Here is a 55,839-nt window from a genome sequence, read left to right as displayed (position 1 = left end):
GTCGTACCCTCATCGATTGCTCCGTAAGGGCCCTTATCAAGACTCAGAACGGCACTTACGGAGCAACCGATTGGATTAGAGGGTGGCGGCGCTGAAGGTGTCGCACTGGTTGATGTCGCCGGTCTTGTAGCCCTGGTAGTACCACTTCTGCCGCTGGGCGCTGGACCCGTGGGTCCAGCCCTCGGGCGAGACCCGGCCCGTGGCTGCCTTTTGGATGCGGTCATCGCCGACTGCGGACGCGGCAGAGAGGGCGTCGTTAAGGTCCTTCTGCGTAAGCGGCTCCAGGAACGGCTTGCCGGTTTTGGGATCCTTCTGCGTGGTGGCGTATCGGGTCCAGAGGCCGGCGTAGCAGTCGGCCTGCAGTTCAACGCGGACGCCACCCGACTGGGCACCCTGCGGATCCTGCTGAGCCTTGTCCAGGTCGCCCAGGATGTTCTGGATATGATGGCCGAATTCATGGGCCACGACGTATTCCTGCGCCAGCGGGCCACCCGACGAGCCGAAGCGGTCCACGAGTTCCTGGAAGAAACCGGGGTCGAAGTACGCCGTGGTGTCCGCGGGGCAGTAGAAGGGGCCTACTTCTGAGGTGGCCGCGCCGCAGGCGGTGCCCGTGCCGCCGGTGAAAAGCACCGTCTTGGGCCGGGGGTACTTGACCTTGTAGTCGGCCAGATACGCCGGCCAGAACGCGTTGAGGCTGGTCACTGTTCCGGTGATCCTGCAATCGAGCCGTCTATCGGCGTCCGTACCGAGTTTGCATTCCGTGGGCGCCGTTCCCTGGCTCTGGCCGGGCTGTTCCTGCCCCGAGCCGACCAGTCCTTCGAGGAGCCCTGGATTGATGCCGAACAGCGCAGCCAGAAGCAGGATTACGCCGCCCCCGATGCCACCCCCGATTTTCGGTCCGCGGCCCATTCCGCCGCCCCGCCGGTCTTCCACTTGGGATGAGTCTATTTCGACTCCGTCATTGAAGCTCATGTTGTCACAATAGTCGTCTGCAGCATGGGTGCAGCCGGTTCCGCCGGTAAAGTTGGTCCGATGCCTTTTCTCAACAGACTCCAGCGCTGGGCCGATGAACGCCCCGACGACACCGCCGTCGTCGTGGCGGGCAAGCGGCTCAGCTGGTCCGGTCTCCGCGACGAAGCGGAGGCCATTGCCGCCGGCGGCGCTGCCGAAATCACGGTGCTCGCCGAACGGAATTCCACGCACTTTGCGGTCGCCTTCGCCGCCGCTGTAGCGGGTGAGCGGCAGTGCGCAGTTCTCGATCCAACATGGCCGGAGCAGTTGCGGGCGGAGATAGTTCACCGGTTGGGACCAGCCGCTGAAGCGGTCCCCGGAAGGGCGGGCGCAGCGGCGGGGGCGCCAGCCGCGGACGGGCGGCTTGCTGACGGGCGGCTTGCTGACGGTGATCCGGAGTCGTCCTTCCTGATCGGCCTGACCTCCGGCACCACTTCCGTTCCCAAGGCGTTTACCCGTTCCAGGCGCTCCTGGCAGCAGTCCTTCGAGGCCTCCATGGAGTTCTTCGGCCTCAGCCAGGAGGACAAAACCCTTGCCCCGGGGCCGCTCGCGGCGAGCCTCAACCTCTATGCCCTGGCCGAATGCCTCTACGCGGGCTCGGAATTCCACACACTCGAGTCCTTCGACGTCGGCGACGTCCACGCCGCCATCAGCCACGACGGCATTACCCGGCTGGTGCTGGTCCCCACCATGCTCCGACTGTTCAGTGAACGCGGGCTGACCGGCTGTGTTGATGCCTCCGGCCTGCGGAGCATCATCTGCGCCGGTTCAAAGCTTGACGCCCGCACCCTCGAAGCAGCCCGCCGGTGGGCGCCGAACGCCACCATCTTCGAGTACTACGGCGCGTCGGAGCTGAGCTTCGTGTCCGGCACCGGCCTTCCGGCCGGCAGGCCGCTGGACGCCGGTGGAACCGGCATCGGCCGGCCGTTTCCCGGCGTCGACGTCAGGATCATGGACGACGCCGGCGATGTCCTTACCGACGGGGCTGCAGGGAACATCAGCGTCCGGAGCGGCATGGTCAGCAACGGGTACCTGTGGGGCGACGACGGGCAGGCGCTCCGGTGTTTCAACGGCTGGTTCACAGTGGGGGACCAGGGGTATCTGGAGAACGGCGAGCTGCACATCCTGGGCCGGCGCGCAGACATGATCATCACGGCCGGCAAGAATGTCTACCCGCACGAAGTCGAGCTGGCCCTGGCTTCCGTTCCCGGCGTGGCGTCGGCCGTGGCGGCCGGCATGGACGACGACGTCCGTGGCCAGCGCGTGGTGGCCGGGATCGTCCCGTCGCACGGCGGGGTCACCGCCACCCAGCTCAAGACCGGTCTCGAGGAAATCCTGCCGAAGGACAAGAGGCCGCTGCAGTATTTCGCCCTTGCCGAGCTTCCGCTGACGGACCGTGGAAAGATCAGCCGCCGCGTCATGCTCGACTGGATCACCGCCCGCGACTCCCGCGTCCGGCGCCTTGTCTGAGTCGGATCGCGTGTCTGAGGCGGGCAGGACAGAAACGCAGGCGCAGCAGCCCCTCCCGGCTGAGCGGCAGCCGGTCATCATCGCCGCGTTGCGCACGCCCCTTTGCCGGGCAAACGGCGCCCTGAAGCGGCTCCGCGCCCACGAACTCCTGGCGCCGGTGCTGGGCGCGCTGCTGGCCCAAAGCGGGATCGGGGCTGCTGAAGTGGCCGACGTCGTCATCGGCAATGCGGTGGGCGGCGGCGGCAACGTGGCCCGGCTGGCGGCCCTTGAGGCAGGCTTCCCGGTCACTGTCCCGGGCCTTACCGTCGACCGGCAGTGCGGCTCCGGCCTTGACGCCATCGTCCTTGCGTCACGGCTCGTTGCGGCGGGTGGCGGCGGCTTGTATCTGGCCGGGGGAGTGGAAAGCATCAGCACCGCGCCGCTGCGCGCGCACCGGGACGACGACGGCGTTCCCGCCTTTTTCAGCCGGGCCCAGTTTGCGCCGCACAGCATGGGCGATCCGGACATGGGGGTGGCCGCTGAGAACGTGGCAGCCGAGTTCGGCATCAGCCGTTCGCGGCAGGACGACTTCGCGCTGCGCAGCCACCGCAGGGCTGTTGCCGCCGCCGCAAACGGCGCCTACGACCGGGAGATCGTCCCGCTGGAGGCGGCTGCCGGCAGGGTGACAGCCGACGACGGGCCCCGGCCCCGGCTCAGTGAGTCCCTGATGGCGAGGTTTCCGGCTGCCTTTGTGGAATCCGGGACCGTCACCGCCGGTAACTCCTGCTTCGACGCGGACGGCGCTGCCGCCGTCGTCATCACCTCGCTGGCGCGGGCACGGGAACTGGGCGCGGCTGATGGGCTGGCCGTCCTGGGAACTGATACAGCCGGGGTGGAGCCGCGGCTCCTCGGCATCGGCGCCGCATCAGCCGCAGAGCGGCTGCTGGCAGCGCGGGGTGAGACGGCCGACGTCGTGGACCTTGTGGAATTCAATGAGGCGTTCGCCTCCCAGACGCTGGCATGCATGGACCGGCTGCGCATCGATCCGCAGCGAGCCAATGCCGACGGCGGTGCTCTGGCGCTCGGCCATGCGTACGGGGCATCCGGCGCCGTCCTGGTCACGAGGCTGCTGGCCCAGGCCCGCCGCACTCCGGATCAGGAGAAACTCGCTCTCGCGATGATCAGCATTGCCGGGGGCATGGGAACGGCTGCCCTGTTCAGGTACGCCCGGCTCTAGGCCGCAGGCAGCACGGCCGGAGTCAGTCGTCCTCGGGTTCACCCAAACCGCGGGCGGCCAGGGCATCACCGGTGTGGCGAGCATAGGCAACGGTGGTGATAAACACCGGCAGGACCAGCGCGCGCGGGTTGCGTTCCAGGCCGCGGGCGCGCGCCGAGTCACGGACGTCCGCGTAGGCCCCGGCGATGAAGGGGATGCTGCGCAGCATGATCGCGATGGTAAGGGCAAACCGTTCGGGATCCGCCCCGAAGCGCGTGAACGGCCGGGCAAGGGACACCACTCCGTCCAGGAGCCGCTGCAGCGGTGTGGTTGCCGTCAGCAGCGATGCCGCCACGACGCATAGCAGGACGTTCAGGACGATGCGTGCCGCCACGGGCGCCCCAAGCTGCCACCACTGGAACACGCCGATGGCCAGCAGCACCGGAAGCAGCGGGCGGACAGCGCGGAAGAGGCGGGCCGGACCCGCGCCGCTCAGCAGGAACAAGGCGCACATCAGGGTGAGCGCGGCGGCCGCCAGCCGCCAGTCGACAATCAGGAACGAGGCCATGCCGCAGCCCACCACCAGAAGGAACTTCAGCCAAAGGGGAGTGCGGTGGATCAGGGACCTGCCTGCCACGTAGTTGGCGAGCAGGAAGCCGTGCCCCCTCACCTCGCATCCCCACTGCCCGCGCCCCCACTGTGCGGGACCTCAAGGCCAGCGGCGCACAACGAGCGGTAATGCGCGACGGCGGCGGCAGCATCGCCGTCGAAAGCTATCCGGCCGGACTCGACTACCAGGACGCGGTCCATCTCGAGGGCGAGCTCAAGGTCATGGGTGGACATGACGATTTGCTGGCGGAGTCCCGCGATCGTGCGCCGCAGCAGTTCACGGTTCCGGAGGTCCAGAAGCGTGGACGGTTCGTCCAGGACCAGTACGTCGGGTTCCACCGCGAGTACCACCGCCAGCGCCAGCAGCTGCCGTTCGCCGCCGGAAAGCTCGTAGATGCTCTGGTCCGCCAACGGCAGGAGGCCGAAGCGGTCCAGCGCGGCGTCGGCCCTTTCGCGGCGTTCGGTTCCGTTCCTGACCGAGCGCCGGAGGGACAGTTCAACGTCCTCCCTGCCCGTCGGCATGACCAGCTGGGACAGGGGATCGGTGAACACGAAGCCAACCTGCTGACGGATGGACCGCACTTTCCGGACGGTGTCCAAACCGTTGACGGTGACCGTTCCTTCGGTGGGCGCGACGAGGCCGTTCAGGAGCCGGAGGAGGGTGGACTTGCCGGATCCGTTGGCGCCGATAACGCCGATCCGCCGTTCGGCGAGGCTGAGCGTCACGTCCTGAAGCAGCACCTTAGGGTCTGGGTGGCCGTCGACGGCCACCCGGACACCCACGGTGCTGAGGGAGATCAGGCTCACGGCTGGTTGGAGGACTGCTGCCCGGAGGGCGCCGCGCTAGAAGGAGCTGCGCTTGAAGGAGGTGCCGTTGAGGGAACCACGCTGGACGCGCTTGGGGAACCCAGCGGCCGGACGCGGCGGGCAAGCAGGTCCGGAAAGGCCTTGTGCAGGGCCAGCGCCACCGTGACGGCGAGGACGTTCTTGATGATGTCGCCCGGGTAGAAGGGGAGGTCGGCAAGGAAGGCCTTGGACAGGTCCAGCTTGGCGTTGACCATCATGCCGAGCACGCCGAGCGCGTGCACGACGACGATGCTCGTAACCATGGCCGCGGCGAAGAGGAACACGCCGCGGTACTTGAGCGTGCGCCGTATAACGATGGCTGCGAGCCAGCCGACGACGGCGGCGGCCAGTGGGAAGCCGATAATGTAGCCGGCCGAGGGGCCGGCCAGGATGCCCAGCCCGCTGCGGCCGCCGCTAAAAATGGGGAGTCCGGCGAGTCCCAGCAGGGTGTAGAGCCCCACGGCGGCGAACGCCCTGCCCGGTCCGAGCGCCAGCCCGGTGAGCATCACGGCGAGGGTCTGAAGCGTGATGGGAACGCCCAGTCCGCCCACAGGAATCGCGGCTACGAGAGCGGAGGCGGCCACCAGGGCGGCGAAAACGGCGATGAGGCCGAGGTCGGTGGCGTTCCAGCGGCTGCGTTTCTTCACGCTGGCGGCGGGGGGACGGGTCTGGGTCATGGGAGGTCCTGTCGGAGAGATACAAACAATTATCGGCTGATGTTGACGTTACTGGCGCGGAGATAGGTGCATTTTGTAGCTGTTCTACAAGGGAGGCGTGCCGGGCCTTAGCGCTGGGCACAAAAGCCCGCGCCCAGCGCAGTCAGGCGACTGTGTTCGTGCCGGTTATGCAGGGCGCCCGAGGCCGGTAGACTTGTATAGGCCGTTCTCTCGGCCGCACCGCCCCGGCACCCACAAGTTACGATCCGCTGTGCCGCTGCGTTCCCTGTTGTGAAAGGCCTTACCTGCTTTGATTACCGTCCAGGATCTTGAACTGCGCGCCGGCGCCCGCCTCCTTATGGACCAGGTGAGCTTCCGGATCGACAAGGGAGACAAGATCGGCCTCGTGGGCCGTAACGGTGCAGGCAAGACCACGCTGACCCGGGTGCTCGCGGGCGAGGGCCTGCCCGCCGGCGGCAAGGTTTCCCGCAGCGGCGAGATCGGCTACCTGCCCCAGGATCCGCGCACGCCGGACATGGAACAGCTCGCCCGTGACCGCATCCTGTCCGTCCGCGGCCTGGACGTCGCCGTCAGCAAGCTCCGCGTGGCACACGAAGAGATGGCCAGCGAGGACGCCGCCGTCCAGCGCAAAGCCATGAACCGCTACGACCGGCTGGAATCAGAGTTCCTGGCGGCAGGCGGCTACGCGGCAGAGGCCGAGGCTGCGGCGATCTGCTCCAACCTCGCCCTGCCGGATCGGTTGCTGAACCAGCCGCTGAAGACGCTTTCCGGTGGCCAGCGCCGCCGCGTGGAACTCGCCCGCATCCTGTATTCGGGCGCCGAGACAATGCTCCTCGATGAGCCCACCAACCACCTCGACGCCGATTCGATTTCTTGGCTTCGTGAGTTCCTCAAGAGCCACCAGGGTGGTCTGATCGTGATCAGCCACGACACGGAACTGCTCGAAGCCACCGTGAACAAAGTCTTCCTGCTCGACGCCAACCGCGCGCAGATCGACTTCTACAACATGGACTGGAAGCGCTACCTCCAGCAGCGCGAAACCGACGAGCGAGCCCGCAAGAGGGAGCGCGCCAACGCCGAGAAGAAGGCCCAGGTCCTGTTCGACCAGGCCAACAAGATGCGCGCCAAGGCCACCAAAGCTGTCGCCGCCCAGAACATGGCCAAGCGTGCCGAACGGCTCCTCGGCGGGCTCGAGGCAGTCCGCGAGACCGACCGTGTGGCAGCCCTGCGTTTCCCGGATCCCTCGCCCTGCGGCAAGACCCCGCTCACCGCGGACGGCCTCAGCAAGTCCTACGGCTCGCTGGAAATCTTCACCGATGTGGACCTCGCGATCGATCGCGGCTCCAAGGTGGTCATCCTGGGCCTCAACGGCGCCGGCAAGACCACGCTGCTCCGGATGCTCGCCGGCGTCGACAAGCCTGACACCGGCGAAGTCATTCCCGGCCACGGCCTGAAGGTGGGTTACTACGCCCAGGAACACGAGACGCTCGACGTCGACCGGACCGTGCTGCAGAACATGCGGTCCTCCGCCCCGGACATGAACGACTCCGAAGTGCGCGGAATCCTCGGCTCGTTCCTGTTCTCAGGCGACGACGTCGACAAGCCCGCCGGTGTGCTTTCCGGCGGTGAGAAGACGCGTCTGGCGCTGGCCACCATCGTCGCCTCGAGCGCAAACGTGCTCCTCCTCGACGAGCCCACCAACAACCTCGACCCCGCCAGCCGCGCTGAAATCCTTGGCGCCCTGAGCAACTACACCGGCGCCGTCGTGCTGGTAAGCCACGATGAAGGCGCCGTCGAGGCGCTGAACCCCGAGCGCGTCGTGCTGCTGCCCGACGGCGTGGAGGACCACTGGAACGAGGACTACCTGGACCTCATCACGCTGGCTTAGCAGGCCTCCTGTTCGCAATGGCTCCCTGGTTTCGGGTCATCCTCAAGAGGCCAGCATTGCGCCGCAGGATGGGGACCTGGCCTTCCATCGATGTGATCGCTGTGCCCGAAGGCAAGACCATCAAGAACCGGCTGCATTTCGACCTGCCGGCTGACGGCGTGTCCACTTCCGAGGAGCTCGAGCGCCGGCTCGCCCTCGGCGCACAGACGTGGGCCAGGGCCCGGAAGTCAGTTGGGTGGTACTCGGTGATCCCGAGGGCAACGAGTTCTGCCTGCTGTCCCGATCCGTCCAGGACGTCGAAGATCAAGGTTGAATGGTGCCGGACCGGGCTTGAAAAAGCTCATGGTTGAACGGGGCCGGCGCGCGTAGAATTTAGGCAGGCCGGCGGCGGCACCTGAGCAGCTCGTGTCCCCCATGCCTGCTGGCTCAGCCCAGTCCGCCGCCGGCCCCGGGGCGCACATCAAGAAGCGTCGGGCCGGAAGGGCCGGCTGCGGTCCGCCGAGGCCGGTCCTACCGCACCCGTATCGCATGGGCTCCGGTGATTCGCTCAAGCTCCTTGTACGTGATCGAGAACATCGAATGGTGGTCTCCCGCCCCGGCCCAGAGCACGGGGTGGGCTGCCAGCGATGCGTCCAGGAGTGTCCGGATCCTCTGCGGATGGCCCACCGGGGCCACGCCGCCGACTTCCTGTCCGGTGTGTTCCAGGACGAAGGCCGGGGTTGCGCGGCGGACCTTTCCGGACCCCAGCTGGTCTGAGACGTAGCCCGTGTCAACTCTGGCCGCGCCGCTGGCCAGGATGAGTAGGGGAGCGCCGTCTAGTTCGAACACCAGGCTGTTGGTGATAGCAGCGACGTCGCAGCCGAGCGCGGCAGCCGCGGCGGCCGCCGTCGGGACTTTGCCTGGCAACACCGTGACAGTGTCGCGTGCACCTGCCTCGGTGAGGGCGCGCCGTACGTTGGCCACAGGATCGGAAGGAATGTCCTTGCTCCTGCCGTCAGTATCCCTGGGCATCCAGGATCGCGTCTTCCTCTTCTTCGGCCGTGGCGCGCTTCCGTTTCCGCGGTACGGGCGGACGACGGCGGGCTCCCGCGGCGGTGTGGCCAGTGTCACCGCCGGCGCCGGAAGTCGCAGCGTCTTCGGCGTCAATCGCTGCGTTCCGGGCCTGCTGGCGCGCGGCGTACCCGAAGCCGACGAACATCAGGATGCCGAACGCGAACCACTGGAGCGAGTAGGAAAGGTGTGTGCCTTCTTCGACCGACGGCATCGGGAACGCCTGGGGCATCTCGGCAGCCGGCGGCGTTTCGGAGGCGAGCTGGCCATAGGCGCCGGTCAGGAGCGGATATCCGAGTTGGGCCGAGTACGCCGGCAGGTCGATGGAGGGGAGCTGCCCGTCCGGGGCGCCGCGCTGCAGGGCCGGTTCACCGTGCTTCAGCCGCACCACTGCGGTAATCTGCCCGGACGGCGGCGCCGGAACCGAATCCGGGTGCCCTGGATTGTTGTTGCCGATCGGCAGCCAGCCGCGGTCTATCACGACGGTTTCGCCGGAGACCAGCCTGAACGGCACCACGACTTCGTAGCCCGGCTGGCCGTTCAGGGGGCGGTTGCGGACGATGCGCTGCCCCGCGGAGTCGTAGCTGCCGCGCAGCTCCACCTGCGTCCACTCCTTGGACGCATCGAGCTGCCGGAACTGGTTTTTTGCGTCCGAAAAGCTGATCGGCGCGGCCGAATAGTTGGACGTGACCCGCTGGATTTCAGCCAGGGTTTCCGCGCGGCGGTCCATCTGCCAGCGGCCCAGGAACACACAGCCGGTGGCAAAGACCGCAGCCAGCAGGAGATAGCCCAGCCACTTGCTGGAGAACAGGAACCGGTACATTCAGCTGTTCCCGCCGGTTGTTGAGGCGGCGTCGAGCGGGACAGTTTCCTTCCACAGCCCGCGCGTCTGCAGATAGTCTTCCAGCCATTCCTTGTGCCCACCGCACGCCAGCCACACTTTGCGGCGGTCCGGAGTGTGGATCTTCGGGTTGTTCCAGAGCAATTGCCACGACGCGTCTGCGCGGCAGGCTTTACGTGAGCACATGGCTGCGGAGGCCGGGCCGGCGGTCTCGCCCGCACCGCCGCCCAGGTTGAAAATGTTCATGAAGCTTTCTGTCCCCGGCCGTCGTCGTCTTCTTCATCGCTGATCAGCTCGCCCTGCAACACCGTTGGCGGCTCTCCCTCGGCGTCACCCTCCCAGGCGATGCCGGATGCTTCCAGTTCAGCGTACGGTGTGTAGTCGAGGAGCGAGTCGCTGTGGATTTCGGCCTGGTCGGAACCGTTGGCGATCACCACGGCGATCCATGGCAGGAAGACCGCACCCGCCACAGCCACGAGCTTGAGCCAGCCATCCACCACGAAGATCAGGATGAGGCAGACCATGCGGATCCCCATGGCCACCGCGTACTTGATCATGCGATCCCGCATGTCCTCGGAATGCGCTGCAGCGGCGTCCGTAATGCTGTGCACCTCCGACTGACCGGATGCGGTGCCAGGCTTCTCGGGCATCGGCTGTCCGGGCTGGTGGTGGGTTGTCACGGCTGTCTAATCACGCTCCAATGGCTTACCTAATTCTCTCACCATCCGGGGGAGCCGCCCAAACGGGCGCTAAGATCGGAGGCAGTCAAAAATCGAGCCACCACAGCGGAGCCAGGCTTCGCAGAAATCCGGAGTACCCATGTCTGAAGCAGCCGCCCCGGCCCGCAGCGTCCTCATCACCGGCGGAAACCGCGGCATCGGCCTCGCCATTGCCGAGGCCTTCCTGGCCAACGGGGACAAAGTGGCTGTGACCTACCGGAGCGAGTCCAAGCTTCCGGACGGCATCCTCGGGGTCAGGGCCGATGTGACCGACGAAGCGTCCGTCGACGCCGCGTTCACCGAGGTCGAGAACGCGCACGGCCCCGTTGAGGTGCTGGTCGCGAACGCCGGCATCACCAAGGACACCCTGCTGCTGCGCATGAGCGAAGACGATTTCACCTCAGTGATCGACACCAACCTCACCGGCGCGTTCCGCGTCATCAAGCGTGCCTCCAAGGGCATGATCCGGCTGCGCAAGGGACGCGTGGTCCTCATCTCCTCGGTCTCCGGTCTTTACGGCGCACCGGGCCAGATCAACTACTCCGCCTCCAAGGCCGGACTCGTCGGGATCGCCCGCTCCCTCACCCGCGAACTCGGCTCGCGCGGCATCACGGCGAACGTTGTGGCGCCGGGCTTCATCAACACCGACATGACGGCAGAGCTGCCCGAGGCTACCCAGAAGGACTACCTCTCCAAGGTGCCGGCGGGACGATTCGCAGACGCCTCCGAGGTGGCCAACGTTGTCCGGTGGATCTCCAGCGACGAGGCGTCGTACATCTCCGGCGCCGTCATCCCGGTCGACGGCGGCCTCGGGATGGGCCACTAGGAGCCGGACGCTCACGCTGCGCCCCCACCCCGGGGACCAACGCCCTGCCGGCGGTGTCCAACAGAGCGTCGGCCGGACTACCTGCCCCGGGCTTCTTTGTGGAGGTCAAACAAAGGAATTGGGAGTGTGCGCTGGCATGATTGACTGCAGACCTACAGCAATTTAGACGTTTCGAACAAAGGGAGCTCGTATGGGCCTGCTGGACAACAAGACCGCCATCGTGACCGGATCCTCGCGGGGAATCGGTGCCGAAGTGGCCAAGAACCTCGCCGGCGAGGGTGCCGCCGTCGTCGTCAACTACCGGCAGAAGGCGCCGCGCGCCAACAAAGTCGTGGCCGGAATCGAAGCCGCGGGCGGCCGTGCGGTGGCAGTCGGTGCGGACCTGACCACCCAGGAAGGCGTGCAGGCACTCGCCAGTGCTGCCATGGAAAACTTCGGCTCGCTGGACGTTCTGGTGCTCAACGCATCGGGCGGCATGGAGTCGGGCATGGAAGAGGGTTACGCCCTCAAGCTGAACCGCGACGCTCAGGTCAACATGCTCAACGCCGCCGTTCCGCTCATGAAGGAGGGTTCGCGCGTGGTGTTCGTCACCAGCCACCAGGCCCACTTCATCAACTCAGTGGCCACCATGCCGGAGTACGAGCCGGTTGCCCGCAGCAAGCGCGCCGGCGAGGACGCGCTCCGTGAACTGCTGCCCAACCTGGCAGACAAGGGCATCTCACTGGTGGTCGTTTCCGGGGACATGATCGAAGGTACCGTGACGGCGACCCTGCTGGACCGCTCCAACCCGGGCGCCATCGAGGCCCGTCGCGCGGAAGCCGGCAAGCTGTACTCCGTCGAAGAGTTTGCTGAAGTGGTAGCGGGCATGGCAACTGCCGACGTCGAGTCCGGCCACACGGAATATGCCGGCGGCGCCGACTACTTCGGCAAGAGCGCCGAGTAGCGATTCCCGGTCTCCCTGGAGAGCCGGTTCTCCAGGCGACGGCACTAATCACGAAGAGCTCCGGGCAGTACGCCTGCCCGGAGCTCTCTTCTGTGACTGAGGCTCTTTCGGGGCGTCGAGGCGTTGTCCGAGGAGCCCGCGCGGCTTAGGGTCTTATGCATGGAACAGCAAGGAGAGGCGGCCCGCCGGAGCTACCCGTCGGGTGTCCCGTGCTGGGTGGACACCCAACAGCCTGATGTGGAGGCCGCCATGGTGTTCTACGGCGGACTCTTCGGGTGGGAGTTCGAGGACACGGCCCCGCCCCGTGCACCTGATAGGTACGTAATAGCCAGGCTCGACGGCCAGGAGGCTGCCGCGATCGGCGGACCCGGAACCGGCGCCCCCGCCTGGAACACGTACGTCTCCGTCGAGGACGCGGACGCCGCCGCGCGCCACCTGTTGTCTGTTGGCGCAACACTGAAATCGGCTCCTGCCGATGCGGGCTCAGGAAGCGTGCAGGCGGTGCTGGCCGACCCCGACGGCGCCGAGTTCCGTATCTGGCAGGCCCGGGAGCGGCCCGGTGCCCAGGCGGTCAACCGGCCTGGCGGGTGGAACTTCAGCGACCTCCACACAACAAACATCGAGGCAGCGGTCGCCTTCTACACCAAGGCTTTCGACTGGCAGTTCGACTACCTCGATTTCGGAACGATGATCCGCTGCCCCGGGTACGGTGACCACCTCGAGGCCACTGTCGATCCCGACATCAGGGCTCGCCAGTCGGGGGACGCCGTCCCCCGCGGTTTCGAGGACGCCGTCGGCTGGCTTGTCTCCGCGGGCCCCGGCGAGCGGCCGCGGTGGCACGTGACGTTCACTGTCGCAGACCGGGACCGGACGGCCCACGATGCAGAGCGGCTGGGCGCCGACGTCCTGCGGCAGGAGGACACCGCATGGACGCGTACGGTCCTGATCCGGGATCCCGGAGGAGCGGTGTTCACGGCGAGCCAGTACGCGCCGCCGTCCGGCTGAATCGAGCCAGCCAACGAGCGTTTCTGCGGCTCAGACGCCGGCGATGTGCCGGACGGCGTCGAGATACGGCATGTTCACCGCGGCATCCGCCACGGCCCGGACAGCAGGCTTGGCGTTAAAAGCAACGCCGATTCCGGCTGCCCCGAGCATGTCCAGGTCGTTGGCGCCGTCGCCCACGGCGACAGTGTGCTCCATCGCGACGCCTTCCGCGGCGGCCCATTCGCGCAGGTACTTCTCCTTCGCGGCACGGTCAATCACGGCACCAAGCACTTTGCCGGTGAGGGCGCCGTCGACAATTTCCAGCTCGTTGGCGATCCAATAGTCCAAGCCAAGATCCTCGGCGATGGGGCGAAGTATCTGGTTGAAGCCGCCGGACACCACTGCCACCACATGGCCCGCGGCCTTGAACGCCGCCACCAGCTCCGCGGCGCCCTCGCTGAGTTTCACTTCAGCGCGCACGGAATCGACGACGGCGGCCGGCAGCCCGGCGAGCACGGCCACCCGGGCGTGGAGGCTTTGGGCGAAGTCCAGTTCCCCCCGCATGGCGGCTTCGGTGACCGCAGCTACTTCGTCACGTTTGCCGGCGTAGGCGGCCAGCAGTTCGATGACCTCCTGCTGGATGAGCGTGGAGTCCACGTCCATGATGAGGAACTTCCGCTCTGCCGTCCTCAGTTCCGCGGGCACGATGGCCGTATCCACGCCGTCACGGCCCGCCTGCTCCTTCGCCGCGGCCACGCGGTGCCGGAGGCCAGCGATGTCCGCCGCGGAGCCGGACGGCACCGCAAAGTTAACCGTGCAGACGTCATAGCGGCCGTTTTCGCTGCGGGAAGCCGCCTCAAAATCCGTGCCGGAGCCGGCCAGCAGGGACCTGAGATTTTCCGGTTCCGAGGGGGACAATTTCACGCCGTAGCTGACCGCAGTCACGTTCGAAGTCATGGCTGCAATCTTAGCGAGCGCATCCGTGGCCCCCGAATTCGTTTCGGCGGCTGCGGGTGCGGGTCAGGGAACAGCGTTCCAGTTATCAGTCGCACCCTGTTTTGTCCTAGTGTCTACTCCTATGAGTGATGTTCTTGAAATGGCCGCCGTCAGCGTTGTCCGCGGAGCCAAAACGCTCCTGAGCAAGGTGGACTGGCAGGTCCAGGAAGGCGAGCGCTGGGTGATCCTCGGACCCAACGGCGCCGGCAAGACCACTCTGCTGCAGATCGCAGCCGCCCGGCTTCACCCGACAAGCGGCATGGCCGGCATTCTCGAGGAGATCCTCGGCGCCGTTGACGTCTTCGAACTGCGGCCCCGCATCGGTCTGTCCTCAGCCGCGCTGGCCAACCAGATCCCGGAGCACGAGACGGTGCTCAACGTTGTGGTCACGGCCGCCTATGGCGTCACCGGACGCTGGCGCGAGGGATACGAGAAGGACGACGAACGCCGCGCCTTTGCCCTCCTGAATGAGTGGGGGATGGGGCCCTTGCTGAACCGTTCCTTCGCCTCGCTTTCCGAGGGCGAGCGCAAACGTGTCCAGATCGCACGCGCGCTCATGACCGACCCCGAACTGTTGCTGCTGGACGAGCCGGCCGCCGGACTGGACCTTGGCGGCCGCGAGGACCTGGTCCACCGCCTGAGCGAACTGGCCCGCGACGAGGACGCTCCCGTCATCGTGCTCGTTACGCACCACCTGGAGGAAGTCCCCCCGGGCTTCACCCACGCCATGCTCATGCGCGACGGCGGCGTCGTGGCTTCCGGTGCCGTCGAGGAGGTCCTCACCTCCGGCAACCTGAGCGAGACCTTCGGCCTGCCTCTGGATGTCGCGGTCAACGCCGGGCGTTACACCGCAACTGCCCGCCGCTGACGGGTCGGCCGGGGCAGCGTGGAGTTTTTCAGCGGCATCCTTGTGTTCTTTGCCGGCCTGTGGGCCGGCACCATCAACAGCGTGGTGGGCTCCGGCACCCTGGTCACCTTCCCGGTTCTGATTGCTTTGGGACTGGCGCCGGTGACGGCCTCCATGAGCAACGCCATGGGCCTCGTGGCCGGAGGCGCGGCCGGCGCGTGGGGCTACCGCCGTGAGCTCGAAGGACGCGGCCGGCAGCTGCTGAAGATGCTTCCGGCTTCTCTGCTCGGCGGCATAACCGGCGCGTGGCTCCTGCTCCATCTCCCCGAGAAAGTCTTCCACTATGCGGCGCCGGCCCTGATTGTGCTGGCCCTGCTGATGGTCGTGTTCCAGCCCCGGCTGCAGCGCTGGGTACGCAACAGGGAAGAGAATCCTGAGCATGCCCTCCGGGACAAGCACCACGGTGTCCTCCTTGTGGTGCTCGTCTATCTCGCCGGCGTCTACGGAGGTTACTTCGTTGCCGCACAGGGAATTCTGCTGGTCGGCATCCTTGGTGTCTTCATGACGGGGACGATCCAGAACGCCAACGCGATGAAGAACATCCTGGTGCTCGGGGTCAATCTGATCGCGGCCACGTCCTACATGCTCTTCGCCTTCGACCGGATCAACTGGACCGTGGTGGCAATCATCGCCGTGAGCTCGCTCATCGGCGGCCTGGTCGGCGCCAAGGTGGGCCGCAGGCTCTCGCCGCCTGTCCTGCGCGGCATCATCTTCGCCCTTGGGCTCGTCGCTCTTGGCTTCATGATCGCCAATCTGCTGAAATAATCGGCCGGTGACTTTCCACTATCTCGAAACCGCCGAAGACCCGCGCGTCTCGGATTACACCCAGCTGACGGACGTGCACCTGCGCAAGGTCCGTGAGCCGGCCGAGGGCATGTACATCGCGGAATCTTCCAGGGTGCTCCGTCGGGCACTTGCAGCGGGCCACCGGCCCCGGTCGTTCTTCCTCGCGGAAAAGTGGCTTCCGGACCTTGCGGACGTCTTCGAGCAGTATCCGGAGGTTCCGGCTTATGTGGGAAGCTCGGTGCTCCTCGAGGAGATCACCGGCTTCCACCTCCACCGGGGGGCCATGGCGGCCATGCACCGGCCCGCGCCGGTTCCGCTCCCCGAACTGCTCGCCGGTGCCCGCCGGGTGGCGGTGCTGGAAGACATCGTGGACCACACGAACGTCGGGGCCATCTTCCGTTCCGCGGCGGCACTGGACGTGGACGCCGTCCTCGTGTCTCCCCGCTGCGGGGACCCGCTGTACCGGCGCAGCGTCCGCGTGAGCATGGGTACGGTGTTCCAGGTGCCCTGGGCGAGGCTGCACAGCTGGCCACAGGACCTTGGCCTGCTCCGGGACCAGGGCTTCACGGTGGCGGCCATGGAACTCACACCGGACGCTGTGAATCTCGACGAGCTTGCTGCGCGCAACCCGGAAAGGCTTGCACTGGTGCTGGGAACGGAGGGTGCCGGCATGAGCGCAGAGACGCTGGCCGCCGTCGACCTCGCCATAAAGATCCCCATGCGCACCGGAGTCGATTCGCTGAACGTGGCGGCCGCATCCGCCGTGGCCTTTTGGGAGCTGCGGCCCCGTAATTGATCGCCGGGCAGTCGAGCGCTGCAGCAGCTCCTGCACGTCGAACCTCGAGCTCATCGCGCCCACCCGGGTTGGTGCCGAGGGTCCCAAAACGTGCATGTGTCATGAGTCCATCCCTCGCGACGGCCCCATATACGGCACGCTCAGCTGGCGGCTGCGCTGACCGCGATGAAGCCGCCTTGAGGGTCGCCGATCACCGCGCTGCGAAATCCCGGGGTGTTTATTGGGGCCATCAAGATGGTGCCCCCAAGGGCGACAGCGTGCTGGGCGATGGCGTCCGCGTCGTGGACGGAGAAATTGACGCTCCAATGTGGCGGGACCGCGACGCCGTCCGTCGCCGTCACGACGGCCACGACTCGCTCTGAGCGTCGCCACAGCGAGAAGGCAGCGTCCGGCACCGACTCGAGCTCCCAATCGAACACAGCGCCGTAGAATGCCTGCGCTCGCTCGACGTCCGTCGTGTGCAGCGAGCTCATCGCCCACGAGTTCGGCTCGTTGGCTACCTCAGCGCCGTCCCTCTCGCCAGCCTGCCGCACGCAGAACGGGACGCCGGTGGCGTCGGCGAGGACAGCAATGCCGCCGTCCGAGCCGCCACCAAATGGTCCTGCCAGGCACGTGCCTCCCGCTTGTTCGGCACGTGCAAGGGTCTGGGCGACGTCGCTGACACGCACGTGGGTGTTCCACACCGGCGGGGATAACTGTGGCGCCTGGCCGATCCCGGCCACCAGCCGGCCGCGGAGGCGCGCGGCGAAGTAGTCGCCCTCGAGGCCGGTCGGCATTGGGGTGGGATCATCGAAACTCCAGCCGAAGAGCGGGCCGTAGAAGTCCATGGCGGCCCGGGGCTCCGGCTGGAACGTGTCGACCCAGCACGGCGCGCCGACTGAGTTGATTTCTCGCGTTGTCATTGAAGTGCCCATCTGTTCGTGGAAATCTTTTCGATGAGTTCGGCCAGGTACGGCGGTGTTGTTGTGTCCTGTTGCAGCGTATTGGAGCAACGTTGTGACTGCTAGCGGAACAGGGCTCCTGCTCGACTGAGTCCGTGTGCCGGCCCGGCCATCGGTTCGTCACTGCATCGCGGATCCGCTATGATTGATAGCTGGTTGCACTGCGTCTTTTGCTTGCCTTTGATGCAGACAGCGGCCATCCCATTCATACCTGGCAACTGGCAAAATCCAGTTGTGCGAACAAAGGTCCCATTATGAAGTCTGATATCCACCCGAAGTACGAAGCTGTTGTTTTCAACGACCTGGCTTCCGGCGTCAAGTTCCTGACCAAGTCCACCGTGTCTTCCAAGAAGACCATCGAGTGGGAAGACGGGAACACCTACCCGGTCATCGACGTCGAAATCTCCTCCGAGTCCCACCCGTTCTACACGGGCAAGCAGCGCATCATGGACTCTGCAGGCCGCGTCGAGCGCTTCAACGCTCGCTTCAAGGGCTTCGGCGGCAAGAAGTAACTTACTTCTCCCCAAGGTTCTTTGGAAAAGCCCGCACCGGGAACGGTGCGGGTTTTTTGCGTTTGTGGGGCAGGATGGAAGGCATGACTGCCACGCCATATTCTGCAAACGACGGCGGTGCCCCGCGCCTTCATGGCGAGTACAAGGTTCCGGGCGGCAAGCTCGTTGTGGTGGACCTCGACGTCGTCGACGGCACCTTTGCCGGCATCTCCCTCAGCGGCGATTTCTTCCTCGAACCCGACGAGGCCCTGCCCGACATCAACGCAGCGCTGGAGGGACTCCCGGAAAGCTCGACGGCGCCCGAGATCGCCGCCGCGGTGGAGGCAGCCCTGCCGCCGGGCGCCGTGATGTTCGGCTTCTCGGCGGATGCTGTGGCGGTCGCCGTCCGCCGGGCACTGTCCAAGGCCACCGCCTGGTCCGACCACCATTGGAACATCATTGCCCCCACGGTGTTGCCCACACACCTGAATGTGGCGCTGGACGAGGTCCTGACCGAGGAGGTCGGCGCCGGCCGGCGCAATCCCACGGTCCGCTTCTGGGACTGGGAGGAGCCGTCTGTGGTCATCGGCAGCTTCCAGTCCTTCCGCAACGAGCTTGACCCCGCCGGTGTGGCCAGGCACGGAATCACGGTGGTCCGCAGGATCAGCGGCGGGGGAGCGATGTTCATGGAGGCCGGCAACTGCATCACCTACTCGCTGTACCTGCCACAGACGCTCGTGGACGGCATCAGTTTCGCCGACTCGTACGCGTTCCTGGACGCGTGGGTGATGGCCGCCCTGAAGCAGCTCGGCATCGACGCCTTCTATGTGCCCCTGAACGACATCGCCACGGACCAGGGCAAGATCGGCGGGGCCGCCCAGAAGCGGCTCGCCAACGGCGGCATGCTGCACCACGTCACCATGAGCTATGACATCGACGCCGACAAAATGGTGGAAGTGCTGCGGATCGGCAAGGAGAAACTGTCAGACAAGGGAACCACCAGCGCCAAGAAGCGGGTGGATCCGCTGCGGCGCCAGACCGGATTGGCTCGCACAGACATCGTGGCCGCCATGATGGACGTGTTCGCCGGACGGTACGGAGCCACGCCGTCGGAGATTACTGCGCAGGAATTCGAGACGGCACGCGCGCGGGTTGCCGCGAAGTTCGGCACCGACGAGTGGCTGCACCGCGTGCCATAGGTATCCATCGAGTGCTCCATAACTGCCCTTCTGGGCGCTCAAAACGGCAGTTACGGAGCAACCGATGGTGTTTTCGAGGCGGACTGGGCGGTGAGCGCCCGGTGGAGGTGGCTTCGCTGCTCGATGATGATGCGGCGCAGCGCCCGGGGCGCGTCCCTGTGGTCAGCCAGCCAGGCGTCAGTTCGCACAATGACCGGATGTTCGTCGGGGGAGCCGGCACCTGGAAGAAGGTCACGGGACCCGGGGTAGAACCCGCGCACAATCCGGCTGGCGATCTCGATGCTCCGCTCCGCCCAGACCGCTTCCAGACAGCCGAAGTACGGCTCCACGAAGGGGTCCAGCAGGTCTGCCGGGCCGGTATTGAAGCCGGCGATGGTGGCGCTGAGCAGCTGGTTGGACAACCCTGTGCCGCGCACTGCGGCCTCCCACGCCGCTGCCTTGACCGCGGCCTCGGGCCGGGCTGCGAGCGCCGTGGCATGTCCGGCCCGTCCGGACGCCGTGGTGTCCCGTGCCAGCTCGCCGTCCAGCTCGGCAACGCTTGCCTGGCCGTGAGCGGCCAGGGCATGCCACAGACTCCAGCGGAGCTCGGCGTCCACGGCGAGTCCAGGCACCACGGTGGCGCCGTCAAGCAGGCTGCGGAGCACTGGCAGCTGGCTGCCGTCCGTGCGGCTGAGTGTGGCGAGCGTGCGTGCCCAGGCCAGCTGCTGGTCCGAGCCCGGCTCCGCTGCGCGAAGTTTCCCGGCTGCCGCGGCGGCAAACGCCGCCCGCAGGGCATCACGTTCGTCTGCGGGGACGTAGTGATCCAGCGCCGTTGAGGCATTTCCCAGAATGTTCAGGAGCACGCCGATTCCCGTTTCGGCCGGGGCAAATCTGCGGACGGCGTCCACGTACAGCGCCGCAGGTGTTTCACCGTCCCGGGCGGAGTTCCACAGCGCAGTCCAGCACAGGGCGCGGGCCATCGGATCGGCGATTCGGTCCAGCGATGCACGCACCGTGGCTTCGGAGACCGGATCCAGCCGGACTTTGGCGTAGCTCAGATCCTCGTCATTCACCAGCAGCAGGGCCGGCCGGGCCTTGCCGCCCAGTTCAGCCACCGGCTCCGAGGCCCCGGGCAGGTCCGTCTCAACCGAATCAGTGCGCACCAGCATGCCGGCGTCGTCGAAGTTGTACAGTCCGATCCGCAGGCGGTGCGGCCGCAGCTCGCTCCGGCCGGTGGCGGGGTCCATCGCTTCCTGCAGCAGGGTGACCTGCTCCATCGTGCCGTGGCCCGGTGCGTCGTCGGCAAGCTCCAGCTCGACCCGGAGCGTGGAGATGCCGGACGTCTGGAGCCACTGCCTGGCCCATACCGTCAGGTCCCTGCCCGACGCCTGGCTGAGTGCACCCAGAAGGTCAGCCAGTGTGGTGTTGCCGTACTCGTGGCTCCTGAAATACTGCCGGGAGCCGGCGATGAACGCGTCAAAACCGACATAGGCCACCAGCTGCTTCAGGACGGACGCGCCCTTGGCGTAGGTGATGCCGTCGAAGTTCTGCTTGGCCGCCTCAAGGTCGGGGATGTCCGCAACGATCGGGTGGGTGGTAGGCAACTGGTCCTGGACGTAGGCCCAGGCCTTGCGGTTGTTCGCGAAGTTCACCCAGGCCGTGTCCCATCCGGTGGTCCGGTCCACACCGAGTGTCCCCATGTAGTCCGCGAAGGACTCCTTCAGCCACAGGTCATCCCACCACTGCATGGTGACCAGGTCACCGAACCACATGTGGGCCATTTCGTGCAGCAGCGTGTTGGCGCGGCCCTGGTACTGCGAATCGGCGGCCCGGGAGGCGAAGACGTAGTTCTCCGTGAAGGTGACCAGGCCTGGGTTCTCCATGGCTCCCAGGTTGTATTCGGGCACAAATGCCTGATCGTACTTCCCCCACGGGTACGGGTAGTCGAACAGGCTGTTGAAGAACTCCAGTCCCTGCTTGGTGAGCTGGAACAGCTCGGCAGTGTCAAAGGATTCCGCCATGGAGGCCCGGCAGTAAAGTGCCAGCGGCACCTCAAGCCGCGTGCCGTCGTCGGAGGTTCTGCTCCACAGATCCTGCGCCTTGAAGTAGGGGCCTGCCAGAACGGTGGTGATGTAGGTGGACATCGGCAGTGTGGGAACGAAGTCCCAGCGGCTCGCTCCGGCGTCGTCCGCCAGCGGGAGCCGGGCCGCCTCGGCCCCGTTGGAGGCCACGTGCCATCCGGACGGGGCGGTGACGTGGAAGGTGAAGGAGGCCTTGAGGTCCGGCTGTTCAAAGTTTGCGAACACCCGGCGGGCATCGGCGGGCTCGTACTGGGTGTACAGGTAGCACTGGCCGTCCGCGGGATCGAAGAACCGGTGCATGCCCTCGCCGGACCGGCTGTAACGGGCGGTTCCTGTGACCGTCACCGTGTTCTCGGCCTGCAGTTCGTCCAGCCGGATCCGCGAACCGTCCACGATCCCGGCCGCCGGCAGTTCGGTGCCGTTGAGGACCACGCTCTGGACGTCGCCGATGAAATCCAGGAATGTCGATGTTCCCGGTTCGCGTGCCGAAAAGGTGATGGTGGTCCGGCTGGTGTAGCCGGCCGCGTCCTGATCGGGCGCGTTGCGGACGTCGAGGGAGACGTCGTAGCCGTGGGTGGTGATCAGTGCTGACCGTTCTGCCGCTTCATTGCGCTGGAGGTTCTCATTCGACACTCCGCTATTGAATCATGAGGAAAGCGGCGGCCAGGCCAAGGACCGCTATCAGCAGCCAGGCGGCCAGCGCCGCCATCACTGCCCGGAGCCCCGTGTGCAGCAGGGTGTGGATGCGCACCGCGGACCCGAGCCCGAAAAGCGCACCCCCGAGCAGGATGTCCTGCAGTGCGGCCGCCGCTTCAAGCCAGCCGGCAGAGACCCATCCGGTGGAGCGCAGCGCCACGAGCACCACGAACCCGACGACGAAGAGCGGAACCACGGGCGGCAGCCTCTCCGGGGTCACCAGGGGCAGCTCCGCGTTTGCGCCCGGCTGTACCTTCCCGGCGCGGTGTGTACGGCGGACCGAAACGATCCGCTGGTGCACTCCCGCTGCCGCCACCATGGGAGCCAGCAGGATGACCCGTGTCAGTTTGACGACGACGGCGATCGCCAGCGCCGCAGGACCTGCGGTCTGCGCCGTGGCCACCACCTGGCCGACGTCGTGGACCGAGGCGCCGGTCCACGCGCCGAAAATCTCGGGGCTGAGGCGCAGCGGATGGACCAACAGCGGCAGCACGCCGATGGCCAGCGTGCCGCAGAGCGTCACGAGAGCCACCGGCAGGACGGTGTCCGGGTGCCTGATCCGCCTCACCGCGGCCATGGCACCGATCGCCGAAGCGCCGCAGATGGAAAACCCCGTGGCGATCAAGAGGGAGGCTTCCCGCGGAAGCCTGAAGAGGCGGGAAATTCCGTACGTGCCGGCAAAGCTGGCCAGCACCACACCCGCAATCAGCAGCAGGGATGTCCAGCCGAGGCCCAGCACGTCTGCAATTCCCACCTTGAGTCCAAGCAGCACGATGCCGCCGCGCATCAGGTGCTTCCCGGCGAAGTCCAGTCCAGGCCGGGCCCGTCCTGCCGTCCACACCGCCGTGAACGGCAGGTTGGCCGCCAGCAGCCCAAGGACCACGGCCAGTGTCATCGCCGGAAGGGCCGGAACCGCGGCATGGACGGAGAAGGCAATGGCCAGTGCCACCACGGCCGTCAGCAGGCCGGGCAGATTCCGGGTAAGGTTCTGGTGCACCACCCTGCGCAGCTGCGGCGGCGGCGTCGTCGGGGATCGGAAGTCTGGCACGTCCCTACCATGCCGGACAGGGGCGGCAAAAGACCAACCGGGAGGACCCGCCAACACGCCAGGACGGGGTCCGGAAATGAATTCGCAACAAAAAGGTGGTTGGCTAATGACCATGTCTGACCTATTCCAGGATTACTCTGAGGCGGCCGGCCGCACGGGCGCCTATGACGAGATGTTTGCCCCCGGGCAGATGGCCCGCACGTCCTACGGGCAGGTCGCCGGCGCTCTCCGGGAGCTTTCCCTCGCGGACGTCACCGCCCGCGCAGACTCGATGGCGCGCACGTTCCTGGACCGCGGCGTGACCTTTGACTTCGCCGGCGAGGAACGCCCCTTCCCCCTGGACATCGTTCCGCGGGTGATCCCCGCCGACGAGTGGGACGTGCTGGAACGCGGCGTAGCCCAGCGGGTCCGGGCTCTTGAGGCCTTCCTCAATGACGTCTACGACAAAATGACGGTCGTGTCCGACGGCGTGATCCCCAGGCAGCTGGTCACCACGAGCGCGCACTTCCACCGCGCCGTCCACGGCTTCGAACCGGCCGGCGGCGTGCGCGTGCATATCTCCGGCATCGACGTGGTGCGCGATGCGGAAGGGACCTTCCGCGTTCTTGAGGACAACGTCCGCGTCCCCTCAGGGGTCAGCTACGTGCTGGAAAACAGGCGTGCGATGGCGAAGGGCCTCCCGGAGGCATTCGGCCAGCAGCTCATCCGTCCCGTGGAGGAGTACCCCCGCCGGCTGCTGTCCGCCCTGCGTAAGACGGCGCCTTCCGGCGTCGACGATCCCACCGTGGTGGTGCTGACCCCGGGTGTTTTCAACAGCGCGTACTTCGAGCACACCCTCCTCGCCGGGCTGATGGGCGTGGAGCTCGTGGAGGGCCGCGACCTCATCTGCCGCGGCAACCGCGTGTACATGCGCACCACCGCCGGTGAGCAGCGGGTGGACGTCATCTACAAGCGGATCGACGACGACTTCCTCGACCCGCTGCAGTTCCGCTCCGATTCCATGCTGGGCTGCCCGGGCCTGGTGAATGCCGCCCGCGCCGGCGGCGTGACCATCGCCAACGCCGTGGGCAACGGCGTGGCTGACGACAAACTGGTCTACAGCTACGTTCCGGACCTGATCCGCTACTACCTCGGCGAAGAACCCGTCATCGCCAACGTGGACACCTTCCGGCTGGAAGAAAAGGAAGCGCGCGAGCATGTCCTCGACCGGCTCCACGAACTGGTGGTCAAGCCGGTTGACGGTTCCGGCGGCAAGGGCCTCGTGATTGGCCCGGACGCGTCCAAGGAGGAACTGGAAGCCCTGCGCAAGCGCGTCATCGCTGATCCCCGCGGCTGGATTGCCCAGCCGGTTTTGCAGCTCTCGACGGTGCCCACGCTCAGTGGGGACAAGTTCGGGCCCCGCCACGTGGATCTCCGCCCCTTCGCCGTCAACGACGGCGACGACGTCTGGGTCCTTCCCGGCGGCCTCACCCGCGTTGCCCTGAAGGAGGGTTCCCTGATCGTGAACTCCAGCCAGGGCGGCGGGTCCAAGGACACCTGGGTGCTGGCAGATTCCCCGCAGGTCCCCGTGGAGAGGCTGCCGCGGCAGTCCATCACCGTCCGGGAACGGGTCTCCGTGTGGCCGGTCGAGAGCAACTGGCGCGACCGCCAGTCGGAGCAGCAGCAGTGAGGCGGCAGGCGCCGCTCATGCCGGCATCCGCAGCCTTGTCATCAGACCGATTTCCCGCCACCACGCTCGCGCAGGAGGTAGCCGCACATGCTTAGCCGAATCGCCGAGTCCCTTTTTTGGATCGGCCGCTACGTTGAAAGGGCCGACGGAACGGCCCGCATCCTGGATGTCCACCTCGAACGGCTGAACCACCTGCCCACTGAGGAGCGGCGCAGCGTTGCCCGCGAACTGCTCGCGGTCATGGGAGCGCGCCCGCAGAGCGAGGAGTTCGGACTCGAGGAACTGCTGCACGCCCTCGCGTACGACAAGCACAGCGCCACATCCATCGCCGGGTCACTGGGCGCCGCACGTGAGAATGCCCGCCGTGCCCGTGAGACCGTGTCGTCCGGCCTGTGGGAAAGCCTTAACACCACGTACTACGGCCTCAACCAGCACCGCAAGGACGTGGTGGGCACCTACCGGTACTGCCACTGGGTGCTGGAACGGACCGCCATGGTCAGCGGCCTGGCGGACACCACCGTCAGCCACGATGACAGCTGGCTCTTCCTGGCCCTCGGACGCTCGCTTGAACGGGCCGACATGACGGCCCGCATGCTCTCCACCCGCGACGTCCTGTCCGCAGGCATGTCCTGGGTGAACATGCTGCGCTGCGCCGGTGCCTACGAGTCCTTCCTGCGCACGCGCCGTGCCGCCTTCGGAGACCAGCACGCGGCCGAGTTCCTCCTGCTGGACCGGCTCTTCCCGCGCTCGATTGTCTACGCACTGCGGGATGCCGACGAGTGCCTGGCGAAGCTGGATCCCTCGGCGCAGCGCGTCGGCTTCATCAACGACGCCCGCCGGATTGTCGGCCAGGCCCGCACCTTCCTCGAGTTCCACCGGACCGACGACCTCATGTCGGAGCTGCCGGAGCACATGGAGCGCGTGCAGAAGGCTGTTTCGCAGGCCTCGGACGCCATTTCCCGTAAGTACTTCAATCAGGCGGACGAACTGGCCTGGGTGGGAGAAGTTTCATGACCCGGCTGAGCATCATTCACAACACCGGCTACAAGTACAACAAGCGCGTCACCTTGTCCTACAACGAGGCCCGCATGACGCCGCTGACGGATCCGCAGCAAGTGGTGCTGGAGTCCTCGATGAAGGTCTCCCCGTCCCAGGCAGCGGTCAGCAGCTACCGCGACTATTGGGGCACCCGGGTCACCGCGTTCGACATGCAGATGCCGCACGAGTACCTTGAGGTCCTGTCCACAACCACCGTCGAAGTCCACAGGGTGGAACGCATTCCCTCGGAGGCGGACATCGTGGGCTGGGACGTCCTTTCCTCGCCGGAGGTCCTCAACCAGTTCAGCGACTGGGCACCCCAGTCCCAGCTGACCGGCCCGGGCGAGGAAGTGCTCGGCATCATCCCCGGCGTCGTGGCCGGAAAGAACCCGCATGAGGCCGCCTTGGCAGTCTTCGAATGGATGCGCGGCGAGATGACCTACATGAAGGGCACCACCGGCGTCACCACCAGCGCCGAGGAAGCCTGGACGCAAAGGCAGGGCGTATGCCAGGACCTCGCCCATCTGGCCATCGGAGCGCTGCGCAGCAGCGGCATCCCCGCCCGGTATGTCTCCGGGTACCTGCACCCGCGTTCGACGGCGGACATCGGCGAGTCCGTTGCCGGCCAGTCCCACGCGTGGCTGGAGTGGTGGGACGGCGAATGGCGCAGCTGGGACCCCACCAACCACAAACCGGCGGGAGATTTCCACGTCACCGTGGCCCGCGGCCGCGACTACCGCGACGTGCCGCCGCTCAAAGGCATCCTGTCCGGCGGCGGGGGATCCACGCTCAGCGTAAGCGTTGAGATCACCCGGCTGGCCTGACGGCCGGGTTTTCGGCCAGGGGATCCTACTCCGGGGAGGATTTTACGGCCCCGCTGAGCTGCGTCCACCAGGTGAGCGGCGGTGTCACCTTGAAACGCCGGCCGGTGATGGAGTCCGGAGTGATCCGGACGAAGTGGTCTTTCTGCCCGGCCTGCCACGGGAAAAGGTAGAGGGACGCCGAATCAAGGATTTCCTCGGTGTCCTTGAGGGCCGCGGCTTTGCCCTTGACCACCACGCTCCAGGCCATTCCGGAACCGGCATCTACGCCGTCGGCTTCCAGCGCTACGGGCGCGTCGCCCAGGGCGCCGCCAAGTTTGGTTCCCTCGGCAGTCCGGAACACCAGGGTGCCGTGGTCCACAGCGTAATTGAGCGGGAAGATGTCCGGATGGTCCTCCACCCAGACGGCCAGCCGGCCGACCGAAACCTGCCGGAGAAGCTCCCAGCACTGGCTTGATTCCAGGTGTTCCACGGATTCCCGGGACGCTGCGGCGGGCTGCACATTAGTCATGGACCAGAGCCTACGCCCGCTCCGACACGCTCGCCAGTGCGCCACCCGCGGCAGGGCCGCGCAGGCGTGAGCGGGCCCACCGCGTCGACTCTTGCGACTGCCGGAAGGGGCGGGGGCTACTCGAAGGACGCCCGGCGCTGGTCGCCAAGCCGGGTGTTCCAGACATCGGGGGCGTTTACCTTAAACCGCCGGCCGGTCAGGGCTTTCGGCGACAGCCGCACATAGTGTGATTTAGTTCCGGGCTCCCACGGCTCCAGGCCAAGGGCGTCCGCCGCAGCGCGCTCGGCGGGGTCGTCCACTGCCACGGTGCCGCCCCGCGCCACAACGCTCCAGGCCTCTTCGGTCTGGGCGTCGTAGCCGTCAATCTCGAAGGCGGCGGGCTCCTCTTCCATGGAACCCCAGAGCTTTGTCCCCCTGGCCGTGCGGAACACGATGCTTCGGCGCTCAATGACGAAGTTGACGGGGAAGATTTCCGGATGCCCGTCGATGATGAGGGCCAGCCTGCCGACGTTGGCTGAGGCCAGCAGCTCCCAGCAGTCGTCGAATGTGAGCTTACCGTCGTGCGGTGCACTGTTCATGGACACATCGTACGGCCACGGGCCGCGCACAGGGAGGTCATGACCCGGAGGACGGCCTCTTACCAGGGGCTCGGCTTGTAGTCCTTGAGGAAAACGCCGTATTGGTCTTCACCGTTCTCTCCCATGACGATGGGGTCGTAGACCCGTGCCGCCCCGTCCACAAGGTCCAGGGGTGCATGGAAGCCTTCGTCCATCAGCCGGACCTTGGTGTAATGCGGGCGCTCGTCGGTGATCCAGCCGGTGTCCACCGCCGTCATAAGGATGCCATCGTTGTCCAGCATCTCCTGGGCGCTGGTCCGGGTCATCATGTTCAGGGCGGCCTTGGCCATGTTCGTGTGGGGATGGCCCGGCCCCTTGTAGGCACGGGAGAACTGGCCCTCCATGGCGGAGACGTTCACGATGTATTTCCGGTGGGCTGTGGAGCGCTTCATGGCGTCCCGCAGCCTGCTGACGAGCAGGAAGGGCGCGGTGACGTTGCACAGCTGGACTTCCAGCATCTCCAGCGGGTCCACCTCGTCCACCACCTGGGTCCAGCTGTTGATGGTGGCGAGGTCGGGGACCAGTCCGCCGGCGTCGATGGCGGTGCCGGTCGCGATGCGTTCCAATGACGCAGAACCAGTAGAGAGTGCCAGCGAGGTGATGGCATCGCCGGCGAGCACGGGGTGCTCCGTGACGCTGCTGGCAAGGGCCAGGGGATGCTTGTCATGGGCATGGCCGAAGGTGACCAGCTCGGGACCTCCGTTGGCCGGCTCGAGGGCCGCCGGGAGCGGCTCGTCTTCCGCATCCACGAGGGGCTTGTACGCGTTGCCCGAGCGGCGCACGGTCTGCGCTGCGTTGTTGATGATGATGTCCAGAGGGCCCGCGGCGTTCAGCGAATCGGTCAGCGCCATGACTTGGGAGGGATCGCGCAGGTCGATGCCCACGATCCTCAGCCGGTGCAGCCAGTCCGCACTGTCCTCCATGGCAGCGAAACGGCGTGCGGCGTCCTTAGGAAAGCGGGTGGTGATGGTGGTGTGCGCCCCGTCGCGGAGCAGCCGGAGTGCAATGTACATGCCGATCTTGGCGCGGCCGCCCGTGAGCAGGGCCCGGCGTCCGGTGAGGTCCGTCCGGGCGTCGCGCTTGGTGTGGCTAAAAGCGGCGCATTCCGGGCAAAGCTGGTGGTAAAAGGCGTCCACCTGCGTGTAGTGCTGCTTGCAGATGTAGCAGGGCCGAGACCTGATCAGGTGGCCGGCCACCTTGCCGGTAGCGGAGGGGGCGAGCTTGTTGCCCCGTGTCTCGTCGTCGATCCGGTCAGGGGCGGCCGTGGCGGTTTGCGCCAGTACAGCGCGGTCGGCCTCGGCGATGAGGTCGCGCTTCGAGACCCGGCGGTGCCGCTTGACGGCCTTGAACATCTTCCCGGTGGCACGGCGCACCGAGACGTAGTCCGGGTGCTCCTCGTCATAGACGTGGATGGTGTGCAAAACCTTGAGGCAGGCCTGAATCTCTTCAGGCGTCAGATCGGAGGTGCTCATTGGTCTGATTTTACAGCCTGTTGAGCCTCAGGCCTGCCTCAAGGTTTCCGGGGGCGGTCGCTCGGCGCGGGGGCCGGGCGCCTACCTCGACGGAGAGTTGGATCCCACAGCGGCGGCCTGGACCTGGCTTACCTGTTCCACGGAACTGTGCACTTCGGGGTAGTTCTCCGTGGCGGCCTTCACCGCGTTGGGAACCAGGTGCAGATTGGCCGCCGAAAGCTTCCGCTCGGCGTCGTCCGGTTCCGGTACGGCCTGCCCCTTGGAGAGCACGGTGATGCCTGAATCGGTGACCTTAAAACCGCGGGCCCGGTCGAGTTCCGGATCAAGGCCGATCGCGGCACCAGCGGGAACCTTGACATTCTTGTCGATGATGGCGCGGCGGACCACCGCACCCGCGCCGATCTGGACCTTGTCCATCAGGACCGAATCCACAACGCGGCTTGCCGTTCCGACGTAGACGTCGTTGGACAGGACCGAGCCTTCCACGATGCCGCCCGAGATGACCACGCCGCTGGCAACGATGGAGTCAAGGGCCGTTCCGACGGTGTTGTTGTCGCCGCGGACGAACTTGGCGGGCGGGGAGATGCTCTGCCGCGTGTAGATGGGCCATTCGGAGTTGTACAGGTTGAACACCGGCAGGGGAGAGATCAGGTCCATGTGGGCGTCGTAGAAGGAGTCGATGGTGCCGACGTCGCGCCAGTAGGTGCGGTCGCGTTCGGTGGATCCCGGGATGTCGTTGAGTGTGAAGTCGTACACCCCGGCCTCGCCCTGGTTCACGAAGTAGGGGATGATGTCGCCGCCCATGTCGTGCTTCGTGTCCAGGCGTTCGGCGTCGACGTGCAGGGCGTCCACCAGGGCGTCGGCGTCAAACACGTAGTTGCCCATGGAAGCCAGAAACTGGGTGGGGTCCGCGGCCAGCCCGGGGGTGGAGGACGGCTTCTCAACGAATGCCGCGATCTTCTGGGAGTCTTCGGGATCCACCTCGATCACGCCGAACTGGTCCGCCATGTGCAGCGGCTGGCGGACGGCGGCGACCGTTGCTTTCGCGCCACTGCGGACGTGCTGCTCCACCATCTGCGCGAAATCCATGCGGTACACGTGGTCGGCGCCAACGACGACCACAATATCCGGGTTGGCATCGCGGATCAGGTTCAGGGACTGGTAGATGGCGTTGGCGCTGCCAAGGAACCAGCTCTTGCCCACGCGCTGCTGCGCGGGAACCGACGCAACATAGTTGCCCAACTGGGTGGACATCCGCCAGGTTTCGGAGATGTGGCGGTCAAGGCTGTGGGACTTGTACTGCGTCAGGACCACGATCTGCAGATAGCGGGAATTCACGAGGTTGGACAGGGCAAAGTCGATCAGCCGGTAACTTCCCGCAAAGGGCACGCCGGGTTTGGCCCTGTCCGCCGTCAGCGGCATGAGGCGATTTCCCTCGCCGCCCGCGAGGACAATGGCCAGGACTTTCTTATTCAACGGCATGTGGTCGCTCCTGTACGCCTTCGTAACTTCCCCAACAGTCCGGCACGCCCGGACTCCTTCACACTAGAACAGTTCAACCGTAACGACTACCTTGGGTATCGTGCGAATAGACATTGTGACTAAAGAGTTCCCGCCGGAGATCTATGGTGGTGCGGGCGTCCACGTGGCCGAGCTGAGCCGGGTCCTGGCCAAGCACGTCGACCTGCAGGTGCGTGCCTTTGGCGCGCCCCGGGACGCCGACTACCACGGGGCGGCCGTGACCTCCTACTCCGTGCCGGAGGATCTCGGTTCCGCCAACGCCGCGGTCCAGACACTCGGCGTGGACCTGCGGATCGTGCCGGACATCGCGGGCGCCGACGTTGTGCATTCGCACACCTGGTACGCCAACATGGCGGGACACCTGGCCTCGTTGCTGCACGGCATCCCGCATGTGCTGAGCGCCCACAGCCTGGAGCCGCTGCGCCCGTGGAAGGCTGAGCAGCTTGGCGGCGGCTACGCGCTGTCCTCTTGGGTGGAGAAGACCGCCTATGAGGCCGCCGCGGCCATTATCGCGGTCTCCGAAGGCATGCGCCAGGACATCCTGCGCAGCTACCCCGAGGTGGACCCCGCCAAGGTCAAGGTGGTGCACAACGGCATCGACGTCAGCCTCTGGAACCGCGACGAGGACCACGACGCCGTCCGTGCGCTGGGCATCGACCCCGACCTTCCCAGCGTGGTGTTCGTTGGCCGCAACACGCGCCAGAAGGGTGTTCCCTACCTGCTGCGCGCTGCCGCGAAGCTCCCCGCCGATGTGCAGCTGGTGCTGTGCCTCGGGGCTGCCGACACGCCCGAACTCGCCGCGGAGACTGCACGCCTGATCGAGGAACTCCAGAGCCAGCGCAGCGGAGTGGTGCTCATTGAGCGGATGCTGCCCCGCAACGAGCTCATCCAGGTTCTCAGCCACGCCACCGCCTTCGCCTGCCCCTCCATCTACGAACCGCTCGGCATCGTGAACCTCGAGGCCATGGCCTGCGGCGCCGCCGTGGTGGCCAGTGCCACCGGCGGCATCCCCGAGGTGGTCCAGCACGGCGAAACCGGGCTCCTCGTGGATATTGAACAGGTCACCGACGGCACCGGCACCCCGCTGGATCCGGAAAAGTTCGTCAGCGAGTTTGCCGCCGCCCTTACAGAGGTTGTTTCTGACCCCGAGCGCGCCCGTGCCATGGGCGAGGCCGGCAGGCGCCGGGCCGAAGAGCACTTTTCCTGGGAATCCATCACTGAGACCACCCTCGACGTCTACCGTTCCGTCCTCAAATAGCCGGCACTCAAGCAGGACTGCCCAAATTCAGTAAAGCAAGGCAATAAAGCGCGACGGCGGCGCTCCCCTTGGGTGGGGAGCGGCGCCGTCGGGGATTTAACGCAGATTAGCCCTTCCGCGCCAGGAGCGACTTCTCCTCCACCGGGGCGTCACCGCTGGCGCGCTGCGCACGGTAGAAGTTCCGTGCCTCGTCCTGGCGGACCTTCTCCGCGCCGGTGGCGATCGCTGCACGGAGGTGGTCCGGGCCGTATCCGAAGGCATCCACAAGATCCAGCGCGTGGGGACGGATCTTGACCAGAAGCCTGTTGATGTAGTCGCCCACGGTCCGCGCGCGCTGCATCGAGAGCCGGCCGTTCATGAGATACCAGGACAGGTTCTTCTCGATCAGGGACAGCCCGAACAGATCCCGTAGCCACGTGAGGACAGCCCTTGTTCCAGGGTCCGCAACCTTGGGGAGAGCCTCGGTGAAAGCTTCCCACTGCAACAGTTCGGCGTGGGCCTGGGCCGCGTCGATCAGCTCGTCCTGGTGCTGGTTGAACACTGCAGCAGCCTGGTCCTGCGGCAGCTTGTTGGCGCCCTTGAGGGCAGCTGCGGCCTCGGCGACCATCGACTGCACCCGGTCTGTCAGGAGCGCCCGCTGGCTATCCTCATCGCGCAGGGCAATTGCTGCCTTCTGGGGAAGGCCGTTATCGGCGACGAACTGCGCCACTCCCCGGAGCCCGGTACGGTGGACGGCGGTTCCGGCCGCCTGGTTGACCACGTAGCGCGCGAGGACTCCGAATGTGACGCTGCGGAATTCCTTGGCGTAGTCAGCCAGCAGCCGCTTTGCCACAAGCTGGAGGAGGACCGTGTTGTCGCCCTCGAAAGTGACGTAGACGTCGAGGTCGGCGCGGAGCGACGCGAAGCGGTTTTCGATCAGGAAGCCGGCGCCGCCGCAGGCCTCGCGGCACTCCTGCAGGGTGTCGAGGGCGTGCCAGGTGCTGAGCGGCTTGAGGGCAGCGGCCAGCGTCTCGAGGTCCTGCCGGTCCTCATCAGTGTCGTGCGCGCCGGAGAATACGTCGTCGAACTTCTCCAGCAGCTGCTCGTGGGCGAACGCCGCAGCGTACGTGGTTGCCAGGCGTGTGAAGAGCCGCCGCTGGTGGCGCTGGTAGTCCAGGAGGACTTCCTCCTCGGTGGGGGAGGAAGCGTTGAACTGGCGGCGCTCGGTGGCGTAGGTAATGGCGGTCTTGAGTGCGAGCTTGGAGGCAGCCACCGCGGCACCGTCGAGGCTGACCCGGCCCTGGACCAGCGTGCCCAGCATGGTGAAGAAGCGCCGGCCGGGGCTGGCGATCGGGGAGCTGTAGTTCCCGGCAGCGTCCACATCGCCGTAGCGGTTAAGCAGGTTCGTGCGGGGGATCCGGACATTGCTGAAGTGCAGGCGCCCGTTGTCGATCCCGTTCAGGCCGCCCTTGACGCCGTCGTCCTCGCCGCCTATCCCGGGGAGGAATTCCTTCGTGTCGGGATCACGGAGATCGACGTAGAACGCATGGACCCCGTGGTTCACGCCGCGCGTGACCAGCTGGGCGAACACCACGGCGCCAAGGCCGTCGACGGCGGCGTTGCCGATATAGTCCTTCCAGGCTGCACGGAACGGTGTGTTGATGACGAATTCCTCCGTGCCGGCGTCGAAGGTGGCGGTGGTGGCGATGCTGGCGACATCCGAGCCGTGCCCTGTCTCCGTCATGGCGAAGCATCCCGGGATGTCGAGGTTCATGATGCCAGGCAGCCACTTCGTGTGGTGCTCACCTGTGCCCAGGTGCATCACGGCGGAACCGAAGAGGCCCCACTGCACGCCCGCCTTGATCTGCAGGGAGGGATCGGCCGTGACCAGTTCCTCGAAGCCAGCGATGTTTCCGCCGTGGTCATCGGAGCCACCGAGGGCTGTGGGGAAAGCGCGGTGGACGGCGTCGTTGTCCACGAGGTACCGAAGCTGGCCGAACGTGCGCTGCCGGTGTTCGGTGTGGGTGAGGCCTTCCGTCTTGTGCAGTTCCGGGCGGGCGGCCAGCTCGCGTGCCTGGCGTCGGACGTCTGCCCATTTGCCGAGCAGCTGCTCACCCAGTGCGGCGACGTCGACGGCGGGCGTCCCGCCGGGGATCAGGCCGTTGGCGCTCTGACCCGTAGCAATGCCTTCCGGCGCGGGTCGGGAGGGTGCGCCCGTGGGGCGGTCCGCTACTTCAGTCATGTCGATTCCTTCGTTGGTTCTGACAATTTGAGGGGTTGTTGAACGGGTTTATTGAACGTCGGTAAGTTCTGGTGCGATGCCCACACACAGCCACGCCGTAATCTGGCGGGCCATTGCGTCCTGGTCGGGCTTCTCGGGGGAGACCGGGCTGGCCAGCCACTGTTCGCCGGCATTGCGGACCAGCCCGATCGCGGCGTTGGGCCAGTATCCGATGACCGCTTCCTTGCCAGCGCCGAGATGCGCGCGCATGGGCCGGGCAATCATCTTGGCAATGGAATCAAAGAAGTGACCGAGGGCCCCGGCCGTGGCAATGGTGGTCTGGCCGCCGTCCTGTTCCGCGGCCGAGTGCCGGGTCACGAACGCGTACACGTTGGGACTCGTCTCGGCCATCTGCAGATAGGCAGAGACCATGGCGAAGAGGCCCTCGCGCGGCGTCTGGGCGCTCTGGGCCGCCTCGTGGATGCGCCGCTGCATCTGGCTCAATACCACTTCGCCCACTGCCTGCTGAAGGCCGGCCTTGTCTCCGAAGTACCTGTAGAAGACAGACTTTGATGTCCCGGCTGCGGCCGCGATGTCCTCCATGGACGCATCGCTTCCGAGGGTGTGAACAGCTCGTCGGGCGGACTTGATGAGCTCTCGCCTCCGCTCCTCACGGTGCGACTGCCAGCGGGAGGCGCGGCCGTCGACAGCGGCGGGTACGGGCTCGGGAAGTCGGCGGGGCCGGTTCATGTTCACGATACCCAGCGTATCAGGTACGCTGGGTATCGATAATTAGCGCGGATCAAAGGAGACAGAGCATGTCCGTCGATGGACAGTCAGTAACCGGACCAGAAGAAACCACCAACGTCCGGGCGGCAGGTTCGCCCCAGTCCCTTCGTGAGGCACAGTCCCTTCGTGAAGCACAGGCTCTCCGAAAGGCTGTGGTGGTCGGCGGCAACAGGATCCCGTTTGCACGGACCGGCGGGGCCTACACGAAGTCCTCCAACCAGGACATGCTCACCGCGGCGCTGGACGGACTGATTGCCCGCTTCGGGCTGCAGGACGAGCGGATCGGCGAAGTCGCCGCCGGTGCCGTGCTGAAGCACTCGCGTGATTTCAACCTGACCCGAGAGGCTGTCCTGGGCTCCGCCCTGTCGGCCGAAACTCCCGCCTACGACCTCCAGCAGGCCTGCGCCACCGGTCTGGAAACTGTGCTGGGCCTCGGCAACAAAATCAGGCTCGGGCAGATCCAGTCGGCCATCGCCGGCGGCGTCGACTCAGCGTCCGATGCCCCGATCGCAGTCAGTGAGGGCCTCCGCGAAGTCCTGCTGGACCTCAACCGTGCGAAGGCGCTGCCGCAGCGCCTGCAGATCCTCGCCCGCCTCCGGCCCAAGGACCTCGCCCCCGATGCGCCCAACACGGGCGAGCCCCGGACGGGCCTGTCCATGGGGGAGCACCAGGCCTTGACCACAGCCCAGTGGAAGATCACCCGCCAGGCCCAGGACGAGCTGGCCTACAACAGCCACCGCAACCTCGCAGCCGCTTATGAGGCCGGATTCTTCGATGACCTCCTCACGCCCTACCGCGGGCTCAGCAGGGATTCCAACCTCAGGGCAGACACCACCCTCGAGAAGCTTGCCTCCCTGAAGCCGGTCTTCGGCCGGAACCTGGGCTCGGAGGCCACGATGACGGCAGGCAACTCCACTCCGCTGACGGACGGCGCCTCCACTGTGCTGCTTGCCTCGGAAGAGTGGGCGGACCAGCACGGTCTGCCCAAGCTCGCCACAGTCCTTGACGGCGAGGCCGCCGCCGTGGACTTCGTGCACGGAAAGGACGGGCTGCTCATGGCTCCGGCCTTCGCTGTGCCTCGGCTGCTGGCGCGCAATGGCCTGACACTGGATGACATCGACTTCTTCGAAATCCACGAGGCTTTTGCCGGGACCGTGCTGAGCACGCTGGCTGCCTGGGAAGACGAGGAATTCGGGCGCACCCGGCTCGGGCTGGACGGAGCATTCGGCAAGGTGGACCGTGCCAGGCTCAACGTCAACGGATCATCACTGGCAGCGGGACACCCGTTTGCCGCGACTGGCGGCCGGATTGTTGCGTCACTCGCCAAGATGCTGCACGCCAAGGGGACGGTGGACGGGCGTCCGGCGCTCGGACTCATCTCTGTCTGCGCCGCCGGCGGCCAGGGCGTCGTGGCACTTCTGGAAGCACACTAGGGATATCTCATGACAGACACTTACACACGGCTGGTCAGCAAGGGGCTGGGCCGGGACGTCGCCAAGAAGCTCGGACTCCCGCAGCCTGCCGTGCTGCGGCGCTACGAGCCCGGCCAGCCCCTCATCAGCGGACCGGTCCTGGTCGAAGGTTCCAGCCCGGGGGCAGACGCGCTCGCGGCACAGCTCCTTGAGTGGGACCTGGACGTCCGCCGGCACGCCGTTCCCAAGGAAAGGCTGGGCGCGATCGTGCTGGTTCTGGACGATCTGGAGTCACCGGCCGACCTCGAACAGCCGGTTCTGACGGCCGCCCCGTCGCTGCGCGACCTGGCTCCGAACGGACGCGTGGTCACTGTTTCGCGCGCTTCCGACGGAGCCACACCCGCCGCCGCCGCAGTCCGGCAGGGCGTCGACGGGCTGCTGCGCTCACTGGCCAAGGAACTGCGCGCCGGCGCCACGGGCAACGGCATTGTCCTCGCCGAGGATGTCAGCGCCACGTCGCCTGCGGCGCTCGGAGCGCTCAGCTTCTTTCTCTCGGGCCGGTCCGCCTTTGTGGACGGCCAGTTCGTGCGGATCGGCTCAACAGCGGGAAGGCTGCCTGCCGACGCTGACAAACCGCTCGCCGGAAAAGTCGCCGTGGTTACCGGGGCCGCCCGCGGCATCGGCGCGGCCATTGCGCGGACGCTGCACCGTGACGGTGCCACGGTGGTGGTGGTCGATATTCCGACCGCAGGTGACCATCTGGCCGACGTTGCCAACGAAGTCCGGGGCACAGCGCTGCAGCTCGACGTCAGTCGGGACGATGCCGGCCAGCGGATCATTGACCATGCCGTCGGACGCCACGGGCACCTGGACATCGTGGTCCACAACGCGGGCATCACCCGGGATAAGCTGCTCGTCAACATGGATCACGGGCGCTGGAGCTCCGTGATCGGCGTGAACATTGCCGCCCAGCTGCGGATCAATGAGGAGCTGCTGGCTTCCGAGCATTTCCGCTCGGCTCCCAGGATCGTGTCAGTCGCGTCAACCAGCGGCATCGCCGGCAACCGGGGCCAAACCAACTACGCAGCCTCCAAGGGAGGCGTGATCGGCATGGTCCGCGCCACGGCGCCGCTGCTCGCGGAGCGTGGCGGCTCGATCAATGCCGTGGCCCCCGGGTTCATCGAAACGGAGATGACGGCCCGCATCCCGTTCGCCACACGCGAGGTTGCGAGGCGGCTCAATTCACTGCAGCAGGGCGGTCGTCCGGAGGACGTGGCCGAGGCCATTGCCTTTCTCGCCAGCGACGCCGCAGGAGGCATTTCCGGAGAGGTACTGAGGGTTTGCGGACAAAACCTGGTGGGTGCATGAACACCGGCCAGCCCATCATCCTAGGCGAGATGCCGTCCCTTTCGAAACTCTATGTGAACGCGGCTGCGGCGGCGGCCCGGCGACGGATCCTTGGCTCCCCAGCGGGTGCGGGGCTGCCTTCGGTGGGCCACGAAGTTCGGGGAGTGCAGGCCGACGTCGGAAACCTCACCGCCTATCAGCACCTGATCGGTGAAACCGCCAGCGACGTGCTGCCCGCCGGGTTCATTCACGCGCTGGCGTTCCCCGTGGCCATGAGCGTCATGAACCGCGACGACTTTCCACTGCCGCTGCTGGGAATGATCCATCTCCGTAATGTTGTTGAGCAGCGCAGCCCCGTTCGGTTTACCGAGCCGCTGGATATTACTGCCCGGGCGGAAGCACTCCGGGCGCACAGGTCTGGAACGCAGCTGGACCTAGTTGCCGAGGTCCGGGTGTCCGGCGGCGAGGCCGTGCGCTGGCGGGGCATTTCCACGTATCTGGCGAAGGGAGTATTCCTTCCCGGCATCGACAAAGCCTCCGCCTCCGTGCGGCCGGAGGACTTCAAAGCTCCGGATCCCACCGCCGTCTGGCAACTGGGCGTGGATGCAGGGCGGGCGTACGCCGCAGTGTCAGGGGATTTCAACCCCATCCACCTCAGCGTCCTGTCCGCCAAGGCCCTGGGCATGCGGCGGTCGATTGCGCACGGGATGTACCTGGCCTCGCGGGCTCTGGCTGATGTCGGTGCAGCCAAGGGCGATTCATTCCGCTGGGACGTCACGTTTGAAGCACCGGTATTCCTTCCGGCGCCGGTCGGCCTGGACATCAGCACCGTCCAGACGGATGGTGCGGCCTGGCTGCGATCGGACTACGTGGCCTGGAACCCGCGTTCGGGCCGGAAGCATTTCAGCGGTTCAGTGGCGGCGCTGTAGCTCGGGCTGCCTACTGGCCGTCCACGCGGGCGACCCGCAGTATCCGGTGCAGGCTCAGCAAAATGGATTCCGCGGCGCTGGGGGCGTCGGCGTCGACGTCGTCGGAGGCAATCCGCCTTTCCAGGGAACCGACCGCAGCGTGTGCGGCAGTTATCAGCTCTGCTTGCCGGCCGGCGTCGTCCTCCTCCGCTGAGCGGAGCACTTCCCCGACGGCGGCCAGGGCTTTGGCGAGGGGCTCGCTGTACGGCAGGGGGATGGTGAAGGGCATGTCCTTGTTCCAGATGACGTCGGCAAGCACCTCGGTCATGTCCTGGATATGGAACGTGACGCGCTCCAAGTCTCGGACGTTGCGGTAGTCAAGGTCCACGTCGCGCGGATGGAAACGGCGGCGCGGGTTGGCTTCCCTGCTCGCGTCCGCCTTTTGGACGGCGGCGCGGACTGATCGGGCGGACCTGGCAAGCTCTTCGGACCGCTGTGACCAGGCTTCGTGCTCCGGAGGCCATTTTTCGTGCATCGCCGCCCCCATGTCCGACAGCTGACGGGCCAGGGCAAGCCGCAACTCGGCCAGGCTCAGGGCGGCAGCATTGAAGTGGAGGGGCGGGAAAACGAGCAGGTTTACGGCGACGCCCACGGCAACGCCGACGCCCATTTGGAGCAGGTAGCCGAACGAAAAGTCGTCCGGGTTCCGTCCACCCACCAGCAGGACCAGGAGAGCCGCCGTCGGAATCCAGTCCCGGCCGGCCCCAAGGCGGGGGAGTCCGGCCAGCAGGACGCCAAATGCCATCACGACGCCAACGCTCAGCGGCGTGGCGCCCAGGCTGATCAGGACGAAAGCGAGTCCGATCCCGGCCGCCAGGCCGACGAGGGTCTGCAGTCCTTGTCGCATGGAACCGGCAACATTTTCATACATGGCCACCAGCGCGCCCAGCGGAGCGTAGTACGGGTAATGGGCCGCGGCGCCCGGCATCAGCGGTGCGATCAGAAATGCTATGCCGGCGGCCAGGCCCGCTTTGGCAGCCAGCTGCAACCGCGGTGCTGCCAGGGCCCGGGTCACGCTGGCTGACGTGAGCCGCCAAACTCTACGCGGAAGAGGCTCCTGGGCCGGGGTGTCCTGCTTTGTGGTGGTCATCGGGCCCCACACTAGGGTGGCGAACGGAGTGCGACAAGTGGACTAACCCCTCAGCGTCCTCGCCGGGGGCTGGGAGACGGCGGAATCTGTCAGCGGACTCCGTTCCCTGCGGCCACTTCTTCCCCTGCCCTGACGGGCCCTGGCGGAGTGCCCTCGCCGAAAGGACTTCCGCCCAGGGACTCCCGCCCGTGCGGAGTCAGCCACCCGGAAAGGTCCGGCCCCGCCGGGACGACGCCGGTGGGATTGATGTCCTCGTGGACGATGTAGTAGTGCTGCTTGATCTGCACGAAGTCGATGGTGTCGCCGAAGCCCGGAGTTTGGAACAGGTCCCTGGCGTATGCCCAGAGGACCGGCATCTCGCTGAGTTTGTTCCGGTTGCATTTGAAATGCCCGTGGTAGACGGCGTCGAACCTGACAAGTGTCGTGAAGAGCCGGACGTCGGCTTCGGTAATGTAATCGCCGACGAGATACCGCTGCGCTGCCAGCCGTTCGTCAAGCCAGTCGAGAGCGGTCCACAGGCGGCTGTAGGCGGCGTCGTACGCGTCTTGGGAGCCGGCGAAGCCACACCGGTACACGCCGTTGTTGACTTCGGTGAACACCCGCTTGTTGACGCGGTCGATTTCCTCGCGGAGAAGCTCCGGGTACAGCCGCGGCGCTCCGGGGCGGTGGAACTCGGTCCACTCGGTGGAGAAGTCCAGGGTGATCTGGGGATAGTTGTTTGTCACCACGGCTCCGCTCGCGATGTCCACCATCGCCGGAACCGTGATGCCGCGCGGGTAGTCCGGAAAACGCCGGAAGTAGGCCTCCTGCAGGCGTTCAATGCCGAGCACGGGGTCTGTCCCGCCCGGATCCAGGTCGAAGGTCCAGGACCGGGCGTCGTGGGTGGGGCCGGGCTGGCCAAGGGAGATGGCGTCTTCAAGGCCCAGCAGGCGGCGGACGATGACCGTCCGGTTTGCCCACGGGCAGGCGCGCGCGGCGATCAGCCGGTAGCGGCCCGGTTCCACAGGCCAGCCGGGTTCCCCATTGGGCCCGGCTGCGCCGGTTTTCGTGATCCGGTCCTCGATGTAGCTGGTGTCCCGGTTGAATTCTCCGCCCGTGACATACGCGCCCTTTGTGCTGTGTTCTTTGACGGTGCTGGACTCCTGGTTCATCACTCCAGACTATGTGGCCGCTGCAAGGATGTGCGACATCGGCTGCCAGGCCACCACCCACGATGCGGCCACGACCAGGGAGAAGAGGACTATCCAGACTCCTGACGGAATGGCGGTCGCCCGGTAAAGGATGTACGCGTCCGAGGTCGGCAGCTGATCCCGGCGGCGGAGGTGCACGTTGGTGAGTTTGGCCAGGTCCCGTACGGCGGCCACGAGCAGCGCGAGCCCCAGGATGATAGCCACATGCCCGGTGAAGGCGGCCGGCACAGCGAGAACGAGGGCGGCTGCGGCGAAGACCGCGGCGAGAAGAATGAACACGCCGGCTAGGTTGCGGATGAACATCAGGGACGCCAGCAGCACCAGCAACCCGGCGGACATCGCGGCCGGGCCCCAGCCGTTGAAGCCGGACCATACCAGCGCGGCGCCGGTGACGCCCGGGACGGGATAGCCCCAAAAGCCGGACCAGACGGCGGCGAAGCGCCCGCGCGTGTAGGAGGTGGTGGTGCCGGAATGATTCAGCCGCAGTTTGATCCCGCCCAGCCGCTGGCCGCTGGTGAGCGCCGCAAAGGCGTGCCCCAGTTCGTGGGTCACTGTTGCGAAAAGCCCGAAGTACCGCCAGGTGGCGCGCGGGACCGAAAGAACGCCGGCGACCAGGACGACGGCGAGCAGCTCGGTGACGCTCACCGCAGGAATGTCGGACCTCGCGAAGCCGGCGACAATGCGGTCCCACCATTGCTCGGGCATGGGCAGGGCTGGTGCAGCTAAGTGATCCATAGGGTTCAAGGCTACCGCCGGAAGCTGTGGCCGGCCGTTGGATGCTGGGTTAGACGAGATTGAGCCAGCCGGGCTTGAGGCCTGCGGCCTTCAGGACGGGCAGGGCGCGTGCGACTCCCGCCGCGGTACCGCCCTGCGCCTGGTTGGCGTGGGCAATAATGATGTCTCCGGGTTTGGCTGCGGCGACTTCGCCGTAGACGACCGGCGCCGGGTACGTTGCACCGCCGTCGCCGTTGATGCTGAACGAGACGGGGATCAGTCCCAATCTCCTGACGATGGCAACCGAGACGTCGTCGAGGTAAGCGGTGCCGGGCCGGAAGTAGCGGGTGGGCGCGCCAGTAAGCCGGCGGAGCGCCTGCTGGTTCACCATGACCTCGTCGTAGACCTCAGCAGGGCTTGCGGTGCCCCTGATTCCGTAAGCGCTCCGGCCGGTCACTGACAGGGGGACATGTCTGGTGCCGTGATTCCCGATCTCGAACAGGGGATTACCCGCCAAGGACCTGGCGAGCTTCGGGTGGGCCTGGATCCAGCGGAAATTAAGAAAGAAGGTGGCACGTGTCCTCGTCCGGCGCAGGGTGTCGATGAGTTCCTGGTCCACGCCGTTTCCTCCGGGACCGCCGCAGCAGTCGAAAGTCAGCGCGATCCCGCGGCTGCCTGCGGAGAGTTTGTTGACGGTTCCGGGCGCTTCCAGGCCCCACTGCCGCGGAATGCGGCCTTTGAAGGCGGCGACGATGCTGTCCTTGCCGGGCGGGGTGGGTGCGTGCGTGCGCGTCATCTGGGGGACTGCGCCAGGAGTGCTGGAGGCGGGAATCCGCGGAGGTGGCGCTGTGTTAGTTCCGCTCCCGCCGCGCGGGTCGGCATCCGTGCACCCGCTAAGTGCCGCGGCAACCGTGGCGAAGGTAAAAAGCCGCCTGCTCATTACATGAGCCGGACGCTCTTCGCCTTGCCGTTCCATCCGTGCTTTCCTTCCGGTGCGGGTCCCCATGCCCCAAACCTTCACCACCCTAACGGGATTTTGTGTCATTGCCGGTGACGGCACGCGCGTCCTTAAAGGTGCACGATTGAATTACTAGCCGCCCACCACGAATCGCTACAGCACGATGAGGAAATCATGACCACACTGAAGGAACGCCTGCACGCTGACGTCATCGTCCACATGAAGGACCGCAACAAGGTCGCGCTCACCACCGTGAGAAACGTCTTGGGCGAGATCGAAACGCGGGAAAAGTCCGGCAAGACTCCGATCGAGCTGCAGGACGATCAGGTCATGGCCCTGCTGCAAAAGGAAGCCGCCAAGCGCCGGGATACTGCCCTCATCTACACCGAGGCGGGTGAAAATGACCGCGCCGCTGCGGAAATCGCAGAAGCCGAGGTCATCGAGACATATCTGCCGCAGCCACTGGGCGCAGACGAGGTGGAGGCAATAGTCGACGAGGCCATCGAAGCGTTGAAGGCCGACGGTGTTGAGCTGTCAATGCGACAGATGGGCGCCGTGATGAAGCCTGTAACCGCCAAGGTCGCCGGACGATTCGACGGCAAGGCGGTAAGTGAGATCGTCCGCGCGCGCCTGGCATAAGTGCAAGCATCAGGCCTAAGTACTGAGGCATCGACACAGGGTCGACTCGCCATCAGATTGGGAGGACGATGGAAGTACACCCACTGTAAGGAGGTCGGTGATGTGCTATTCATCGTGCGAGGGATGGCAGTACTACAAGAAGGATCACGCCCGGGAAGCTGAAGGGCGCCGGGAGACGAGCCCAGACGAGGCACCTGAGCCTCAGGTCCAGGCAGAGGAATCCAAGATGTGGGCCTATCTCGCCAAGCTGGAGCAAAGCGCGGTTGAGCAGCCTGACCGCGTCAGCGAAGGAGTCTAGGCACTGCAGTTCGGAGGGCCCCGCGGCGCGGGGCCCTCCGCTTTTGGGAGAGCAGGCGGCGTTTAACGCCCAAGTAGTGGTCCAGCGCCGCGATCACGCCGCCGGGGAAACGTGGTCATGTCCGACACGCCACGATTCCGCCACGAAGCCTACGGGACGGCGGCGGACGCGACATGCGACCGGTGTGTCCGGGCAGTCAGGTACAGGCGGTGGGCGGTAATTACCATCGCGAGCCACGCCGCCCCGAGAGACCACGCGGCCAACACGTCGGTCAGCCAGTGGTGTCCGAGGTAGACCCGGCTTAGCCCCATGGTTGCGGCGAAGAGTGCCGCGAGGATGACGGTCAGTGTCCGCACGCGCTGGGACCTCAGCCGGAGGACTATCAGGTAGGCGACGATGCCGGCGATGACGACCGAGTTCAGCGAATGGCCGCTTGGGAAGGATGCGGAGTACTCGTAGGGCGGGACGGCGTCGACCAGCGGTGGGCGGGTTCGGCCGATGAGCTGCTTGCCCGCGATGGTCATCAGCAGAGAACCGGCGCCGGCCGTAACGATGAGAATGACAGGGGTCCAGGATCGGCGCCGCAGAGCCAGTACAACCATGACAGTCAGCGCGAGAGCCGGCATGCCGACCGTGCCGCCGATGTCGGTGTATGCCGTGGCAAGGACGTCCACAACGGGGGAACGGACCGTCTTGGCGGTGTCAAGAACCGGATGGTCCAACCCCGCTACGCCGTCGGCCGCGACCACCGATTCGTACACCTGGGCGAAGACCGCAGATAGGGAAACGGCGATCATCGCCCCGACAATGAGTGTGACTATAAGCGCGGCGTGGGGACCAAGTAGGCGGCTGATCCGTTGAACCGCGCCGGCCAGGATCCGGCCGAAGCGGGTGTTCCACCGGGTGAGGTCCTGGTCGCCAACGAAACGGTCTTGGCGGACCTCCCCCTCCACGCCGCCGTTGAGAATTTCGTTGCCTTTCACCGTCATGATCGTTTCCTTAGGTCGCAGCCACCATCGTCAGTTAGTAAGCAACCTTATCGCTTAGCTCTCGTCGACGTAGAGCTTCGGCATGACAACGGAATCGGGCGTGCAGAATGCTCCCATGGAAGCATTGCGGATCCGGTCCGCAAGTCACAACGGCAAGCAGATCACGCGGCAGTCACCGCGACGGTTCTGGTTGCGAGCGTCTTGCCGGTGATCCAGTGCAGGAACTCGACGGAGATGGTGTACTTTCCGGCAGCGGGAGGGCGGAGCAGAAAGTCGATTTTCTCGGCTGCCCCGGATTTGATGATGTTGGTCAGTAGGGGTTGGCCTGCCGCTGAGGGGTGGACGGCCGGCCCGGTGGGGTTGGGGGTGTTCCAGAAGGGCCGGCCGTCATGGGCGATCAGTTCCGCGATCTTCACAGGGCGGCCCGCGGAGTCGGTAAACGTGGTGCGGGTGGGGAAGTAGTCCACGTTGATCATCCGCACCAGGGTGGGATGCTTGTTGCCTCGGACCACGTTGGCGCGCATGGCGGAGACAGCCCAGACGACGTCATCACCCACCGGCCTGTGGGCCACTGCCCCGCCAAGGAGGAAGAAGTGCCTGGGCTCGAAGCGGTTCAGGCCCACATCTTCGCCGGAGAGACCGGCGGCGTGGTTGAGCGTGTGCCACCGCGGATCGAGGGAGTAGGGCCCGATCACGGTCTCGGTGGCGATGTCATACAAGGGCCCGTTGACCGAATGGCGGCGGGTCCCGGCGGGCCAGGGGGACCTGGCGCTGGGCCGGGGATCGACGATGACCGCACCGAACATGCCCATCTGGACGTGCAGGGGCGTGTTGACGTGGCAGTGGTAGAAGTAGGTTCCTGAGGCCCCGCGGTTGGGGTTTCCGGGCACGCCCACGTCCGGCCGCCATTGGTAGGTGTAGTGACCGCTGACTTCGAAGGAGGTGTGGCCCACGCCGTCGTTGCGGGGGTCGGGTTCGATGCCGTGCCAGTGGATGGTGTGGACCCTTTTGCTGGGTTTGACCGTGCCGTGGAAGATCTGCCCCTCGGTCAGCCGAAGCGTCGAGCCTGGCAACTGCCGCCCCAATTTGTCGGCCTCAAAGCTCCACACTTCGTGCTCGGAGCCGTCGGGGAAGGTCATTTTCCGGTTGAAGAAGTCGAACTCCATGGCGACGTCCGGCGGCAGGGGATGTTCCGTTTCCGGGCTCCCCTCGTGGGGCTGGTTGGAGGCGAAGTCGACCTGGCTGCGGAACAGCTGGTGGGGGTCTGCGGCGGTGGGCGGCGTCCCTTGCGCCGGTGTGGGTGTCGCGGCCAGCACCCAGTCGGCAACCAGCCCGCCCGGGTAGAGCCCGCCGGCGGCAGTCTGGGACGGTTCCGCGTGGCAGTGCATCGGATATTTCCAGTCTCGGTCGCGTGCGTTCCAGACGGCGTCCACCACTTCCGGCGGGCGGCGGACGGGAAGCATTGCTTCCTTCCGCTCCAGCGGCTGGAGCTGGATGGTGTCCTCCCACTGCTGGAGGACGACGTCACCGACCGCGGTGACATGGCCGTTGGAGCGGGGGAAGTCGGTACCGTTGGCGCGCAGAGTCCAGACGTGGTTGCCGTGGTAGTGCAGCTGGTGGTCTGCGATTCCTGCGTTGACCATTCTCATCAGTTGCCCGGTGCGGATGGCGCCGGCAGCGGGGGAGGCGCTGAAATTCCGCACGTCGGTTTCGCGGGGAAACCCCGACGCGAGAGTGTCCTGATCGCGCCGTTCGTTCAGTTCCCTGTCCGTGCTGACCGCCAGCGCCTGGAACCCCGAATAGTCGTTGATGGTGAAGTACCGGGGAACGGCCGGAGTGGTGACCGGGTTGACGGTTTTTCCTTGTGAGGCAATCCGCGCCCAGTTCGAGTCGACGTCGTGGCAATACCACAGCCACTGCCGCTCGAACTCGGCCCCGCCGGGGGCGAGCCGCCAGGCGTTCCGCGGATCGATCACCACCAGTCCGCCGTAGAGGCCCAGGGTTCGTTCCACGGGTTCGTTGCCCGGGTCCGTGAACAGATAGGTTCCAGGTGCAGGTGCCGCAAACTGGAGCAGCTTCGTTGCCCCGGGGGCAACCGGTCCTGAGCTGACGTCCGCACTTGCCTTGCCGGCGCGGTGGAACCGGAGTTCGTGGGGCTGGGCGAGGTTGTTGTGCAGGAGGATCCGGATGGTGCTGCCCGTCTCTGCGATCAGGGTCCGGTCCGGGAAATAGCTGGCCCAGTACCCCCTCCGCGCCAGGTACGCTCCGCTGTTTGCCGTATCGGGCCGCAGCGGCTGCGGCCGGCCATGCGGCGGTATTGGGGCGCTCAGCGGATAGGTCCTGCTGGCCACAACCTGGCCGCCGGCGGTGAACACCCGAGGCGTCATGATCAGTGCGGGCTTCGGGTCCGTGACCGCGGTGCGCCGGTCCCCGAAGCCGCGGTGGTAGACCAGCGCCCCGTCCACCATCGGGATGAAGCCCTCGTTGATGTGGATGTCCAGGGTGCTCACGACCTGGCCCCGTTCACGGTCAGCGCTGGCAATGCAAGCTGCACGACTTGGTCCTTTTGCTCATCCGAAAACTCGAGTTCAAGGTCCGTGAGGTCGTTGGGTGCCAGGTAGCTGATCAGGACGCGCTCCTTGCTGTTTGCCCCGAGAACGCCCGGGGAATGGTCCGAATCCTGCGGAGTGATTGTTGTATCGGTAGGCAGCAGTCTGAGGCGCAGTTGCCCGGGGCTGAAGAGCACTGATTCCGGCCCAGTGTTATGCAGTTCGACGTCGAGGACGACCACATCGCCCCAGGTGAGGTTTATCGGCTGGGGCAATCCCTGGGTCCACGGCTGCCGGCTGCCGTGCCCATGGCCATCGACCTCAGCCGCAGCCCCGGCGGGCTGAAGCGGCTGGTCGCCCGTTCGCGGTGCCAGGCCGCTGAGCAGGGAGGCCGTCGCCGCAAGGCTCGGTGCGGTCCGGCCTTGGGCGTCCAAGCGGGAAAAGCGTCCGGCCCGCAGGACCGACACCGTCCCGAAGGCTGTGGCCGCGATGGTTTCGGCGCTCTGATCACTGCGCGCCACCAGGCCGTATGTTCCTCCGGCCACCAGCACCATCGCGCCGCCGCCGACCATCCAGCCAAACTGGCGCCGGCTCAATGCCCGGTCAAAATATGTCCTCGAACCAGTATCCATGACCGCCCCAATGCGTTCGTAGTATCCCCTCATCGTGGGGGTGGAAACCTACGAAAACCTTGGACTTCCGGTGGGACATCTCATGATGGGCGCGGCATACGGTTCGTTGCACAGGCTGGAGCGGGGGCAGAGCACCCGAGGGACGGCGCGAAGGGGTTACCGGCGTGCGAGTTCCCCGACGCCCTTCCCGTGCCCGTGCAGCTTTTGGACCGACTTCCTAAACACTGTGGATGCGCCTTTGAACAGCCAGAGCGTCGTGATCTTTAGGAGGACGGTTACGAGCTGGATGGCCCCGCCCACGAGCAGGAGCAGGGTGACGGTGATGACGGCGGGCAGGAACATGAAGGAAACTGCCGTCATTGTGCCGAGATATGCGAGGGCATAGCCGACGATGGTGGTCTGGTCCACTGGGATCCTCTGAACGTCCGGATCGGCTCCGGCGCCTGCTGCGGAGTCCCCTTGCAGCTGCGGGTGATGCGGGCCCGGTCGTCGTTGACAGGTGCGCGATACACGGGACTGATGCTCCGAATGGTTGCCTGTTCGCCTGTTGTTGCGAGGGTCTTTAAACGTGGCGCCGGCTGCTTGCGGTCATATGGTCCCGGGTGGTTAGCCGTGGAAAACTGCTGGTGATCCCGACTGCCCCCTTTTTCCGATCTTCGTCGCGGTGACGCTGCTGCACCTGCCGATGTGGATTTTTTATAGCATCGCCGGGACGCCTCCGCAAGAGTCTGCGGGAGCAGACTTTTCAGGGGAGGGGACTGCAAGGCGGCGCAGGGGGCCGGAGGCCTTCGCGATGCCCGGAAGGCTGTCCTTTGCCACGGCCAAGGCGTACCTTTTTCTCACCAACAACACCGGGCCCGGGCCGGGCGCCTACCCCTCCGGCCGGAAAATGAGGAGGACAAGATGGAGAACTTTCTCCGGCGGGGCGGACTCGAAGTTCCCGAGCCCCTGCGCCGGTTACTGCAAGGCGACGCTGATCTCTGGCTTCGGGTAGAGGAATTCCAGGAGGGAACCACGCTGGTCGTCAGAACCGATGCACCCGGAGTCGATCCGGAAGAAGACGTCGACATCACTGTCTCCGATGACACCCTGCACATTGACGTGCGGCGGGAGGAAAACAAAGACGATAAGGACAAGACGGGCTATCGCAGCGAAGTCCGCTACGGCGACCACTCCCGCAGCATCTCCTTGCCCCGCGGTGTGAGCCAGGACGGCATCCTCGCCACGTACACCGACGGGGTCATCGAAATCCGTATCCAGCTTCCTGAACAGTTCCCAACCCCGGGCCCGAAGGTGCACGTCTCCCGCCCCGGAAGCCAAGGCCCCCACCAGTCTCCGGAGGCACCGGAGAACTACGTCACCTGACCCGGAACGCTTCGTGCATAGGGTGCCCGAGCACTGGCGCCGCCGGTTGCCTGGACGCCCGCGGGGCCAGTGTCCCGGATCCGCCTATTTGGGAGATTTCCATTGACCGCCCTGACGTCGCATCGCCGCTGAGTGTCGCCCCGGACGTCATTCCCGTGCAGCACCCGCTCGGGGGTTTCCTAGGGTGCGGGTTTGCCGATGATGGACGCAGGCGGCTTGGGGAAGGCCGCCGCCGGGTACATTTTGGCCACTTTGAGCATGTAATTGGCCCATTGGGGTCCGGCGATCATGTACCCGTCGATGCGGCTGTAGAACTTTCCGTTGATGGTGAGGTTCCTGCCGGGCCGCTGCTGGCCTTCGAGGGTGTCGCCGAAGAAGGACGCTGTGGCGAGCCCGGTGGTGTAACCGACTACCCAGGTGGCGCCGTTGCTGTTGTTCGTTCCTGTCTTGGCCGCGACGGGGACCCGGCTTTGGACTTTGGGATTGATGTAGATGCCGGAACCCTTCCTGAGCACGTCCTGGAGTGCCGCATTCACGCCGCGGGCCACGTTCGGCTCTACGGCGTCACGGCAGCTGGGGGCCTGGGCCGGAAGTGCTTTTCCGGCGAGGTCCGCCACCCGGAGAATGGCGATGGGCTCGCAGTAGCGGCCGTCGGCGGCGAAGGTGGCAAAGGCATTGGCCATGTGCAGCGGTGCCACACCGGTGCCGCCCAGCACATTTCCGAGCTGGTGCATGTTGACCGTGGTGCCGTCCAGGCCGCTGTGGATGCCTACGGCTTTGACCATGTTCTGGATTCCGCAAATATCCAGTTGCGCCACTTCAGCAAATGTCGCGGTGTTGATGGAGTTGTAGAGGCCGTAGTTGGCCGGCATTTTGCGATAGTACCCCTCTGAGGCGTTTTGAAGATCGTCGGCGGCTTCCAGGCCGGCCCTTCGCTGCTTGGTGCTGTAGCCGCCTACGACCTTGCCGCAGGAAGACCGCCAGCGGAATCCCAGCGGGTACTCCCGCTTTGAGGCGTCCACCGTCTCCGTCATGGTCCTGCCTTCGTGCAGCCATTCGGCGAAGGTGAACGGCTTCATGGTGGATCCCGGCTGGAAGCCGCCTGCGCCGTTGAGGTCGTTGCCGTTGGCGTCCTTGGAATCCACGTTGAAGTTCAGCTGGGTATCGAACTTTCCGCGCTGGGGAAGGAACACCGTATTCTGCGCCATGGCGAGGATCTTGCCGGTTCCAGGCTGGACGGAGACCAGGGATGAGCCCCATTTGGCCGGATTGGCCCCGGCCGTCGAGTCCACCTGTGCCTGCGCGGCTGCCTGCAGCCTGCTGTCCAGCGTGGTGGTGATGGTCAGCCCGCCGCGGCGCATCTTCTGTTCGCGCGCTTCGGCGTCCGGGCCGAACGCCGGATTGTTGAGGATCAGATGGCTCACGTAATCGCAGAAGTACGGGGCCATGGCGGCGGCGGCACAACCCTGCCGGGACGGCCTGACCTTCAGGCCCACGCCGGAGGCTTTGGCGGCGTCATGCTGCTTCTTGGTGATCTTGTCCTGTTCCAGCATGGCGTCCAGGACCTGGTTGCGCCGCTGGATGGAGTTCTTCGGATTGGTCACGGGATCGTAGACGCTGGGGCTGTTGACCAGCCCGGCCAGCAGGGCCGCCTGGGGCAGGGTGAGTTTGCTGGCCGGAACGCTGAAGAAGTACTGGGCGGCCGCCTCAATGCCATACGCGTTGCGGTTAAAGAAGACGATGTTGAGGTAACCCTCGAGGATCTGGTCCTTCGTGTATTTCTTTTCCAGCGCGATGGCGAGCCGCATCTCGCGCAGCTTGTCTCCCATGTTCTTCTGCCCGCTGAGAATCACCTGGTCTTCGCGCCCGGCGGAAATTTTGGATTCGTTGGCCACGTTGGTGACGTACTGCTGGGTGAGGGTAGACGCCCCCTGCCGCTCCCCGCCTGTCAGATTGCTGGTCAGCGCCCGCAGCAGGCCCCGGGCATCCACACCGCTGTGCTCGTAGAAACGGCTGTCCTCGATCGCGATGATCGCATCCTTGACGTACGGGGACATGTTCTTCAGCGGGATCCGCACCCGGTTTTCCTCATAGAAGCTGGCGATCAGCTTTCCATCCGCGGTCACCATCCTGGTGGTTTGCGCCGGCGTTTGCACCGCCAGTTCGGTTGGGAGACCGTTGAAGAAGCTGATGGACCTGCTGACGGTGGTGCCCGCGAGGGCGATCTGCGGAACGAGGTAGCCCGCGACGAGGACACCGCAGATGCTGCTCAGGAGGACGAACCCGAGCATCCTTGCCAGGAACCTGCCCATTCGGGATGACAGGCGATTTCTTGCCATCATTGCAGCTCACACCCCGTCAGATGTGAGACAAGAATACGCGCCCTGAGTCGTCCGATCCAGCCACAATCCACCGCCGACCGGCGCGCAGAGAACTCGCTCCCCAGCCCAGTGCGATCCTCCACATTTCACCACTGCCATTCGCGCTGTCGTCGGTTGTAAGATCAGTCACCATCAACGGTGGCCGGAATACCGGAACAGGCCTGCCTCGTCGATTCCCGTTGGTGTAGGGCCTGTGATGGGGTGCGGCCTGCACGGAAGAGGGATTGGCCATGAGCACCAAACTGCCCCAAGTGCGCGTTCTGGCTTACAACGGTGAAGACATTGGCATGGGATTCAATAGCGACAGCGGTCTCGCCATTGGCACTGCGCTTGATTTTGACGAACCGGTGCGGCAGTCGGGGCAAGAGGCGAAGGCAACCGCGGAAATCATCACGACGCATGAGTCGCTGATGGAATCACTGGGCGTATCGGCGGAGGCAGAGGGGAGATATGGCTTTGCATCGGCAGGCCTGAAAGTCGACTTTTCGAAAAATACTTCATACAACTCTGTGTCAACGTTCGTTGTGGCAAAAATGGTCGTAAACAACCAAGTTGTGCGGGGACGGAACTTCCGCATTAAGGAGGACGCGCGTCGACTGCTAATGGCAGATTCGGACGCGTTTTCCACGGCCTACGGAGACTCCTTCGTCCGGGGTCAGTTCAGGGGCGGTGAATTTTTCGCGGTGCTCCGGATCACATCGTTGGATACGGCGGTTCAAACTGATCTTGCAGTGACCTTGCAGGCGGAAATCAACGGTGCCGTCGCTGCAGCTTCCTTCACGGGAAAATATGACACCTATAAGAGTGAAGCCCATTCACGGGTGGAACTCCATGTGGTGTTCTACCAGAAGGGCGGCGAGGGGGAGGAAGAAATAGGGACGACGACGAGCGTTGACGACGTTAAGGACCGCCTCAAGTCACTGCCGTCCGCTGTTGCAAGGCATCCCTTTCCGTATGAGATCGAAGTGGCGACCTACGACACGGTGCCGGTACCCGTCCCCCCGAAAATTTGGCAAGACGCCTTCGTAGTGGCGACGGCCGATGCAGATCGTCAGAGACTGAGTTATCTCCAGAAGTACAACGACTTCACGTTTGCGGCGGAACACCCGGAATTCTTCGAAGATCCTCCTCCTGCCACCGAAATCCGCGCGGCCACGCAGGCTTACGCGCGCGCTGTCGACGCCGTGACCCGCCACGCCATCCGGCTCTCAAGGGGCGAAATCGACCCGCCCCAACTCTTCGACCCGGCTGGGGTTGATCCGCCACTGCAGTTTCCGGCCGTCGAGTTGCGGCGGCGGATCGGTGGAGTAGAACGCAGTTACGCCGACTGGTACGAGAGGAGGGACCAGCCCGGCATTCTTTCCGACGACCGAAAGCTGGTCAATCAGGTTGCCTGGGCTGTACACGACCGCATCGACAATCTTGAAGGGATTGTGGATCCAGGCGGCGACCCGCTGAAGACAGAACACATGCGCGGTGAGGCGCTTGCACAAGCCGTGAACGGCATGGAGAAGTTCCGTATCGAGTGGTATCCCGACAACATGGGTATCACATCCATCGCACACCTTCCAGCGATGATCGCAAAGGACCGCCTCACCGAATTAGTGATCACAGGCGACCATAACGAGGGCGCGCTAACGAGTTTGCAAGGCATAGAGCAGCTGGAAAAGCTTGAGCTGCTCAATGTTGCGGGGAACCGGATCGGACAGGTACTCGACCCCGCGCGACTGGCGTTTCTGCGTGAGCTCGATGTTTCAAACAACGAGATCAGGGATGTGTCAGCTTTCGGGCACTATCCCAGCCTCGAGGTGCTCAGTATCGGGGGCAATCGGATCGCGGATATATCCCCGCTGGCAGCAGCGACCAAACTGAGGACCCTGCAACTAAGCGACGTTAAAATCACGCTCTGGTCGGACGATAAACCCGTTGAACATATGATGGCCAAGACTGAATTTGGGGTATGGAGTGTCGAGACGCACGACAATCCGTTGCAAGTAATTACCGGACTGGATGCAGTACCCGGCATCGCGAATCCCTTCTTGAACTTCGATCAGTTCAACGTCCGCTTCGGCGTCCTAAAGGACGGCCCGGACGCGCAGTTCCGCGGACGCGCCGAACGGATCGGCCTTTCCGAGAAATTCGCCGTCCACCTGGCCCGCGACGGCGAACGCCTCGAAGACGAGTGGCGTCTACTCAGTGTCAGCCGAGAACCCTCTGGTCCTCTGGCGGCGGAAGCATTCCAAGCAGTTCAAACATTCCCACTCGGAGCGAAACTAATTACCCTGATCAGCCCGGCCGCGAATTTCCTGATTTGGACGGCTGCACTTGAAGGAAACGCAGCGTCCACCCAGGCCAATGCCACGTTCCTGAAGGACTCCAGCTTCATCACGTGTGACGTGGAGCCATAGCCCTTGCATGGGACGTTCCTAGGCGAAACGTGTAAGGGCGTCGGAGAGCGGCGCGGACTACCGGCGTCCTCAGGGCGCCGGGGCCTATCAACGGTCGTCGGCGTCGAGCCACGCCAGGGCTGCTGTGACGAGCGCTTCGGTTCCGGTCCGCAGGGTTGGCTGGAGGACGGGCAGGAACATTGGCGAATGATTGGCCGGAATGTCTTCCTGGACCCGCCCGGCCAGCTCGGCGGCATGCCAGGCCTCCGGGTCCGTTCCGCCGATACCCCAGTAGGTGTAGGGGATGCGAGCGGCCCGGGGAATATCGCTGAAGTCTTCGCTGGCGGTCTGCAGGTCCAAGCCTCCGGCGCGGTCTCCAAAATAGTTGCTGAACGCCCCTGCGACGCGCGCGGTTGTTTCCTTGTCGTTGGCCGTAAGCGGGAACCTGTCGAAGATCTCGAACTCCGGTTCCTTCGGGCAACCGCTGGCTTGGCACTCGGCCTGGACGGTGCGGCGGATCGAGGCGAGAATGCGCTGCCGGACCGAATCGGTGTAGGTGCGAAGATTCAGTTCCAGGACCGCCTCGTCGGCAATGATGTTGCTTTTGGTGCCGGCCCGAAGGCTTCCGACTGTGAGGACGGCCGGTTCGGTCGGCGGGGTCTCCCGGGAAATGATCGGCTGGAGCCGGACGACGATCATGGCGGCCAGGACGACGGGGTCAACGGTGTTTTGCGGCATCGAGCCATGCCCGCCGCGGCCGTGGACCGTGATGCGGACGCTGTCCGCGCTGGACAGGACAGCCCCAGGCCGGGTGGCGACGCGGCCCGAGGGACCGGGCAGCACATGCTGGGCGAGGGCGACCTCCGGTGCCGGAATGCGGGCGAGAAGACCGTCGTCGATCATGGCCCGGGCGCCGTCGCCGGTTTCCTCGGCCGGCTGGAACAGCGCCACGAGCGTGCCTTTCCATAACTCCTGGTGCCCGGCGAACAACTGCGAGGCGCCCAGCAGGCATGCGACGTGGATATCGTGCCCGCAGGCGTGCATGACCGGCACCTGTTCTCCTGCCTGGTCCACCGCCGTGACAGTGCTCGCGTAGTCGGCGCCGGTCCCTTCCTTCAGGGGCAGCGCGTCCATGTCGGCGCGAAGCAGGACGGTAGGCCCACTCCCGTTGTGCAGCACTGCCGCAACTCCGGTTTTGCCGATCCCGGTCTCAACCTCGAAACCGTAAGAGGTCATGCAGCGCGCGACGTTTGCAGCGGTCCGGTGTTCCTGATGGGAGAGCTCCGGGTTCCGGTGGAGGTCTTGGTAGAAATCCTCCTGTTCGAGAAGGATTGAATCGTAGTGCTGCAGTATCTGCGCGGCCGCACCCATCTGGACTGTCCTTTCGTCCGGTTCCGGTGACCTGCCCGGTGCGGTCCCACGATACGCCGGCGGCTCCCGGGCTGAAAGAGCAGCTCTCGGCGCTGGGCGACAGTTGGCAGCTCTCACCCTCGGTACATCATTGCGAGGGCGTCCCTGGCCGGCCCCTTTAACTTCCACGGGTCCATCGCATCGTGCGGCAGCGCCGCCGTCGTGGCCGACCAAACAGCAGACCAGAACTCTTCTTCCGCGGAGCCTGTGTTCGGGGGGCGACGGATGAACCAGTCGTAGCCGCGGGGCCTCGGTGGCAGCCCGGCATCGGCCACATAAGCGTCGATGTCGTCGTCTATTGATTCCAGCTCAGCGTCTGTAAGCAACGACGGCGACCGGTGTTCGGTGCCGTCGGGGTAATGAGTGACGACCACTGTCTGACGGTCCCGGGGCGCAGCCGGAACTCGCACGAAGTTGCCCGGTCCTGCGGCCCAGACGACCAAGGCACCCCACCCGTTGTCGGTGGCGGGAATCCATCCCGCTGGCGCTTCGGAAAACTCCAAGGACTCCCACGGGTCGTTGCTCATGACCGCCATTCTCCACCGCTCCTGCGATTCTTGAAACGGAATCAGAGCCCGAACCCGAACGGAAAGGTATTGATTCTCGCGGCGGCCACCGTGTGCAAGGCCCTGGAT

Annotated in this window: 52 protein-coding genes; 23 read left to right on the top strand and 29 right to left on the bottom strand. The window is 65.7% G+C overall.

All coding sequences use genetic code 11. The features are described 5' to 3' along the window. Positions 1-75: 75 nt before the first annotated feature. Positions 76-972, bottom strand: a complete 897-nt coding sequence (locus LQ144_RS15250; protein WP_230119549.1) for a neutral zinc metallopeptidase — start codon at positions 970-972, stop codon at positions 76-78. Between the two features lie 60 nt (positions 973-1,032). Here LQ144_RS15250 and LQ144_RS15245 point away from each other — a divergent pair, with 60 nt between their 5' ends. Beyond that, positions 1,033-2,481, top strand: a complete 1,449-nt coding sequence (locus tag LQ144_RS15245; RefSeq protein ID WP_230119548.1) for an AMP-binding protein — start codon at positions 1,033-1,035, stop codon at positions 2,479-2,481. Between the two features lie 10 nt (positions 2,482-2,491). Then, positions 2,492-3,697 carry a thiolase family protein gene (locus LQ144_RS15240; RefSeq protein ID WP_230119547.1) on the top strand — a complete coding sequence of 402 codons (1,206 nt, stop codon included), beginning with the start codon at positions 2,492-2,494 and terminating at the stop codon, positions 3,695-3,697. 22 nt (positions 3,698-3,719) lie between these two features. Here LQ144_RS15240 and LQ144_RS15235 read toward each other — a convergent pair whose 3' ends face one another. The 3 genes from LQ144_RS15235 to LQ144_RS15225 are packed head-to-tail and all read right to left on the bottom strand — an operon-like array spanning position 3,720 to position 5,808. Beyond that, positions 3,720-4,346, bottom strand: coding sequence for an energy-coupling factor transporter transmembrane protein EcfT (locus LQ144_RS15235; RefSeq protein WP_230119546.1), 627 nt, complete (start codon positions 4,344-4,346; stop codon positions 3,720-3,722). Continuing rightward, positions 4,343-5,092 (bottom strand): ABC transporter ATP-binding protein, encoded by a 750-nt coding sequence (locus tag LQ144_RS15230; protein ID WP_230119545.1) that lies wholly within the window; start codon positions 5,090-5,092, stop codon positions 4,343-4,345. The genes LQ144_RS15235 and LQ144_RS15230 overlap by 4 nt, the downstream gene beginning before the upstream one ends. Then, positions 5,089-5,808 (bottom strand): biotin transporter BioY, encoded by a 720-nt coding sequence (locus tag LQ144_RS15225; protein WP_230119544.1) that lies wholly within the window; start codon positions 5,806-5,808, stop codon positions 5,089-5,091. The genes LQ144_RS15230 and LQ144_RS15225 overlap by 4 nt, the downstream gene beginning before the upstream one ends. Before the next feature lie 289 nt (positions 5,809-6,097). On the opposite strand from LQ144_RS15225, the gene LQ144_RS15220 reads away from it, so the two are divergent. Both LQ144_RS15220 and LQ144_RS23145 read left to right on the top strand, forming a co-directional pair. Continuing rightward, the gene (locus tag LQ144_RS15220; RefSeq protein WP_230119543.1) at positions 6,098-7,696 is read left to right on the top strand and encodes an ABC-F family ATP-binding cassette domain-containing protein; all 1,599 of its coding nucleotides are present in this window, start codon (positions 6,098-6,100) and stop codon (positions 7,694-7,696) included. Between the two features lie 68 nt (positions 7,697-7,764). Then, the gene (locus LQ144_RS23145; protein ID WP_354962160.1) at positions 7,765-8,046 is read left to right on the top strand and encodes a VOC family protein; all 282 of its coding nucleotides are present in this window, start codon (positions 7,765-7,767) and stop codon (positions 8,044-8,046) included. A 160-nt stretch (positions 8,047-8,206) separates the two neighbouring features. Here the strand turns inward: LQ144_RS23145 and LQ144_RS15210 are convergent, their stop codons facing one another. From LQ144_RS15210 to LQ144_RS15195, 4 genes are read right to left on the bottom strand one after another with little or no spacing between them, the layout of a single operon-like run. After that, a complete protein-coding gene (locus tag LQ144_RS15210) occupies positions 8,207-8,707 on the bottom strand; it encodes a YbaK/EbsC family protein (protein WP_230119542.1) in 501 nt (166 codons plus the stop codon). Further along, a complete protein-coding gene (locus tag LQ144_RS15205; RefSeq protein WP_230119541.1) occupies positions 8,691-9,569 on the bottom strand; it encodes an SURF1 family protein in 879 nt (292 codons plus the stop codon). The genes LQ144_RS15210 and LQ144_RS15205 overlap by 17 nt, the downstream gene beginning before the upstream one ends. Beyond that, on the bottom strand, positions 9,570-9,833 hold the full coding sequence (locus tag LQ144_RS15200) for a hypothetical protein (RefSeq protein ID WP_230119540.1): 264 nt from the start codon (positions 9,831-9,833) through the stop codon (positions 9,570-9,572). Then, positions 9,830-10,237: a DUF3099 domain-containing protein gene (locus LQ144_RS15195; RefSeq protein WP_230119552.1), complete on the bottom strand. Its 408-nt coding sequence runs from the start codon at positions 10,235-10,237 to the stop codon at positions 9,830-9,832. Before LQ144_RS15195 ends, LQ144_RS15200 begins: the two co-directional genes overlap by 4 nt. 169 nt (positions 10,238-10,406) lie before the next feature. Here LQ144_RS15195 and LQ144_RS15190 point away from each other — a divergent pair, with 169 nt between their 5' ends. From LQ144_RS15190 to LQ144_RS15180, 3 genes are all read left to right on the top strand, one after another. Then, on the top strand, positions 10,407-11,132 hold the full coding sequence (locus LQ144_RS15190) for a beta-ketoacyl-ACP reductase (RefSeq protein ID WP_230119539.1): 726 nt from the start codon (positions 10,407-10,409) through the stop codon (positions 11,130-11,132). A gap of 190 nt (positions 11,133-11,322) precedes the next feature. Continuing rightward, the gene (locus LQ144_RS15185) at positions 11,323-12,075 is read left to right on the top strand and encodes an SDR family oxidoreductase (RefSeq protein WP_230119538.1); all 753 of its coding nucleotides are present in this window, start codon (positions 11,323-11,325) and stop codon (positions 12,073-12,075) included. A 159-nt stretch (positions 12,076-12,234) separates the two neighbouring features. Continuing rightward, positions 12,235-13,080, top strand: coding sequence for a VOC family protein (locus LQ144_RS15180; protein ID WP_230119537.1), 846 nt, complete (start codon positions 12,235-12,237; stop codon positions 13,078-13,080). A 30-nt stretch (positions 13,081-13,110) separates the two neighbouring features. Here the strand turns inward: LQ144_RS15180 and serB are convergent, their stop codons facing one another. Then, positions 13,111-14,016, bottom strand: coding sequence for a phosphoserine phosphatase SerB (gene serB, locus LQ144_RS15175; protein ID WP_230119536.1), 906 nt, complete (start codon positions 14,014-14,016; stop codon positions 13,111-13,113). Between the two features lie 121 nt (positions 14,017-14,137). Between serB and LQ144_RS15170 the strand changes: the two genes are divergently transcribed. Genes LQ144_RS15170 through LQ144_RS15160 form a run of 3 tightly spaced genes read left to right on the top strand, consistent with a single transcriptional unit; the run spans position 14,138 to position 16,544 of the window. Then, entirely contained in the window at positions 14,138-14,923 is a 786-nt protein-coding gene (locus LQ144_RS15170) for an ABC transporter ATP-binding protein (RefSeq protein WP_230119535.1), read from the top strand. Positions 14,924-14,941: 18 nt separating this feature from the next. After that, entirely contained in the window at positions 14,942-15,727 is a 786-nt protein-coding gene (locus tag LQ144_RS15165) for a sulfite exporter TauE/SafE family protein (RefSeq protein WP_230119534.1), read from the top strand. 7 nt (positions 15,728-15,734) lie between these two features. Next, complete coding sequence (locus LQ144_RS15160; RefSeq protein WP_230119533.1) at positions 15,735-16,544, top strand: RNA methyltransferase; 810 nt, start codon at positions 15,735-15,737, stop codon at positions 16,542-16,544. A gap of 140 nt (positions 16,545-16,684) precedes the next feature. Here LQ144_RS15160 and LQ144_RS15155 read toward each other — a convergent pair whose 3' ends face one another. Continuing rightward, complete coding sequence (locus LQ144_RS15155; protein ID WP_230119532.1) at positions 16,685-17,446, bottom strand: VOC family protein; 762 nt, start codon at positions 17,444-17,446, stop codon at positions 16,685-16,687. 293 nt (positions 17,447-17,739) lie between these two features. On the opposite strand from LQ144_RS15155, the gene LQ144_RS15150 reads away from it, so the two are divergent. After that, positions 17,740-17,997 carry a type B 50S ribosomal protein L31 gene (locus tag LQ144_RS15150; RefSeq protein ID WP_028267311.1) on the top strand — a complete coding sequence of 86 codons (258 nt, stop codon included), beginning with the start codon at positions 17,740-17,742 and terminating at the stop codon, positions 17,995-17,997. Between the two features lie 83 nt (positions 17,998-18,080). Beyond that, positions 18,081-19,175: a biotin/lipoate A/B protein ligase family protein gene (locus LQ144_RS15145; RefSeq protein ID WP_230119531.1), complete on the top strand. Its 1,095-nt coding sequence runs from the start codon at positions 18,081-18,083 to the stop codon at positions 19,173-19,175. Positions 19,176-19,225: 50 nt separating this feature from the next. Here LQ144_RS15145 and pepN read toward each other — a convergent pair whose 3' ends face one another. Then, positions 19,226-21,868, bottom strand: a complete 2,643-nt coding sequence (pepN, locus tag LQ144_RS15140) for an aminopeptidase N (RefSeq protein ID WP_230119530.1) — start codon at positions 21,866-21,868, stop codon at positions 19,226-19,228. Between the two features lie 4 nt (positions 21,869-21,872). Further along, positions 21,873-22,904: a putative sulfate exporter family transporter gene (locus tag LQ144_RS15135; protein WP_230119551.1), complete on the bottom strand. Its 1,032-nt coding sequence runs from the start codon at positions 22,902-22,904 to the stop codon at positions 21,873-21,875. A 187-nt stretch (positions 22,905-23,091) separates the two neighbouring features. Between LQ144_RS15135 and LQ144_RS15130 the strand changes: the two genes are divergently transcribed. The 3 genes from LQ144_RS15130 to LQ144_RS15120 all read left to right on the top strand — a co-directional run bounded on the left by LQ144_RS15130 (position 23,092) and on the right by LQ144_RS15120 (position 26,510). Continuing rightward, on the top strand, positions 23,092-24,648 hold the full coding sequence (locus LQ144_RS15130; protein WP_230119529.1) for a circularly permuted type 2 ATP-grasp protein: 1,557 nt from the start codon (positions 23,092-23,094) through the stop codon (positions 24,646-24,648). Positions 24,649-24,735: 87 nt separating this feature from the next. After that, on the top strand, positions 24,736-25,662 hold the full coding sequence (locus tag LQ144_RS15125) for an alpha-E domain-containing protein (protein ID WP_230119528.1): 927 nt from the start codon (positions 24,736-24,738) through the stop codon (positions 25,660-25,662). Further along, on the top strand, positions 25,659-26,510 hold the full coding sequence (locus LQ144_RS15120; RefSeq protein WP_230119527.1) for a transglutaminase family protein: 852 nt from the start codon (positions 25,659-25,661) through the stop codon (positions 26,508-26,510). The genes LQ144_RS15125 and LQ144_RS15120 overlap by 4 nt, the downstream gene beginning before the upstream one ends. Positions 26,511-26,535: 25 nt before the next feature. Here the strand turns inward: LQ144_RS15120 and LQ144_RS15115 are convergent, their stop codons facing one another. The 4 genes from LQ144_RS15115 to glgC form a co-directional block, all read right to left on the bottom strand. Next, positions 26,536-27,018, bottom strand: coding sequence for a pyridoxamine 5'-phosphate oxidase family protein (locus tag LQ144_RS15115; protein WP_230119526.1), 483 nt, complete (start codon positions 27,016-27,018; stop codon positions 26,536-26,538). 116 nt (positions 27,019-27,134) lie between these two features. Beyond that, a complete protein-coding gene (locus LQ144_RS15110; protein ID WP_230119525.1) occupies positions 27,135-27,596 on the bottom strand; it encodes a pyridoxamine 5'-phosphate oxidase family protein in 462 nt (153 codons plus the stop codon). A 59-nt stretch (positions 27,597-27,655) separates the two neighbouring features. Further along, entirely contained in the window at positions 27,656-29,107 is a 1,452-nt protein-coding gene (locus LQ144_RS15105) for an SDR family NAD(P)-dependent oxidoreductase (protein ID WP_230119524.1), read from the bottom strand. An 81-nt stretch (positions 29,108-29,188) separates the two neighbouring features. Then, entirely contained in the window at positions 29,189-30,589 is a 1,401-nt protein-coding gene (glgC, locus tag LQ144_RS15100; RefSeq protein WP_230119523.1) for a glucose-1-phosphate adenylyltransferase, read from the bottom strand. 100 nt (positions 30,590-30,689) lie between these two features. Here glgC and glgA point away from each other — a divergent pair, with 100 nt between their 5' ends. Continuing rightward, on the top strand, positions 30,690-31,886 hold the full coding sequence (gene glgA / locus LQ144_RS15095; RefSeq protein ID WP_230119522.1) for a glycogen synthase: 1,197 nt from the start codon (positions 30,690-30,692) through the stop codon (positions 31,884-31,886). Positions 31,887-31,992: 106 nt separating this feature from the next. On the opposite strand, the gene LQ144_RS15090 is transcribed toward glgA, so the two are convergent. Both LQ144_RS15090 and LQ144_RS15085 read right to left on the bottom strand, forming a co-directional pair. Further along, on the bottom strand, positions 31,993-34,107 hold the full coding sequence (locus LQ144_RS15090; RefSeq protein WP_230119521.1) for an acyl-CoA dehydrogenase: 2,115 nt from the start codon (positions 34,105-34,107) through the stop codon (positions 31,993-31,995). Positions 34,108-34,155: 48 nt separating this feature from the next. Continuing rightward, positions 34,156-34,836, bottom strand: coding sequence for a TetR/AcrR family transcriptional regulator (locus LQ144_RS15085; protein ID WP_230119550.1), 681 nt, complete (start codon positions 34,834-34,836; stop codon positions 34,156-34,158). 68 nt (positions 34,837-34,904) lie between these two features. Here LQ144_RS15085 and LQ144_RS15080 point away from each other — a divergent pair, with 68 nt between their 5' ends. Genes LQ144_RS15080 through LQ144_RS15070 form a run of 3 tightly spaced genes read left to right on the top strand, consistent with a single transcriptional unit; the run spans position 34,905 to position 38,563 of the window. Beyond that, the gene (locus LQ144_RS15080; RefSeq protein WP_230119520.1) at positions 34,905-36,308 is read left to right on the top strand and encodes an acetyl-CoA C-acetyltransferase; all 1,404 of its coding nucleotides are present in this window, start codon (positions 34,905-34,907) and stop codon (positions 36,306-36,308) included. A 9-nt stretch (positions 36,309-36,317) separates the two neighbouring features. Further along, on the top strand, positions 36,318-37,655 hold the full coding sequence (locus LQ144_RS15075) for a 3-oxoacyl-ACP reductase (protein WP_230119519.1): 1,338 nt from the start codon (positions 36,318-36,320) through the stop codon (positions 37,653-37,655). Next, positions 37,652-38,563: a MaoC/PaaZ C-terminal domain-containing protein gene (locus LQ144_RS15070; RefSeq protein WP_230119518.1), complete on the top strand. Its 912-nt coding sequence runs from the start codon at positions 37,652-37,654 to the stop codon at positions 38,561-38,563. The genes LQ144_RS15075 and LQ144_RS15070 overlap by 4 nt, the downstream gene beginning before the upstream one ends. 10 nt (positions 38,564-38,573) lie before the next feature. On the opposite strand, the gene LQ144_RS15065 is transcribed toward LQ144_RS15070, so the two are convergent. The 4 genes from LQ144_RS15065 to LQ144_RS15050 form a co-directional block, all read right to left on the bottom strand. After that, entirely contained in the window at positions 38,574-39,692 is a 1,119-nt protein-coding gene (locus LQ144_RS15065) for an aromatic acid exporter family protein (RefSeq protein ID WP_230119517.1), read from the bottom strand. Between the two features lie 89 nt (positions 39,693-39,781). Continuing rightward, the gene (locus tag LQ144_RS15060; protein WP_230119516.1) at positions 39,782-40,843 is read right to left on the bottom strand and encodes a glutathione S-transferase family protein; all 1,062 of its coding nucleotides are present in this window, start codon (positions 40,841-40,843) and stop codon (positions 39,782-39,784) included. 9 nt (positions 40,844-40,852) lie between these two features. Beyond that, complete coding sequence (locus LQ144_RS15055) at positions 40,853-41,617, bottom strand: M50 family metallopeptidase (protein ID WP_230119515.1); 765 nt, start codon at positions 41,615-41,617, stop codon at positions 40,853-40,855. A 49-nt stretch (positions 41,618-41,666) separates the two neighbouring features. Continuing rightward, positions 41,667-42,392 carry a polysaccharide deacetylase family protein gene (locus LQ144_RS15050; protein WP_230119514.1) on the bottom strand — a complete coding sequence of 242 codons (726 nt, stop codon included), beginning with the start codon at positions 42,390-42,392 and terminating at the stop codon, positions 41,667-41,669. 336 nt (positions 42,393-42,728) lie between these two features. Between LQ144_RS15050 and LQ144_RS15045 the strand changes: the two genes are divergently transcribed. Both LQ144_RS15045 and LQ144_RS15040 read left to right on the top strand, forming a co-directional pair. After that, positions 42,729-43,193, top strand: a complete 465-nt coding sequence (locus LQ144_RS15045) for a GatB/YqeY domain-containing protein (protein ID WP_230119513.1) — start codon at positions 42,729-42,731, stop codon at positions 43,191-43,193. Positions 43,194-43,293: 100 nt separating this feature from the next. Next, positions 43,294-43,491: a hypothetical protein gene (locus tag LQ144_RS15040; RefSeq protein WP_230119512.1), complete on the top strand. Its 198-nt coding sequence runs from the start codon at positions 43,294-43,296 to the stop codon at positions 43,489-43,491. A gap of 149 nt (positions 43,492-43,640) precedes the next feature. Here the strand turns inward: LQ144_RS15040 and LQ144_RS15035 are convergent, their stop codons facing one another. The 4 genes from LQ144_RS15035 to LQ144_RS15020 all read right to left on the bottom strand — a co-directional run bounded on the left by LQ144_RS15035 (position 43,641) and on the right by LQ144_RS15020 (position 48,069). Next, positions 43,641-44,480, bottom strand: a complete 840-nt coding sequence (locus LQ144_RS15035; RefSeq protein WP_230119511.1) for a phosphatase PAP2 family protein — start codon at positions 44,478-44,480, stop codon at positions 43,641-43,643. A 161-nt stretch (positions 44,481-44,641) separates the two neighbouring features. Next, the gene (locus LQ144_RS15030; protein ID WP_230119510.1) at positions 44,642-46,990 is read right to left on the bottom strand and encodes a multicopper oxidase domain-containing protein; all 2,349 of its coding nucleotides are present in this window, start codon (positions 46,988-46,990) and stop codon (positions 44,642-44,644) included. After that, positions 46,987-47,661, bottom strand: a complete 675-nt coding sequence (locus LQ144_RS15025) for a hypothetical protein (protein ID WP_230119509.1) — start codon at positions 47,659-47,661, stop codon at positions 46,987-46,989. The genes LQ144_RS15030 and LQ144_RS15025 overlap by 4 nt, the downstream gene beginning before the upstream one ends. A 156-nt stretch (positions 47,662-47,817) precedes the next feature. Beyond that, the gene (locus tag LQ144_RS15020; RefSeq protein ID WP_230119508.1) at positions 47,818-48,069 is read right to left on the bottom strand and encodes a hypothetical protein; all 252 of its coding nucleotides are present in this window, start codon (positions 48,067-48,069) and stop codon (positions 47,818-47,820) included. Positions 48,070-48,564: 495 nt separating this feature from the next. Between LQ144_RS15020 and LQ144_RS15015 the strand changes: the two genes are divergently transcribed. Then, complete coding sequence (locus LQ144_RS15015) at positions 48,565-49,026, top strand: Hsp20/alpha crystallin family protein (RefSeq protein ID WP_230119507.1); 462 nt, start codon at positions 48,565-48,567, stop codon at positions 49,024-49,026. Positions 49,027-49,205: 179 nt separating this feature from the next. On the opposite strand, the gene LQ144_RS15010 is transcribed toward LQ144_RS15015, so the two are convergent. Further along, complete coding sequence (locus LQ144_RS15010) at positions 49,206-51,338, bottom strand: transglycosylase domain-containing protein (RefSeq protein WP_230119506.1); 2,133 nt, start codon at positions 51,336-51,338, stop codon at positions 49,206-49,208. A gap of 299 nt (positions 51,339-51,637) precedes the next feature. On the opposite strand from LQ144_RS15010, the gene LQ144_RS15005 reads away from it, so the two are divergent. After that, positions 51,638-53,815 (top strand): leucine-rich repeat domain-containing protein, encoded by a 2,178-nt coding sequence (locus tag LQ144_RS15005; protein ID WP_230119505.1) that lies wholly within the window; start codon positions 51,638-51,640, stop codon positions 53,813-53,815. A gap of 87 nt (positions 53,816-53,902) precedes the next feature. On the opposite strand, the gene LQ144_RS15000 is transcribed toward LQ144_RS15005, so the two are convergent. After that, positions 53,903-55,165: an amidohydrolase gene (locus LQ144_RS15000; protein WP_230119504.1), complete on the bottom strand. Its 1,263-nt coding sequence runs from the start codon at positions 55,163-55,165 to the stop codon at positions 53,903-53,905. Between the two features lie 113 nt (positions 55,166-55,278). After that, positions 55,279-55,731: a DUF5956 family protein gene (locus LQ144_RS14995; protein WP_230119503.1), complete on the bottom strand. Its 453-nt coding sequence runs from the start codon at positions 55,729-55,731 to the stop codon at positions 55,279-55,281. Positions 55,732-55,839: the final 108 nt, after the last annotated feature.

This window comes from Arthrobacter sp. Bi83, assembly GCF_918698095.1.
Taxonomy (GTDB): domain Bacteria; phylum Actinomycetota; class Actinomycetes; order Actinomycetales; family Micrococcaceae; genus Arthrobacter.
Note: the sequence above shows the minus strand (reverse complement) of the source record. Positions and strands in the feature narration are given on the sequence as shown.

What these genes read in the sequence shown, in the direction of transcription:
- LQ144_RS15085 (WP_230119550.1), bottom strand. Translation starts at nt 34,836, where the DNA reads ATGAACCGGCCCCGCCGACTTCCCGAGCCCGTACCCGCCGCTGTCGAC.
- LQ144_RS15000 (WP_230119504.1), bottom strand. Translation starts at nt 55,165, where the DNA reads ATGGGTGCGGCCGCGCAGATACTGCAGCACTACGATTCAATCCTTCTC.
- LQ144_RS15145 (WP_230119531.1), top strand. Translation starts at nt 18,081, where the DNA reads ATGACTGCCACGCCATATTCTGCAAACGACGGCGGTGCCCCGCGCCTT.
- LQ144_RS15205 (WP_230119541.1), bottom strand. Translation starts at nt 9,569, where the DNA reads ATGTACCGGTTCCTGTTCTCCAGCAAGTGGCTGGGCTATCTCCTGCTG.
- LQ144_RS15010 (WP_230119506.1), bottom strand. Translation starts at nt 51,338, where the DNA reads ATGGGCAGGTTCCTGGCAAGGATGCTCGGGTTCGTCCTCCTGAGCAGC.
- LQ144_RS15065 (WP_230119517.1), bottom strand. Translation starts at nt 39,692, where the DNA reads ATGACCACCACAAAGCAGGACACCCCGGCCCAGGAGCCTCTTCCGCGT.
- LQ144_RS15050 (WP_230119514.1), bottom strand. Translation starts at nt 42,392, where the DNA reads ATGACGCGCACGCACGCACCCACCCCGCCCGGCAAGGACAGCATCGTC.
- LQ144_RS15185 (WP_230119538.1), top strand. Translation starts at nt 11,323, where the DNA reads ATGGGCCTGCTGGACAACAAGACCGCCATCGTGACCGGATCCTCGCGG.
- LQ144_RS15195 (WP_230119552.1), bottom strand. Translation starts at nt 10,237, where the DNA reads ATGCCCGAGAAGCCTGGCACCGCATCCGGTCAGTCGGAGGTGCACAGC.
- LQ144_RS15120 (WP_230119527.1), top strand. Translation starts at nt 25,659, where the DNA reads ATGACCCGGCTGAGCATCATTCACAACACCGGCTACAAGTACAACAAG.
- LQ144_RS15180 (WP_230119537.1), top strand. Translation starts at nt 12,235, where the DNA reads ATGGAACAGCAAGGAGAGGCGGCCCGCCGGAGCTACCCGTCGGGTGTC.
- LQ144_RS15045 (WP_230119513.1), top strand. Translation starts at nt 42,729, where the DNA reads ATGACCACACTGAAGGAACGCCTGCACGCTGACGTCATCGTCCACATG.
- LQ144_RS15115 (WP_230119526.1), bottom strand. Translation starts at nt 27,018, where the DNA reads ATGACTAATGTGCAGCCCGCCGCAGCGTCCCGGGAATCCGTGGAACAC.
- LQ144_RS15210 (WP_230119542.1), bottom strand. Translation starts at nt 8,707, where the DNA reads ATGCCCAGGGATACTGACGGCAGGAGCAAGGACATTCCTTCCGATCCT.
- LQ144_RS15055 (WP_230119515.1), bottom strand. Translation starts at nt 41,617, where the DNA reads ATGGATCACTTAGCTGCACCAGCCCTGCCCATGCCCGAGCAATGGTGG.
- LQ144_RS15025 (WP_230119509.1), bottom strand. Translation starts at nt 47,661, where the DNA reads ATGGATACTGGTTCGAGGACATATTTTGACCGGGCATTGAGCCGGCGC.
- LQ144_RS15225 (WP_230119544.1), bottom strand. Translation starts at nt 5,808, where the DNA reads ATGACCCAGACCCGTCCCCCCGCCGCCAGCGTGAAGAAACGCAGCCGC.
- LQ144_RS15200 (WP_230119540.1), bottom strand. Translation starts at nt 9,833, where the DNA reads ATGAACATTTTCAACCTGGGCGGCGGTGCGGGCGAGACCGCCGGCCCG.
- LQ144_RS15080 (WP_230119520.1), top strand. Translation starts at nt 34,905, where the DNA reads ATGTCCGTCGATGGACAGTCAGTAACCGGACCAGAAGAAACCACCAAC.
- LQ144_RS15170 (WP_230119535.1), top strand. Translation starts at nt 14,138, where the DNA reads ATGAGTGATGTTCTTGAAATGGCCGCCGTCAGCGTTGTCCGCGGAGCC.
- LQ144_RS23145 (WP_354962160.1), top strand. Translation starts at nt 7,765, where the DNA reads ATGGGGACCTGGCCTTCCATCGATGTGATCGCTGTGCCCGAAGGCAAG.
- LQ144_RS15005 (WP_230119505.1), top strand. Translation starts at nt 51,638, where the DNA reads ATGAGCACCAAACTGCCCCAAGTGCGCGTTCTGGCTTACAACGGTGAA.
- glgC (WP_230119523.1), bottom strand. Translation starts at nt 30,589, where the DNA reads ATGCCGTTGAATAAGAAAGTCCTGGCCATTGTCCTCGCGGGCGGCGAG.
- serB (WP_230119536.1), bottom strand. Translation starts at nt 14,016, where the DNA reads ATGACTTCGAACGTGACTGCGGTCAGCTACGGCGTGAAATTGTCCCCC.
- LQ144_RS15155 (WP_230119532.1), bottom strand. Translation starts at nt 17,446, where the DNA reads ATGACAACGCGAGAAATCAACTCAGTCGGCGCGCCGTGCTGGGTCGAC.
- LQ144_RS15245 (WP_230119548.1), top strand. Translation starts at nt 1,033, where the DNA reads ATGCCTTTTCTCAACAGACTCCAGCGCTGGGCCGATGAACGCCCCGAC.
- LQ144_RS15035 (WP_230119511.1), bottom strand. Translation starts at nt 44,480, where the DNA reads ATGACGGTGAAAGGCAACGAAATTCTCAACGGCGGCGTGGAGGGGGAG.
- LQ144_RS15105 (WP_230119524.1), bottom strand. Translation starts at nt 29,107, where the DNA reads ATGAGCACCTCCGATCTGACGCCTGAAGAGATTCAGGCCTGCCTCAAG.
- LQ144_RS15060 (WP_230119516.1), bottom strand. Translation starts at nt 40,843, where the DNA reads ATGAACCAGGAGTCCAGCACCGTCAAAGAACACAGCACAAAGGGCGCG.
- LQ144_RS15015 (WP_230119507.1), top strand. Translation starts at nt 48,565, where the DNA reads ATGGAGAACTTTCTCCGGCGGGGCGGACTCGAAGTTCCCGAGCCCCTG.
- LQ144_RS15075 (WP_230119519.1), top strand. Translation starts at nt 36,318, where the DNA reads ATGACAGACACTTACACACGGCTGGTCAGCAAGGGGCTGGGCCGGGAC.
- LQ144_RS14995 (WP_230119503.1), bottom strand. Translation starts at nt 55,731, where the DNA reads ATGAGCAACGACCCGTGGGAGTCCTTGGAGTTTTCCGAAGCGCCAGCG.
- LQ144_RS15090 (WP_230119521.1), bottom strand. Translation starts at nt 34,107, where the DNA reads ATGACTGAAGTAGCGGACCGCCCCACGGGCGCACCCTCCCGACCCGCG.
- LQ144_RS15070 (WP_230119518.1), top strand. Translation starts at nt 37,652, where the DNA reads ATGAACACCGGCCAGCCCATCATCCTAGGCGAGATGCCGTCCCTTTCG.
- LQ144_RS15125 (WP_230119528.1), top strand. Translation starts at nt 24,736, where the DNA reads ATGCTTAGCCGAATCGCCGAGTCCCTTTTTTGGATCGGCCGCTACGTT.
- LQ144_RS15110 (WP_230119525.1), bottom strand. Translation starts at nt 27,596, where the DNA reads ATGAACAGTGCACCGCACGACGGTAAGCTCACATTCGACGACTGCTGG.
- LQ144_RS15190 (WP_230119539.1), top strand. Translation starts at nt 10,407, where the DNA reads ATGTCTGAAGCAGCCGCCCCGGCCCGCAGCGTCCTCATCACCGGCGGA.
- LQ144_RS15250 (WP_230119549.1), bottom strand. Translation starts at nt 972, where the DNA reads ATGAGCTTCAATGACGGAGTCGAAATAGACTCATCCCAAGTGGAAGAC.
- LQ144_RS15040 (WP_230119512.1), top strand. Translation starts at nt 43,294, where the DNA reads ATGTGCTATTCATCGTGCGAGGGATGGCAGTACTACAAGAAGGATCAC.
- LQ144_RS15130 (WP_230119529.1), top strand. Translation starts at nt 23,092, where the DNA reads ATGTCTGACCTATTCCAGGATTACTCTGAGGCGGCCGGCCGCACGGGC.
- LQ144_RS15150 (WP_028267311.1), top strand. Translation starts at nt 17,740, where the DNA reads ATGAAGTCTGATATCCACCCGAAGTACGAAGCTGTTGTTTTCAACGAC.